We start from the raw sequence: 57,671 nt of genomic DNA, 5'->3' as shown, positions 1-57,671 counted from the left end.
ACTCCTGCCAGCTGGTGGGCCACCACACCTACCGGTCGCCCTCCTCGCGTGGCACCCTCCCGTCCGTCGCCCGCTACGACATGTGCCTGCTGCGCAGCCACACGGCGCGCGACTTCCTGATCGCCGACGGCGTCCGGCCGGCCGGCTTCGTCAGGTTCGTCGACTGCATCGACACGCGGAACACGAGCGACTCCTCCAGGCCGGATTCCCCCGCCGCCCCACCCCCGTGCGTGACCCCGCCCCCGGCGAGCGCCCCCGCGCCGGCCGATGCCCGTGCCACCGCCGAGCCCCCCACCCCGGTCCAGCCCCCGTGTCCCGGCCAGGACGATTCGCCCGTGAAGGAGACCATCACCCGGGAGAGGTAACGGTCATTCAGCAGGATGAAGGCATTCCGGTGCAATGATGCCGAGGCGGCCGAATACTCCGGGAAGAATTCACGGCCGCGCTCCGGATCCCGCCGCTCCCCGTGCAATGCAGCGCAGCGACGAGCATCACTCCCGAATCGCAGTCGGCCGCGTCATTCCCGTCCGGATGCGCGCGGTCGCGGCCCACGAAGGAAAGGCATCACCATGTCTCGCTTGGCGCGTTCGGCGCTGCACCGGATCCGTCCGGGCCTGGCCGCGCTCACCGCCGCCGGCGCCGTACTGGCCGCCGGCGTCCTCCAGCCGCCCGCCGCGGCCTCGGCGCCCCGGAACGCCCCCCGCGCACTCGGCGCCGGAGCGCCCTTCGCGGGCGGCACGCCGTCAGCCGCCCGGACCCTCACGGACAGGCTGACGACCCCCTGGGGCATCGGGTTCCTCCCCGGTGGCAAGGCGGCGCTGGTCACCGAACGCGGCACCGCCGTCGTCTGGAAGGTCGGCCTGAACGGGACCAAGAAGCGGGTCGGGACGGTGCCGAACGCGGTGTGGCACCAGGCGACGCAGGACAAGGGCGGTCTGCTGGGCGTCGCCGCGTCCCCCACCTGGAACGGGACGACGGACAAGGACGTCTTCTTCATGGAGACCACCGCCGGCGACAACCGCGTGGTCAAGATGCGCTTCGACGGCACCTCGCTGAGCGGCTACACCCCCGTCCTGACCGGGATCGTCAGGGACACGCAGCTCAACGGCGGCAAGATCGCCTTCGGCCCCGACGGATACCTCTACGTCACCACGGGCGACGCCCGGCGGTCGAAACTGGCCCAGGACAGGAAGTCACTGAACGGCAAGATCCTGCGGATCACCAGGAGCGGGGCCGCCGCTCCCGGGAACCCGTTCGGCAACCGCGTCTACAGTTACGGTCACCGCAATCCCCAGGGCCTGGCCTGGGACCGCCGCGGCCGGCTGTGGGAGACCGAGATCGGCCTGACCACCTGGGACGAACTCAATCTCGTCAAGCCCGGCGGAAATTACGGCTGGCCGGCCTGTGAGGGAGTCTGCGGGAAGCCGGGAACGACCAACCCGAAATTCGTCTGGAACCCGGACGACGGAGGCGTCCCCGCCCAGATCGCCGTCGTCCGCGACGTCGTCTACGCCTCGACGCTGAGCGGCCACCGGCTGTGGCGGCTGCCGATCGACTCCACCGGCCAGGACATCGGGGAGGCGACGTCCTACTTCGACGGCACCTACGGCCGGCTGCGGGCACTGGCCAGGGTTCCCGGCACCGACCGGCTCTGGCTGGGCACCAGCGACCGCGGTCCCGGCAGGGACCTCATCCTCACCGTGACCATCAAGTGAGCCCCCCTCCGGGCCACGGAGGGGCGAACCCGGAATCAACGAAAGGAAGGTACGCATCATGACCGAGGCCGGCGAGCACATCGAGCAGCCCGCGACCGCCGGGGAGGAACCCGACCGGACCGTCTGGCAGACCCCCGGGTACGTGGTCGTCGACACCGCGCTCGAGGTCACCGCCTACTACGTCACCGCCCGCTAGGGCTTTCTTTCGGATCCGAAAGAGAGGCCTGGCGGCACCGCGCGGGCCCCGGCGCTCCGGGTCCCGCGCCCGCCCCCACCCGCACCCGAACGGAAGTGGCGACCGAGCCGTGACCACGACACTTGCCCCGCCGGCCGACCCCGCCGGCCCCGCCGAGTTCGAAGCCCGCCTGCGCGCGGTGGGCGAGCGCCGCTACCACGACCGCCATCCCTTCAACCTCCGTATGCACCAGGGGACTCTCACCCCGGACGAGGTGCGCCGCTGGATCACCAACCGCTTCCACTACCAGCGGCACATCCCCGTCAAGGACGCGCTGATCACAGCCAAGCTGGACACGCCGCGACTGCGGCGCACGTGGCTGCGGCGGATCGAGGACCACGACGGGCGCCACGAGGGCGAGGGCGGCATCGAGCGCTGGCTGCGGCTCGGCGAGGCGGCCGGCCTGGACCGCGGGACCCTGCTGTCGGCTCGGACCGTGCTGCCGGGCGTGCGGCTCGCGGTGGAGGGCTACGTCAACTTCTGCCGCCTGCGCTCACCGCTGGAGGCCGTCGCCGCCTCGCTCACCGAGCTGACCGCCCCCGATCTGATGCGGGTGCGCATCGAGGCGTTCGAGCGCCACTACCCGTGGATCGCGCCGGACGGGCTGGCGTACTTCCGCACCCGCGTGGACCAGGGCCGGCGCGACAGCACGGAGGCGCTGGACCTCGTCCTGCGGTGGGCCCGCACGCGCGAGGACCAGGACCGGGCCGTGGCCGCGCTCTCCTTCAAGTGCGACGTGCTGTGGAGTCTGCTCGACGCCGTGGAGCACGCCGGGGAGCGGACGTGACGCCCGGGGCCGACCACCCCTGGTGCCCCTCCCTCGCCCCGGCACTGATGCTGCGGCACGACGCCGTACGCGGCACCGACCTGCTGGTCATGCCGGAACGCGTGGTCGTCCTCAAGGGGCACGCCGGCATGGTCGTCGGCCTGTGCGACGGCACCCGGACGGTGCCCGGGATCGTCGGCGAGCTGGCCGGGCGCTTCCCGGGCGCGCCGGTGGCCGCCACCGTCCCCGCCTTCCTCGACAGCCTGCGCCAGGAGGGCTGGCTCACGTGACCGGCCCCGCGGTCTCCGCTCCCCCCACCGGCCCCGCCCGCCCCTGGGCGCTGCTCGCCGAACTCACCCACGCCTGCCCCCTGCACTGCCCGTACTGCTCGAACCCGCTCGAACTGGCCCGCCGGTCGGCCGAACTGAGCACCGGCCAATGGGCGGACGTGCTGCGCCAGGCCGGGGAACTGGGGGTCGTGCACACGCACCTGTCCGGCGGCGAGCCGCTGCTGCGTGCCGACCTGGAGGAGATCGTCGCCGCCGCCGAGAGCGCCGGGATCTACACCCAGCTGGTCACCAGCGGCACCGGACTGGACGAGGAACGCCTGGCCGCGCTCACCGCTGCCGGGCTGCGCAGCGTCCAGCTCTCCGTCCAGCACGCCGAACCCCGCGCCAACGACCGCATCGCCGGGCGCCCGTCCTCCTTCGCCGAGAAGGAGCGGGCCGCACGCCTCGTGCGCGCCGCCGGGCTCCCGCTCGGCCTCAACGTCGTACTGCACCGCGACAACCTCGACGCCGTGGACGCCCTCGTCGAGCTGGGGGAGGCGTGGGGCGTGGACCGCATCGAGCTGGCCAACACACAGTTCTACGGCTGGGGACTGCTCAACCGCGACGCGTTGCTGCCCTCACGCGAGCAGCTCGACCGCGCGAGGAGGACCGTCGAACGCCGGCGGCGGCAACTCGCCGGCCGTGTCGACCTGGTGTGGGTCGTGCCCGACTATTTCGACGGCGTCGCCAAGCCCTGCATGGGCGGGTGGGGAGCGGTCTCGCTCACCGTCGCCCCCGACGGGACCGTCCTGCCCTGCCCGGCCGCCGCCTCCCTGCCGGACCTGTGCCCGCCCAACGTCCGCGACCGTTCGCTGGCCTGGATCTGGGAGCACTCCCCGGCCTTCGGCCGCTACCGCGGCACGGAGTGGATGACGGGGCCCTGCCGGGAATGCCCACGCCGCGAGGAGGACTTCGGCGGCTGCCGCTGCCAGGCGTTCGCCCTCACCGGCGACGCCGCGCGCACCGACCCGGCCTGCGCGCTGTCCCCCGACCACCACCTCGTCCGCGACCTGGCCGACGGCGGCAGGCCCGAGCCACCCCCCTACCTCCACCGCCGCCCCGGGGCGGCGCCGGCGGCTGTGCACGCCCTCGCCGCGGCACGGAGCCGGAACGGCGGAACCTGAGCCCGGGCCGTCCGGGGGCGCGGGATCATCCGCGCCCGTCCGGCGACGCGCCGCCCGTCCCGGCGGAGCGGGCGAGAGAGGTGCCGGCGACCGGGGCCGGCCGCGGCCCGCCGTCCTCGGCCGGCCCCGGCGGGCCGCCCCGGCGGGCGCGGGCCAGCAGGCCCGTGGACGACAGGTGCAGGACGTTCACCACGAGGATCGCCGGCGCGATGATCGCGACGGCCTCCGGCAGCCTGGGCTCCAGGAGCAGGGCCAGGATGATCGCCGTGATGCCGTTCTGCTGGCTCAGGCACAGCGACGCCCGGTCGCGGCGCGAGAACCCCAGGCCGACCACGGCGGCCACCAGCGTCTGCGCCAGGAAGGTGGCCACCCCCAGCACCGCCCCCACGGCGAGATCGGCGCCCCCGGCCAGCAGCATGCCCAGCAGGAACGTCGCCACGACCAGCGCGGCGTTGGTCGCCCGCCCGAGCCACACACCGAGCTCCGGCCGGAAGAACAGCGCCGCCAGCGCGAGCCCGAGCATGAGGAACTGCCAGACGGCCGTGACGAGGAGGGCCAGCAGAGCGGCGTACCGGAGGAACGGCAGCAGGCGGCGGAACGCCGGCCGGGACCGCAACCCGTCACGGCCGGTGGGCGGGCCGTCGCGCAGCACTGTCCACACCGCCGCCGCCACCGCCAGCAGGACGAGATTGCCGAGGAGCGTCGTCGCGTAGTCCCCGGCGCCGGACGCGACGCCCGAGCCGTCCTCCAGGACCATCGACCCCAGGATCACCACGAGGACGGTCGTCACTGGGTCGTCGAACGAGGCCCATGCCGCCAGCAGGGACTTCGCGCGCTCGGACATGTCCCGGTTCTCCAGCATCGCGGACACCGACAACGGGTCGATCTGCGCCATGGCGACCGCGAGGACCAGGTACTGGGGGCGGTCGCGGAAGACCAGCCACAGCGCCGCCGCGATGAACGCGGCCTTGACCACCACGCCGAAGGTGACCGCCACGACGATCCGGTAGACGTCACCGCGTGTCTGGGGACGGCTGATCCCGCGCGCGCTGCCGTACAGCCCGATCGCCAGCAGACCCGCGCTGAGCCAGCCGTACACCCCGCCGTGCGCCCGGACGTCGAGGGTCAGCCACTGGCCGGCCAGACAGCCGGCACCGGCGATGGACAGGGGCAGCAGGAGGGGGAACAGCAGCGCCCGCACGACGCTGCGAGCACCTCCCGCGCGGCCCTTGCGGGGTTCCATGGACACATCCCTCCGGGCCGCGGCCGGCCGTCAGTCCCCGGCCAGCCCGGCCGCGAGCCGGGCGACCCGCCGGTCCGCCTCCGTGACCCGGGACTGGTCGAGCGTCACCCCCACGAGGTAACGCCGGCCGGGCAGGGCGTGGAAGTACACCGCGCCCTGCTCCACGTCGAGGACCACCTGCAGCAGTTCGCCCCGCATGATCGCCCGCAGGGACAGGTTCATGCGCTGGGTGACACCGGGCAGCAGCTGCCCCATCAGACGGTAGCGCTCGCGTCGGCGGTCCGGGGTCTGCCCGCGGAAGAAGCTGCCCAGCCCCGGGTGGTCGAAGATGTCGTAGACCCAGGCCCTCGTGGACGACTCGTGGTAGGCGATGTAGTGCAGGCCCCCGACATCGAGCGCCGAACGCAGCGCGTCGGCCGCGTCGAGCGGCGCGTCGGCGTCCTCCGGCCGCCTCTCGGCCAGATGGCCGCCGACGGGCGCCGAGGCGCGCCCGGAGGGCTCCGGATCCGGCTGAGGGGGCTGCGGGGGCGCGGCGACGGGCTGCCCCACCCACGGCTCCTCGTTGAACCAGGACCCGTAGTTGAGCGGGCTGAAACGCGCCGGCATTCTCAGGCCGTTGACGCATTCGGCCATGCGCGCGTCCAGTTCGTCGAGGCGGTCCACCGCTCCGGTCGCCCCGTACAGATGGAATCCGGGCTCGACGAGGTAGTAGAACACGGCGCCCGTCGGGACGCGCAGTACGGTGCGGATGAGCGCGCCGGTGCGCAGCGCGGCGAAATCCGGTTCGAGTTCCTCGAGGATGTAATGGAGCTGTCGTCCGGTCCGTTCATGTGACGCGGATTCCGCGTCGTCGGTGCCGGTGGTGGTCGCGGCGGCGTCGAGGACGACCTTGGCGGTGTCACCGTCGTAGAGCACCAGATGCGCGAGGCCGTCGGATCCGAGTATCCGGCGCAGCTGGTCGGCGAGTGAGGCCATCTGGGGTGTCTCCCCGTCCGGGAATCGAGGAACGGTGTGATCGGTGACGGGCAAGGGCTCAGACATCCTGCACCTCGAGATCCGCGCCGACCCTCTGATACGGCTCGGCCGGCAGGGCGATGGCGAGCGGATGGCCGTCCGGGAAGCGGTCGGCGACGAAGCGCTTCAGGTCCGCCCGCAGCCCGCTCTGGTCCCCCGAACCGGTTGCCAGCCGGTTGGCCAGCGCGATCAGTGTCACCGGATGCCGCTCCCCCCATGCCGCCTGCTCCTGGCAGTCCTCGTGGATCCCGATGTCCTCGGTGCTGGTGTCCCTTCCCAACACGTACTGGCAGTTGCTCTGGTTCAACCGTGCGACGAGCGTGTAGCGGTGCGTCGGCCCGAACACCTTCTCGAGCTGGTACACCGCCTTGCGTGCCTGGGAGAGTGCCGCCTCCGGGTCCTCCGACGCCAGTAGGTACACGGCCATGTTGTTGAGGCAGATACTGGTGAAGGGATGGCCGGTGCCGAACACCTCCACGTAGCGCTCGTGCAGGTCAGGCATGCCCTGCAGCGCGTCCTCGGAACGGCCCGAGGCGTGCAGGCCGATCGCGACGGACAGGTCGCAGGACATGGTGCTCGGGTGGCGCTCCCCCCACTGGCGGCTGAATCCCGCGCGCGCGTCCTGCAGCCGTTTCAGGCCCTCGTCGGTGTCACCCTTGCGCACCATGGTCATGCCCAGGCTGGCCAGCGCGTTCAGGTAGCGGTGGGAGTCCTTGCCGGTGAGCGTGAGGAAGCGCTCGCAGCTCCGGGTCAGGTACCGCTCGGAGTCGTTCAGCTCGCCCGTCTCCCGGAAGTACGTACCGAGATTGGCGTAGCTGATCCAGGGGCGGAAGTCGCCGTCGCCGTACTGCCGCCTGCGGATGGCGTAGGTGTCGCGGTCCAGGCCGACGGCTGCCTGCACCGTCTCCATGTAGAACTTGGACAGCGCCAGGTTGATGGACGCGTCGAGCGTCGCGTTGTGCTCCTTGCCGATCGCGGCGACCAGGCCGGCATGGGTCCGGGAGTCCTCGTCGAAGGCCTGCGTGAAGCGGCCGGTGGCGCGCAGGTCCGCCGCGTATCCGCGGGCCGCAAGAAGGGTGTAGACGTCGCCCGCGGCCCGGTCGCGCTGGATCTGGACCGAGTGCTGGGACAGTTTCAGGGCGCACTGGTAGCGGCCGAGGGCCCGGTAGGCCGCCGCCACCTCCGACTCCAGCCGCAGCACCATGGTGTCGGCCTCGCCCATGGCCCCGTCCGCCCGCCAGCGGTCCAGGATGCGCTCGCCCAGCGTGTGTGCCTCGGTCCACAGCCCGGACGTCCGCCGGTGGTAGACCTGGCTGACCAGCCAGCGGTGCACCTGGGGGTCGGAGCTCTCCAGCGCGCCGGAGGGTTCCATGTGCCGGTCGAGCTCGGCGAAGACGGACTGGTACTGCGGCTCGTGCCGCCGCAGGTCCGAGGGCACCATGGCGGCCAGTACGGCCAGCACCTCCGCCCGGGTCCCGGCCCGCTCGCCGGCGGTCATCCACCCCTGCACGAGGTCCTGCAGGATGCGGTGCACCTTCAGCCGCTGCGTCTTCTGGTCCACCACCGCGAGCTTCGCGAGGGAGAGCTGGTTGACCACCGTGCGCAGCCGCAGTGCGTCCCGCAGGTTCCCGTCATGCGGAATGAGCCGCTCGATCATGCCCGCGGACTCGATGACCTGCAGGCCCACGCCGTCCGAGGACAGGAAGGAACACAGCTCCAGCAGCCGCGCCGCGGCGGGCTGACTGCGGCGCAGTCCGTCGTAGATGCCCCGGTAGACCGTGCCCAGGGTCCGGTACTGCGGCAGGACGACGTCGTCCGGCGCGTCGGACTCCCGCCGGTCGATGAGGGCGATGTAGTCGTCCGTGCGGGAAGGATACGAACTCAGCTCGGCGACCGCCGCGTTGAGCATCAGCGGGTGGTTGCCGAGCCGCCGCGCCAGTCGTTCGAGGGCGGCGGTCTCGGCCCCGGGGAGCCCGTTGCGGAGCAGGCGCAGACTCTCCTCCAGGGTGAACGAGTCCACCTGCCGGGTCCGGTACTGGGCCGGCCACACGGGCTCGAGGGAGGTGATGAGGACGTGCCCCGGTCCGGTGGACGGAATGAACTCGTCGATCGCCTCGCTGTTCTCCGCCCCGTCGAAGACGAGCAGCCAACGGGAGCAGTACCGGCCGGTCCGCAGGTCCGTCAGCAGGGCGGACAGGTCGTCGCCGCTGCGCGCGCCGCCCCGGGCGTCGTTGAGCGCCTGGGCCAGCTCGCGCAGCGCCGCCCGGATGCCGTCCGCACTGCTCGCGGGGATCCACCACACGAGGTCGTACTGGGAGGCGTAGCGGTGCGCGTACTCCAGGGCCACCTGGCGCTTGCCCGCGCCCTTCATGCCCCACAGCACGTGCGGGGCCGTGTGGTCGGCCGTGGAGAAGACGAACCCCTGCCGCAGTGCGGCCAGCTGGCGCGAGCGTCCGACGAAGTGGGCGTTGCGCATGGGCAGGGACAGCAGCTCGGGCGTCCGCCCGGGGAAACGCGTCCGGTCCGCCGGACTGAACGGGGCGGTGCCCGTCTTGAGGGGGAACTGGGAGAGCACGGCCCGGTGGGCGGCCCGTTCGTCCAGTCCCGAGAGGTTGACGGCGTCCGGCCAGTCGAAGTGCGGTGCGAGACGGGCTGTGTTGACCCGCAGGCCCACGGTCCCGCGCGGCCGCGCACCCCCGACGTCCGCCCCGACCGAGAGGCCGGCGATCGTCAGTCCCGCCGCGGTTCCTTCGAGGCGCCGGGAGAGCAGGGCGACGACGTGGTCGGACTCCGGACCGAGGTCGATTCCGCCGTTGTCGGTGTTGGCGGCGTCCGTGAAACCGTCCGGTGCCGGTGCCGGTTCCGCGTGCGCCGGCCGCACGGTGATGCCCGCGGCGGTGAGCTGTTCGCCGAGCCACTCCGCCCACAGCTGGTCGTCGGGGGCGTGGAGGACGGTCACGGTCAGCGGGGTGAGGTCCCGGTCCGCGTGGCCGGTCCAGCTGGCGTACTCCTCCCGCAGCTCCTTGGGGGCCGGGTCGAAGGAGTCCACGGCGCCGTCGGTGATGCGGTGGGCCGCCTTCACGCAGGCGTGCAGCAGGGTGTGCGGCTGACGCGGGTTCTCGATCATGACGGCGAGTTCCTCGCCGAAGGAGAACCGCGGCTGATACGGGATCAGCACCCCGTTCCAGTAGGCGTCGAGGGCCTCCTCCCCGGTGATACCCAGGTACGGGTCGAGCACCGCGCGCGCGTCGGCCAGGGCGCGCTCGACCCGCGTCGGATCGGTGGTCGTGTCGACGCGCAGGGGCACGACGTGCAGCTCGATCGGCCTCGCCGTGTGGCTCTTGACGGCCTTCGCCATGGCGAGGGCCCCGTCGACGGACGGCCGGTTCAGGCTGAGCCCGATGACGACGGTGTCCGGGAGGGCGAGGGTGCAGATGCCGGCGTCCTCGGCGGGGCCGGTCCGGCTGTCGATCAGGATGTAGTCGTACTCGCTCTCGCGCATCCGCGCCCGCAGGGCCGCGAGGAACTCCACGCCGTCGGGGGTGTTCTGGAACCGGTCCCAGTCGAAGTCGCGCAGCCGGTGGCGGTACCGCCCGTCCCGGCGTCCGGGGCCGAGGTAGTACAGGTGGCCGCCGTTGGGGAACTGGAAGTGGACGTCGACGTCGTAGCGCTTGAAGTCGGTGTGCAGGGGGTGCAGTCCGCGCAGGTGCTCCGCGTGCCGCTCCTGGCTGGTCGCCGTGGCGGCGAACGAGGAGAACATGTCCAGGATGCCGTCGCTCGTGCTCAGGTCCCGGTTCGGGAGGTACTTGGAGTAGTACAGGTGCAGCCCGGGCTCGTCCAGGTCCCAGTCGATGGTGAGGACCGACTTCCCCTGGTTGGCCATGATCCAGGCGATGTTCGCCAGGGCCATGGTGCGACCCGCGCCCGCCTTGTGCGAGTAGAACGTGATGATCTTCGCCTGCCGGCCGGTCGTGCTCATCCCCCGCCCCACGATTCCCTGGGTGTTCCGCTGAGCAGTGGTGGCCAGGGCGCGCGGTGGCGGAGCCAGCCGGCCCGCTCGCGCTCCCGGCGCACGATCCGCTCCGCCGTGTTCTCCACCGGCAGTTCATCCGCTCTGCCCGGCAACGGTTCCTCCTCTCCGGCGTCGGCGAAGGCATCGGCCACCACCGCCGCCATGGCGTGCGTGAGCGAGTCCTGCGAGCCCGCCTCGTGGTGCGAGGCACCCAGCTGCCGCGCCGGGGTGCGGGCCAGCGCCTCCCGCAGCCGGCCCGCGTCGCGCCGGCTCTCCTGGTCCTGGCGCGGCAGCACGGTGATGACCGCCGCGACGCGCGCCGCCGCACCGGCCAGCCGTTCCCAGCGGACGGAGAAGGACGGATCCGCGGTCATCCACGGATCGACCAGCACCACGATCACGGCGGAGGCGCCGGCCTCCCGCAGGGGATCCGGGCCGCTGTCCTCGACGGGGACGACGGTCAGCCGGTCGATGCCGCACGCCCGGGCGGCCCGGGCGGCTACGGCGGCCGCGGGTTCGTCACTGAACGGCCGAAAGGGACGCCACTCCTCGGGCGAGTCGGCGTAGGCGCCGACGGACGTGCGCAGCCGCTCCATCCCCGCTCTGGTACCCGCCAGCAGGGCCAGCACCAGATGCCGCTCGCCGGGGCGGGGCGGGGGAGCGGGCGAGCGCTCACGCCGGGCCGCGCGCTGCCCCCGCCGGGGCCCGAAGGACCGTCCCACGGCGGCGCTCTCGCTCTCCGTCATGGCGGGCAGGGGTTTTCGGGCGGCCCGCGTCAGGCGTGCGGCGACCTGGCGCACCAGCCCGCGGTACCGCTTGTCGCCGCCCGGATCGTCTTGCAGGCCGGCCACGCCGGGCCCCTGGTACCCCTCGCCGAGGTCGTCCAGCAGCTGGCCGGTGTCCGCCACCGCGCGGGGCAGCACGAGGGAGTCCGCCCGCCACAGCACGCCGATCAGGGCGTCCGCGGGCTCGCCGGTCAGCCACTGCCGGCGCTGCATGCGCTCGCGGAACACCGACCATTCCAGGGCGCACTGCCGGTCGTTGAGGTAGTCCGCCGAGTACAGGACCAGCAGGGTGCGGCAGACGAGGACCGACGGGTCGGGGCCGGTCGCCGGTTCGGCGCGCTGGAGGAAGCCCTCGTTGCGGGGATGACGGCCGAGGATGCTGTAGACCTCGGTCTGGACGTCGGCATGGAACCGCTGCACCGGACCTCTGTCACCGGTCGCACTGGCATAGCTGGTGTAGAACAACGGCCCCACGTCAACCCCCCAAGGGACCAGCCTCCCGAACGACGATGGCCTGTCACCGCCCCACTGACCCGCGCCGGTGCCGCCGGACCCGTCACCCGGTCCGGACCTGCGCATCGACGCCGATTCGGGTCTATGATAGGCAGTTTTGCCCTCATGGGGGCTGGTTTGAAACCAGGTCATCGGTCGGGTCCCCTTGAAGCGGCTGAAAAGTCCGGATATCTGTGCCCGTCGGCCGTCGATTTCGGGCGCGCGTTCCTTTTCGGTTCATGTGGCTGTTCGGTGCCGGATGTGCCGGATGAGCCGAGTGAGGTCCAGACAGTACACCGACGGATTGGCGAATCCCCGTCCGCGGCCGTGGCGGTGAGCACGGAGTCCACCGCCGCAGACGTCGACCAGCGGGCAGGAGCGGCAGGTGGGGCACAGTGTCCCGATGCCGTGTTCGGGGGCGTCGGGCAATGCCAGAACACCGTCGAATGAATGGCTGAATATGGTCGCACCGGTGTGGGAGGCTCCGTCGGCCACGGCGTTGAGGGAGTCGGTCCACACCAGGGCCCCGTCCGTCTCGATCACCGCCACCGCGGCGGGCAGGGCGCCGAGTGTCTCCACGCCCGCGCCGACGCCACTGCGGATCAGGTCGATGACGGACTCGAAGAGCCGTACCCGCACCGGCCGGCCGGTGGCGTCCCACCGGTCGAACACCTCGCACAGCCAGTCCCCGTACGGCGCCCGCGTGCCGCTCCGGCCCGCGGGGGGCGCGTCCCAGGTGGCGTGCGGAAGCAGGAAGTCGACGGCGGGCGGGTGGTGTGCCACCAGGGCGTCGTAGGTCTGACGCGGCGGGTTGGCCAGGTCGACGGTGCACAGCAGGCCGCCGAACAGCCGCCGGTGACGCGGGGAGTCCAGCCGGGCGAGGGCCGCGGTCACCTGGGCGTGGCTGCCGCGTGACGTGCCGCGGGTCCCGCGCCTGCCCCGGTGGCGGTCGTGTCCCTCCGCGTCGCCGTCGAGGCTGACGCCGACGCACATGTCGTGCCGGTGCAGTACGTCCAGCACGGCGTCCGTGAGCAGGGTGCCGTTGGTCTGCACGGCGAGTTCCACACGCGCGCCCGTCGCCCCGACGGTCCGGCGCACGGACGCGGCGAAGTCGTCGATGACGGCCGTGCCGGCGAGCAGGGGCTCGCCGCCGTGCAGGATCACCCGGACGCGGCGCAGCCCGTGCCGGCGTACGTGTTCGGTCATTCTCGCGACCGTTTTCTCCCGGACGGCGGCCGGCATGGTCCGCGGGCGATTGCGCCATCCGGTGTCCCGCAATTCGAAGACATAACAGTAGTCGCATGCCAGGTTGCATCTGCTGTGCAGCTTGACCACGAATTGGTCGAACGCCGAAAGCCGCATGTGCCCGTCCTGCGTCACGGAAACGTGAGGCATGGGCCAATGCCCGGTCGGGGGGCAGTTCTGTTCGAAAGTGGGCCCCTGCCACCGGTGCGGCACGGCGTCCGGTGACGTACTGTCAGTATGTATCCGAGCGCCCCGGAACGGTGCGTCTAACACGGGGGCGTCATCCCCCGAAACGCGGTTCCGTGCGCTGTTCATCCTGGCCCCCGATCGTCCCGATGGAGGCGGACGCGGCGCCGGGCCGGAATGACCGGCGGCACGCTGATGGCAGGCCCCCGTTCAGCGTAACCAGCCCTTCTCGTGTGCGACGAGGTGTCAACTGGCCAACGTTCAGGGGCGCGAAGGCGTAAACGGAGGCGCTCGTGGACAAAGGGGAGTGAAGGGGGGTTGCCCATGGCAAGTTGCTTCGTCACGAGTTTCGCGGCCGCCGAGAATCCCGCGTACGCCGCGCGCTTCCACGACGACCTGGCCGAGGAGGTGAGCCGCCTGCTGGGCAGGAAGGTCGACGCCCGCAAGTGCGATCACACCCTGTCGGCCGACGAGCGTGGTTCGCTGGTCGCCGAGGCCGGTGTGCTGGTGGTGCTGTGTTCGCCGGACTACTACCTCGACGAAGGCTGCCTGGACGACTGGAAGCTGTTCCAGCGCCGGCTGGACCACGTCCCGGCCCGGCGCCGCCCGGCGAGGCCACCGGAGCGGGTACTGGTCCGGTGGCACCGCATCGACGAACTCCCGGGCGGCCGGCCCCGGCCGCCCATGCTCACGGGTGACGTCATGGCCCCCTACAACAAGGTGGGGTTGTACCGGGTGGTGCGGAACCAGGGCCCCGACTCGTCCGCCTACCGGCACGTCCTGCGGGAGCTGGCGGCCGCGGTGCGCAAGGGACTCACGGCCGCCCTGCCGCCGCTGCCGGCCGCCGAGCGCGTCGCGCGGACCGCGCCGCTTCCGCCACCACGGCAGCCGTCCGTTCGTACGTCCCTGACGGCCGCCGTCCAGCAGGCACCGCAGACGGCCGTCACCGCCCTGCGGGAGAGCGCGCCCCTCGTGTTCGTCTCGTACGCGCACGACGACGCCCGGCACAGCGCCGAGGTCAGCTCCCTGGCCCAGTTGCTGAAGGACGCGGGCCTCACCGTGGTGCTGGATCAGGACGTGGCGCACGAGCCGCAGATCTGGCTGCGCTGGATGGCCGACAACCTGGAGGCCGCCGACTTCATCCTGACGGTGGCGTCCCCCGCCTACCGGCGCAGGCTGAAGCAGCGGGAGCAGCCCGGGAAGGGCATGGGGGCGACGTGGGAGGGCGGTTACGTCCTGGACCAGGTCTACGGCAACCCGGGCACCTGGCAGAAGCGCATCCTGCGGGTCCTCTTCCCGCGGTTCGGCGAGGAGGCGCTGCCCGACTTCCCCGGCTCCCGCTCCGCCACGGTGTACCTGATCGACCCCGTCACCGGTCAGGGAGACCTCGACCAGCTGCTGGGCTACCTGCGGCGAGGCTCCCCCTCACCTCTGTAGCCGCCGCCTCGGCAAAGACCCTGATGGACAGGGGACTTCGCGACTACACTCCTTGTGTGATCTTCACCTTGCCCGGTAGCCGCACGGTCCGCGCCTTCACCGCGGCCGTGGTGGGCGGAGCGGCCGGCGCGGGGGTCTACGGACTGCAGAGCGCCGGTGGGGTCTACGCGTTCACGGCCGTGGGCGCCGCGGTGGGCGCGCTGGGCTATCTGGCAGCCGGCTTCTACCGCAGGACGGCCCGGCTGACCGAGATGCGGATCACCGTGCCGCAGCTGAGCGAGCTGACGTTCGTCGTCAACGACCATACCCGCGCCGTCTCCTGGCAGCTCTTCGTCGAGTCGGTCACCCGCACCTCCACACAGCGTCTCGACGACGGCGACGGGAATCTCCGCGAGGTGCTCACCTCGCTGTACGGACTGTTCGCCACGACCCGCGACATTCTGAAGGCCGCCCGGCCGACCGGGCACGGGGACGGCGTCACGGTCGAGTACCTGGCGGTGAACCTGCTGAACCGGGAGTTGCGGCCCTTCCTGTCCAAGTGGCACGTGCGGTTGCGGGAGTTCGAGGACGCGAACCCCGGCCTGGACGAGTCCAGGTGGCCGCAGGCGGCGGAGTGCCGCCGGGAACTGGCCAGGCTGCAGGACGACGTCCAGAAGTACGTGCTGGACTTCGCCCGCCTGGCGGGTGTACGCGATCCGGAACTCATGCTGGGGACCGTGCCCCGCACCCCCTAGGCGGCACCGGCACCGGCGCCGATTTGCGCCGTGCCGGTGCCGCCGTCCGTCAGCGCCCGCGGGTGTGGCCGCAGGCGACGTGGCGGAGGGCGAGCACGTCGGCGGCGCCCAGCAGACCGCGGATCAGGAAGTAGTCGGCTAGTTCGGCGCGGCTGGGACGGGCGCTGGTGTCCGGCCACAGCTCCGCCCTGACCTCCTTGAGCACCTTGTCGACGTATCCCACGCTGAATCCGGCGCACTGCGCGGCCACCGCGCGGTCCTTCAGGTCCTGCAGGGCGGGGTCCCCGGACAGCCAGGGCGCCAGGACCGCGACCAGCACGGTCCTGGACGACTGCTGGACGAGTACGCGCTCCACCTGGGCGGTGGGATCCGGGCCCCGGTCGGTCTTCTCCCCGGACCGGGCCTCCGCCTTCTCGTCCGGTTCGGCCGCCGGCCCGATCACGACGGCGACCTGGATCTCGCCGTTGGGACCGAAGTAGAGGACGGTCCGGCCTGGGTTCAGGCGTACCGCCCCGCCCTGGCCGACCTCCTCGTACCCGCCGCGCGGGAGCGCCACCCTGACGCGTCGGCTCTCGGACTCGTTCAGCAGCATCCAGCGGCCGGCGAGGAAGGTGATCTGCGGGCAGTTGGGCCCGCGCGAGATGAAGCGCCCCCGTTCCTCGTCGTCCGGGGCGATCACCTGCCGGGTGAGGTAGAAGGTCTCCTCCGGTACGAGCTGGAAGGACCGCAGACCGTCCTGGCTCTGCAGCTCGATGGTCGCTCGTGGTGCGACGTGCATGACCCCCCGATCATTCACTGAGCAAGAGTGGCTGTTCGATTGATCCGCTGAGGACCACATCAGCAACAATTACGGTGATATTATCGGTTCCTCCCGCTTTGAGGGCGGCCTTCATGAGAACCGAAGCGGTTTCCGCGGGCGCCATGTCGGCGGTCGACAGGATCAGGCGGTGCAGTTCCCGCTCGTCCAGGTCGGCCGGCAGTCCGTCGCTGGAGAGCACCAGCCGGGTGTCCGGACGGGCGTCGACCGCCCACAGGTCGGGATGGACCGGTACGGACGAGCCGATCATCCTCAGCAGCGGGCCCTGCGGAGCGGCGTGGGGCCTGGTGATCTGCCGGACCGACGTCCGCTCGGGAGGCACCGCCCAGACGTAGCCGTCTCCGACGTGCGCCCCCACGATCCGGTCGCCGATCACGGCGCACGCGTCCAGGGTCGTGGCCATGCCCCGCAGCTGCGGATTGCCCTTGACGTGCCCCAGGACGGCCGCGTTGGCGTCCCGGAAACCTCCCTGGAGGTGATGGTGGGTCCGCCGCGCGCCACGCCGCCAGGCCTGGACGACCGTGTCGACGGCCAGCTTCGAGGCGACGTCGCCCGCCGGGGCGCCGCCGACGCCGTCGGCCACGACCAGCAGGTCCGTGTCCGCGAAGTGGGAGTCCTCGTTCCGCCGCCGGTGCCGGCCGGCCGTGGTCGCCGCGCCTGTGTGCAGCCACACGCCGGCGCCGTCCTCGCGCTGCCGCTGCGGGACCGTCCCCGGCAGCGGCACCAGCTCCCGTGACGTCCCGGCTGGCCGGGCCTCCGTGCGCGTCTCGGGCGGCAGCGCGGGGAGCGACTTGCGGGGCGTCACGAGCGGTTCGGACGGACGCTGTTCCTCCTCGGGAGTCCGTTTCTCCTCGGGGGGCTCCCCGGTGCCGGCCGCCGTCGGACCGAGGGCCGGCAGCGTGCGCGACGGCTCCCGCAGCCGTGGCGGGACCCCATGGCCGGGTGTCTCGAAGGCGCTGCGTTTCCCCGGCTCCGCCTCCTGGGACTTCTTCTCCGGCGCACCGCGGTCGGCCGGCGCCTGGTGCTGGTGCTGGTGCTGGTGCCGACGGACGAAGGTGAGACGCAGTTCTCTCAACACAAGGATCACCACCGCGAGAACGGGGACGGTCAGGGCCATGGCCAGGAGGTTCGCGAGCTTCAGCACGGCGGCTCCTGCGACTCCGTCTCGATGCCCGAGTCGTCACTGAGGCTCTCCTCGGCGGCGCGGGGCAGACCGCCGAGCGCGATGTCCGGTCCGACGTACATGGCCAGTGCGTTCGGATCGTTGCCGCGCAGCTCCTGGGTCACCTCGTGCAGCATGAACAGTGCGCTCTTGGCCGGCGTCGCCTCCTCGTGCTGGGCGAGACGCCGGTGCGGATCGTAGGACAGCCACTGCTCGGCCAGGTCCGCGACGTTCTTGGGCAGGCCCTTGACCAGCTCGTCCAGCCGTGCCGGGCGGTGGTTGCGCCGCATCAGTTCCGCGATGTGCACCATGTCCGGTTCCTCGGAGAGGGCGTGTGCCTCGCGGGCCAGGGCGGGTTTGCCGGAGATCAGCCAGTAGAGCAGGCTGCCCATGGCGTAGACGTCCGAGAGCGGGGACCGGTCGTCACGGAACCTGGTGACCGTCATCTGCTCGTAGGACATGTAGTAGTAAGTGCCGCGCGGGCGGCCGGTCTGGGTGGAATCCGCCTGCGAGAACTGCTTGGCCAGGCCGAAGTCCGCGAGCGCGGGTCGCAGGTTCCGCTGCTTGTCGTCCTCCCAGGACAGCAGGACGTTCTGCGGCTTGATGTCCAGATGCGCGATGTTCTGCTCGTGGACCGCGTCGAGACCCCACAGCAGTTGCTCGACCATGATCAGGCACCACTCCAGGGGCCGCCTGCTGGCCTCCTCCCGTCCGAAGACCGCGAGCGAACCGGGTACGTAGCGCGGGGTGACCGTCCACAGCCACTTCCCGGTCGTGCCGCTGTCGACCACCTTGACCGCCCACTCGCTGCTCACCTGCTCGGCGGCCTCCAGCTCCCTGCGCCACCCCTTGATGTTGCGGCCCTCCTTCGACAGCAGCTTGATGACATAGGAGGCCGCCGTCCCCGCCTGGCTCAGGTCCCGGCAGAGCAGGACCGCCGCCGCGAACCCGGGGGTGTCGGCGTCCGGCAGCTTCCCCACGACCTGCCAGCGGCCGGCGAAGACGCTGCCGGGCGGCACCACCATGTCCGGTGGGTCCGTCTCGTCGCCGACGCTGTCGGCCCGTGGGTCCTCGGCCTGCCCGGACGGCTTCCCCCCGTCCGCCCGGACCCCGGTCCTCGGCCGTCGCCGGGAGGCGCCCGCGCCGCCGAGCCGGGCCACGGCCTCCACGGTGGTCGGCGTGATGACCGCCGCGTTGCGGTGCGCCAGGTCGGTCACCATCCTCGCCGGCACCACGAGCAGCCGGAACATCACGTGCACCAGCGCCACGAGCAGCAGCCACACGCCCATCAGCGCGTAGTCCACCGCCCATCCCACCGCGAGCGACCCCACGCTGGTGATGGCGGCGGTGGCGCCGCCGGCCGCGTACGCGGCCACGTGGTCCATCACGGTCGCGCCCTCGATGCTGGTGGTCAGGTAGGCGCGGTAGCAGCCGAGGACGACCGAGCCGGCCACGGCCACCACCGACAGTACGTAGACCGCGCCGGTGACGGCTCGCTTGACGCTGCGCGGCTGCTGGTCGAGCGGGCCGACCCGGTGCGAGTTGCGGTCGGCCAGTACGAACGGCAGCCCGCCCAGCACCAGCGTCCCGCCGACGAACACCCAGGCCACCGACTTGGCCATCTCCAGCTCCGGGCCGCTGGCGTGGATCACGCCCTGGGCGGCGGTGACCTGGTCGGGGGCGAAGATGGCCTTCGCGGTCAGCGAGACCAGGTAGTACTCGGACCTGACGAACAGGAACGCCCCGCTCACCGCGATGATCGCGGCGATCAGCGGCCACACCGGCCAGCCGCCCTTGGAGATGCCGTGCCGGGCCGCGGACACCGCGCGGCCGGTGCTGTCGGCGGCGGCCTGCAGTTCCGCCGTCACCAGACCGAAGCAGTAGGCGCACCACTCGGCCACCGCGACGGTGATGACGTGCAGCTGCCGGCGCAGGAAGGCGGACAGCGGCAGCAGCAGGAGACAGGCGGCGCCGACCCAAACGAATACCGGGATGCCGATCACGAGCCCGCTCCCGTCGAACCGGAGCCGTCCTCGAAAAGGTGCTCGGGATATCCGGGCCTGGTGATGGAGACCGTGGAGGCGCCGAGTTCGCGGAACTTCTTCGTCCACCGGCTTTTCCGCGCGTCGCACTGGACGGCCTGCGAACACGTGAAGTCGACGACCGAGACCGTCGCTCCGGTCATGCGCGCGGTGGACTGCTGCTGCAATCCGTCGGGGTCCAGATCGGACGCCATCACGAGGTAGCGGGGGCCTTTCCGGGACCGGTCGGCGAACTGCTCCGACGCGTTCTTGAGGCAGCCGCCGAGGTCCGTCCCCGATTCGGACTTCGACACCTTCAGGGCGTTCAGCCGTTGTCCTTGGGCGCGGGCGGAGGAGAGCGCCCGCTTGTGCAGTTCGCCCCACCGCTCGGCGAATTCCCGCGCGCCGGCGGCCACTCGCTTGCGCTGCAGGGGACCTGAACCGGCGCCGACGCCCACCGGCCTGCCCCGCAGGGCCGGGATGTCGAGCTCCAGCTTGGGCGGCTCCCCGTAGGTGTTGACGCCGATCGTGTAGACGTAGACCGTGCTGGCCTTCCGGCCGGGCAGGACGAGCTTCGGTAACGCCGCGGCGACCGCGTTCCGCGCCGACTCCCGTTCGGCGGTGGGGTAGGAACCCGAGGTGTCGAGGCAGACCACGACGACGGCGCCGGGCCGGGTCGCGGCGGGAAAGGAGTCGTCGCTGATGCCGGTTGCCCGGGAGCCCGAAATCCCCGACGGGGAGCAGGCCGTGCAGACCGACGCCGTGATCAGAAACGAACTCGAAAGGACAGCTCTCCGCAGTCGCCGACCGCGAAATTCGATGTGCATGATCAACCCCCACGCATGATCTTTCACCGAAGGGCGCGTGAAAGCACCCGCCGGCATGACGGCGTGAACAGCCGCCGCAGATGAGAAACGAAGAGACCAGAGCCGAGCCGTCACGGTCGACGGCGAAACACGCACAGCCGACGTGCCCTGCGTGAACTCCGGTGCCACGGCCCCTGATCCCGTGACGGCAATTCCAGCACCGCCGTCGGTGCGGCGGCCAGTACGAAGCCTCGTACTCTTCGGCGACCCTCCGCCGCCGTGTCCCCCCCTCGGCCTTTCCCCCGCCATTTTGCCGAAAACAACCGTTCCGGAACGGTCTTTCGGTGAAATCGGTGAAACCCGTACAGCTAGTCCGCTGTCCGGCTCAGGCCCCGTTCCCGGCGCCCGGCTGCTCCCGCAGGGCGGTGAGTACGGCGAGGTGTTCCGGGGCCGACCACCAGGCCGGGCCCGGCGGCCCGTGCCGCAACGCCTCCTCCACCGTCTCCGCCGTCGTCGGCAGATGCGGCCACTGCCAGACCAGCATGCGCAGCGCCAGTTCCCGCAGAGCGGGATCACGATGGTGGCGCGCCCGGTCGCGGACCACGGGCTCCGCCTCCTCCTGGCCCAGCAGCCAGTGCCGGAAGGCCGCTTCGCACGGGGACCACTCGGGGTCGTTCGCCTCCCGGTCGGCGAACAGCGCCCGCACCTCCTCGTCCCGCGGGTACCGCTCACCGAGGAGGTCCAGCGCGGTGGCGCGCGGCCGGGCGACGGGGTCGCCGACGGCGCGCCCGATCAACAGGCGGCGCACCTCCGGATCGTCGGGCCACTGGGTGCCGAGCACCTGCAGGGCGACCACCCGGGGAAGGCTCTCCGGGTCGTCCACCGCACGCTCCAGCAGCAGCCGCCGGGCCCGGGTGTCGCCCTCGGGCCACTGGCCGGCCAGCAGCCGTACCGCGGCGGCGCGCAGCACCCGGTCCCGTTCCCCGACGGCGCGCACCAGCAGCAGGTCCGCGGCCCGCACGTCGGTGAGCCGCCATCCGGCGACGATCCCCAGCGCCTCCAGACGGGTCGCGCCGTTGCGGTCGCGAGCCGCGTGATCCAGCAGCACGGCCGCCACCCGCTCGTCGTCGGGCCGGCGCTCGCCGAGCAGCCGCAGCAGGAACGCGCGCGTCCCGCCGCGCGGTTCGTCGTCCGCCCTGTCCAGCAGGAACGTCCACACATCCGGGTCGGCGGCGCACCGGTCGGCCAGCGCGCGCAGCGCGGCCTGGCGCACCGAGGGCTCGGGGTCCTCCACGGCGCGCTCCCGCAGCAGGCCGGGCTCCAGGGTGTCCTCCGGCCACTGTTCGGCCAGCAGCGTCAGCGCGGTGGCACGGACCAGCGCGTCCGGATCGGACACCGCGCGCCCGCGCAGCACGGCCGGTACGCGCTCGCGCGGCTCGTAGTGCTCGGCGACCATCCGCAGCGCGGCGGCCCGTACGGCACCGGAAGGGGAGCCGAGCGCGCGGTACGCGAGCGCGCGTACCGGCGGACGGTCGGCCCAGCGCTGCCCGAGAAGGCCGAAGGCGATGTGCGCCACATGGGCGGACCGCGTGCTCCCTGCCTGCGCGAGGAGCACTTCGGGCGTCCCCTCGTCGTCCGCCCACCGCTGCGCCAGCGCGGTCAGCGCGGCGCCGCGGGCGTAGTCGCTGGACTCTTCGGCGAGCCGTCGCAGCAACAGCTCCCGCACCGGTTCCTCGCGCCACCAGTACTCGCCCAGCACCTGCAGCGCGGTACGGCGCACACGGTCGTCGCGATCGGTGACGGCGCGGTCGAGCACCAGCTCCAGGCCGCGTCCGTCCCGGGGGTGGCGTTCGGCCAGCACCCGCAGGGCGGCGGCCCGGATGCCACCGCCCTCGTGGAAGCGGGCCAGTGTCCGCAGCCGGGCCGGCTCCTCGTACAGGTGGCAGGCCAGGTGCGCGGCGGCGGACTCCTCCGAGATGACCAGCCCGCCGTCCTCGTAGAAGCGGTACTCGGGCACGAACTGGCCGCTCAGATGGAACCAGCGCAGGTAACGGGCTCGCCCCTCCCATGACGCGGGCAGACCGGCGAGGACCTGTCCCAGCTCCTTGAGACCGTCACCGGGGCCGACGGAGAGGGCGGTGGTGAGTTCGTCGACGACCATCCTGCTCTGCGCGGCGAGCGGCTGCGGCCGGCCGAACTCGGCGAGGCAGCGTGCCGCCAGGACGAGGATGCGGGGATCGGCACTGCGGCGGTACAGGGCGAGCAGGTGCTCGACCATGGCCGCGGCCTCGCGGGCGTTGAGCTGGCCGGCGAGCAGGAGCAGCACCTCGCGCCAGGAGGGGTCCGCGGCGTGCCCGGTGACGACGTCGTCCAGCAGGTCCCGCACGTCGGTCCAGGTCCGCCGGTCCCGGTAGCGGGCGGCGATGTCCCGGGCGGCCAGGTACTCCAGGAAGGCCCGGTGGACGAATCCGTACACGTCGCCGCCGTACCGGGCCAGGACGAAGTTGCGCCGCCACAGATGGGCGAGGAGCGCGCGGGCACCGGCCCGCACGTCCGGCTCGGGCAGCGCGTACTGCTCGAGGAACTCCCGGAACACGGCCTTGAGCTCGCTCCCGTGGATCTGGTTGCCGCCGATGCCGAATCTGCCCTCCTGCATGCGGCGGGCCAGGAACTCCAGCAGTTCCATGCGCTCTTCGGGCCCCAGTACGTCCGCCACGGCGGCCGGCAGCATCTCGTCCAGCAGCTTGACGTCGAGGTCCCAGTGCGCGACCAGCACGCTCACGGCGTGTTCGTAGACGCCCCGGCGGTGCCGGGGCAGCGAACGCCGCCGGCCGATGACGGCGAGGACGGTCAGCAGCAGCGGATTGCCGGCCAGCTCCCTGATCTGCCGGGACCCTTGCAGCGCGCCGACCAGCCTGCCACTCAGCCGGTCGGCCTGGCCCGGACTGTGCGGGCAGGCGATCGCGTACCAGCGGCGGACGAACGTCTCGATCTGCGGCTGGTCGAGATCCTGGAGCACGTGGTGGCCGAACCCGGCCTCGTCCAGTACGGCGTCCTCGTACCCGATCGTCCGGGACGTGACGACGACCCGCGCCAGCGGATTGGCCCTGGCGAACTCGGCGATCCTGCGCTCCAGTTGACGGCGCAGCCGCGGAGCGAAGATCTCGTCCAGGCCGTCGAAGACCACCAGGGCCCGGCCCTGGTCGAGCCGCAGACGCAGGACCTCGTACGGGACGGACAGTCCCTCCTCGGCGTGCAGATGGCGCAGCAGGTCCTCGAAGCCCGCCTTCTGCCAGCGTGGTTCGGCGAAGCGGCGCAGCTCGATGATGACGGGAAGGGTTCCGGCGAGCGCGTCGAGGGCGGAGTGCCGCCCACCGCGAGAAGCTCCGGGCGGCTCGGCGTCGGCGAGGAGGGACAGCGCCACGAAACGCGCGACGGTGGACTTGCCCGACCCGGGATTGCCGAGCAGGACGACGCAGCGGTTGCCCGGTGCGGCCAGCAGGGAGAGCACGGACTGGCGGGCGCGCCCGAGGTGGGCGCCGCGCGCGCGGACGGAGGCGAGTGTGTCCTCCGGCCAGGTGAGCCGGTCCGCCGGCAGGTCGTCCTGCTCCAGCAGCCGCCGGACCACCGCGCCGGGCGGATCCACCGGCCGGGACTCGGCCCTCACCAGGGGAGGGACGAACACGTCCTGCAGGCGGACGACCGGATGCGGGTGCCGGTCGTCGAGCGGGGTGATCACCGCCAGGTCGAGGCGTCCGTAGGTTTCGCGCATGCTCCGCGCGTACTTGCGGGTCGCGGCGTCGATCGCTTCCGGGGACGGCCCGGGCGTCGTGCCGGGGGCCATGTGCAGGACGTTTCCGTCACCGCTGAGGATGATGCCGGCGTTCCCGGCGACCGCGACGGCCCGGTCGCCCCGGGCCTGGGTCCCGACGGCGGGGATGCCCGGGCGGACGGGGTCGGCGGGCGCGGCGGGGGTGATGGGGACGAGGGGAACCGCCGGGGGGACGGGAGCGGCCGGTGCGGGGACGCGCGGCTCCGGCGCGGCGGCGGCCGACGGCCCGGAGACGGCTGCCTCCGGGGCCGTCGCGGCGTCCGCACGCGGGGAGCGGCGGCGGATCAGACCGGTCAAGCGACGTATCAAAGGTGCGTACCGTCCCCCGTGATGATCTCCTTGGCGTCGCCTCCCACCGCCGCCGCGCGGTTTCCCGACGCCGACACGTCCGGCCGGGGCGCCGGCGGCGCGGCCGGGGAAGGTGCCGCCGGGGGAGTGGCGGGGGAAGCCGGTGCAGGTACGGGTGCCGGCGTGGGCAGGACCGTGGTGTGGTCACCGGTGATCACCCGCCCGGCGTCGCCGCCGACGGCGACCGACCGTTCGCCGTTCGCGCTGACCGTGCCGTCCGTGCGGTTGCCCGTCCTCACCAGGGTGAACACGGACAGGGTCAGACCGGCCAGCGCGACGACTCCGCTGATCACACTGGCGACGGCACCGGCCGTGCCCAGATCCACCACGATCGCCACGACGATCAGGGCCACGATCGCGACTCCGCAGACGGATCCCACGACCCAGGGCCATAACCGGCGCGTAGGTGTTGGTGCCATGTTGGCTCTTTCCCTGAAATGCGCCTCGTTTCCCGGCTTCTGCGCGGGAGCGCACCACTGTAGGGGCTCGCACCACCGCCCCGACAGCGACGAGAAGCAACTCACGGGGCGCCCGTAGCGATCGCGCGGGACGAATACGACCGAGGGGCTGGACGGTCGTCCGGCATCCGCCGTACGCCAGGCTCAGCTCCCGACCGAGCCGGCGGCATGACAACGGGCTCGCGCGCGTCACTCGGGTGACGCGGGCGAGCCCGTCGTTCCGCTCAGAAGCCTGCCGGGTTCACTCCGCCGCGAGCGCCACGAACGCCGCCCACTCGCTGCGGCGGACCCGCAGCACGGGACCGCCTCCCGCGGCCTTCGAGTCCCGCACATACACGACGCCCACACCGGCGGCCACCTCCACGCAGTCACCGCCGTTCGTCCCGCTGTAACTGCTCTTGGACCAAAGCAGTTCGGCGGCCTGATGGGTGTGCCGGTCGGTGCTCATAGCTCCCCTGCCATGCGCTCGATGAGACGAGAGGACTCCTCCGTGCTGAGGGCCTGCGTGCGCAGCATCCCATACCGCAGCCAGAATTCGCTGACCTCGTCCTCATCGGACCTGACGGACACCACGCCCTGCGCATCGACGTAGACGTGCCGCCTGCGGTCCATCGATTCCAGCAGCACCATCGGCCCGTTGAGTCCACTGTGGACACTTCGCACGGCCGGCATCACCTGCAGTTCGACGTTGCGCATCCGCGCACAGGTCACCAGGTGCTCCAACTGCTGGTGCATGACCGCGTCACTGCCCACGAAGCGCCGGAGCGCGCCTTCCTCCACGATGAACACGAAGACCACGGGCGGTTTCTTGCGGGTCAGCAGGGCCTGACGCGCGAGTCGCGCTGCCACCCGTTGCTCGACGATCTCCTCGTCCAGGGGCGGGAAGTGCGCTCCGAGGAGAGCGTGCGCGTAAGTCTCGGTCTGCAACAGCCCGGGAACGAGCAGCGGATCGTACGAGAACCTGCTCAGCGCCTCGGCCTCCAGGAGCGCTACGTTCCTGAAGAACCGCGGCAGCTTCGCCCGGTCCACCTCGTCCTGGAGCACCCTCAGCACACCACCCGCCTCCAGCACCCGGTCCGCCGCGGCGGTGAACGCCGCCTTCGCCGGCCGCCGCCCCCGCTCGACCGAGGCGACCAGCTCCAGTGAGTACCCGATCGCGTCCCCGAGCTGCTGCTGACTCAATCCGGCCCGAATCCGCAGGTGTTGCAGAAGCCCTCCGTACGCCGACCACACACCCGGCAGGTCGGACCCCTCCTCCCTCGCCCTCACCGCCCGCCTGATCCGCGCGTCCCCGACCGCCGTCACGCTCCCACGCCCTTCCGTCCCGAAGCAGACCCCGCCGACACCGCCCACTGGGGACATGTCCAACGCGGCCCGGCGAAACCGGGACACGGCACGGGACCCGTACAAGGGCCGTACGGGCCCCGGCCCGTGCGGAGGCTAGTGATCCAGGCGGACCGGCATCAGGAGCGAGAACGTGTGCTCGTCGTCGAGCCGGCGGACGGCGAGAGGTGCGGTGGGAGCGCCCAGCTCCAGGACCAGTTCGTCGCGGGCTCCGGCGGCGAGCGCGTGCAGCAGGAAGTCGCGGTTGACGGCGACACTGTCCGGGGCGTCGTCGCCGTCCTCGCACACGACCACGGATCCGTTCTCCGCGACCCGGAGCACGCTGAGGTGACAGGGCTTGCCGTCCCGCTCGCGGGTCTCGCCGGCGCGGACCGGGCCGGTCTCCAGCGCCTGCCGGAAGGCCGCCGTGTCGACGTGGGCGCGGCGGCCTTCCGGGATGTCGACGAGGCGGCGGTAGTCGGGGAACTCGTGGCCGAGGCTCTGGCCGGCCGCCTGGCGGTCCCCGGACTCCAGCGTCACACGGTCACCGTCCACCGTGAGCCGGACCGGTTCCTCGCCGGCCAGCAGCGCCCGCATCGCGTCGGCGAGCGGAAGGGGCACGACGACCTGCGTCCGGGGCCCGCCATGCCCCGTCGTGCGTGCCTGCGCGACCGCCATCCGGTAGCGGTCGGTGGCCACGAGATGAAGTCCCTCACCCTCGATGTCGAACAGCATCCCGCCGAGCGTGGGCAGCTCGGCGTCGGTGGCGGCGGCGAAACGGACCGCGTCCAGCGCGGCGGCCAGTTCCGGTGCGGAGGAGGACAGCCGGGCGGTGGCGGTGTGCAGCGGAGCCATGGGGTTCTCCCTGTGGTCGAGTAGGGCTCGGAGTGTGGAGAACTCACCGCGAGCGTCGGACAGCCCGCGTTCGAGACGGCGCACATGTGCCCGCAGCAGACTCCGCACGAGGGCGCTGTCCGAGCCGTTCCAGCCGGCCAGGACGAGCCGGATGTCGGCCAGGGGCATACCCGCCCGGCGCAGCCGGGCCAGTACGACGGCCTCCTCCGACTGCTCGGGCCCGTACCAGCGGTAGCCGCTGACCGGGTCCACCCAGGCGGGAACCAGTACACCGGCGCGGTCGTAGAACCGGAGCGCACTCACGCTCAGTCCGCTGTCCCGGGCCATCTCCCCGATGCTGCGCATCTCGCTCTCCACACCCGGAACTCTGGGCCCTCGACATGGTCGAGGGTCAACCTCGGCCGGGAGCCGTCACTCAGGACGGGCAGTCGGACACGGTCGTCGCGGTGCCGGACCGCATCATCAGGTATCCGGAGCCGCCGAGATTCGCCACCGCGTAGCGGTAGTAGGGCCAGGAGCCGCCCGCGCTCGCCCGCTCGCGCAGCAGCGCACGGCACGCCTTCCCGGCCGCCATCGCCGCCCAGTCCTCGGCCTGCTCCTGAGTCCACCCCACGTAGTCCGACCAGACGTACATGGCCGAATCGGCCGGGTCGAAGCCCACCGCGATCTGCTGGTTGCCCAGTACACGGTCGGTGCCGAGCTTCTGGCGCATCCCGTTGGTGCTCGCGATGATCTTCGTGGCGGCGCCGTCCGCGACCCGGATCTCGGCACTGTCGGTGCTGGGGACCATCGCCTGCGAGAGGCCGTCGTCGTCCGGCTCCCACTCCTGCGTGGCGCCGTCCGTGTCCTGCCCGGTGCCGTCGTCGGCGGCCGACCGGCACTGGGAGTCGGTGCGGAAGTCGTCCTCCCACGTCACCTCGGGATCGTGACCGCTCGCCGTCTTCACCAGCACGTACTTGCGGTACGTCAGGTCCGGGTGCAGGCGCAGGACGACGTCCCGCACCGTCAGGCACATGTTCTTCGCGATCTCCGTCTCCGCGTACATCGTGCCCTGCTCGTCGGCGCTGAGCCTGTACGAGAGGTAGACCTCACGGCGTGAGGGGTGGAACCGCACGGCTTCCGGGGTGAAGTCGACGCCGTCGCTCATCTCCCGTGCGACCACGCCCTCGTCGTGCAGGACCGCGCGGGCCACGTCGTGCTCGCCGGCCCCCTGGGCGACGCGCGCCTGGCCCCAGCTCGCCGCGGTCGCCGCCGAACCGTCGTCGGCGTTCCGCTGCCGTGACGCCGTGTCACCCTTCGCGGTGCGTGCGGACGGCCGCCCGGGGCCGGCCGGGGAGGAGGGCGCAGCGGACGCCGTGGAAGACGCCGCGTGCGTGTCCTTCGCGGCGCCACCGGGCAGCAGCGCCACCACTCCGCCCGCGAGCCCCCCGATGACGCCCGCCGCGAGGACGACCGAGCCGATCAGCCGCTTCTTCGAACGGCTCCGGTCCGCGGGGATCTGCCACGACGGATCGGTCCCGGCGGGCACGTCCCAGGCGGCCGCGACCATGTCCACGGCCGTCGCCGGCCCGGCGCCGGCCACCTGGGTGACCTGGGAGGCCAGCAGGACCGCGCACTCCTGGGCGGCCTGGGCCGCCGACGGCCGGTCGCCGGGCTCCTGGGCCAGGGCCCTGTCGACGACGCCGCGCAACGGTGCGGGGACGCCGTCCAGATCCGCCTCACCGGACATCACGCGGAAGGCGACCACGTCGGGGGCGCCGGCCCCGAACGGCAGCCGGCCGGTACCGGCGTAGGCCACCAGCGCACCCCACGCGAACATGTCGCCCGCCGGGCCCGCCGCGCCCTCACGGTACTGCTCGGGGCTGATCCAGCCGGGGGTGCCGGTCATCACCCCGGTGCGGGTGACGCTGGTGCCGTCGGCGGCGTGCGCGATGCCGAAGTCCAGCACCCGGGGCCCGGCGGGGGTGAGGAGCACGTTCTGCGGTTTCACGTCGCGGTGCACCACCCCCGCGGCGTGAATGGCGGCCAGCGCCTGGGCCGTGGCGGCCGCGAAGGCGTACAGGCTGCCCTCCGGAAGCGGCCCGCGAGCCGTGACGTGCTGGTTCAGCGTCGGCCCGGGAACGTAGGCGGTGGCCAGCCAGGGGGTCTCCGCGTCCGGATCGGCGGCGAGCAGCGGGACGAGGTGCGGCCCGGCGACACGGGACGACAACTCGACCTCGCGCCTGAACCGCGCCCGGAACTCGGGCTCCTGCGCCTGCTCGGGGTGAATCACCTTCACCGCCACGCGCATCCCGCCGGCGGCGACCCCGGCATGGACCGTGCCCATGCCCCCGGCGCCGAGGCGCCCGATGATCCGGTACGGGCCTATGCGGGAGGGATCACCGGGTCGCGCCGGCTGGACTCTTCCGGCGGGGCCGTTCTCGCTCACGAACACTTCCTTGTACTAGGGGTGGGTGGCCTCGGCGGGCCGGGGCGGGACGGAGGACGAAGGGAGGGGGCCCGGGCGCTGGTCCTCGCCCCCTCGTCGTCATCCGGCGACAGCCGGCCGATGCGCCGAGCGGGGACCCGATGCGGCAGCGGACCGGGCCTGGTGCCGCCCCCCACGCACGCGAACCAGCCAGATAAACAGCCAGCATGACGGGTTGTTGTGAACTCCGTCAACAGAATCTCCTCCGTTGATACCGTGCTCCGGGTAGCGGGGTGACGGCCTTCCACGGCGTCCGCCGCGACCGCATGCCGGGCAGGGTGGCGAGTGGAGACACGTCATGGCGTTGGACAGCACGTCGGGCAGGCCGGCACGCGAGGTGTTCGCCCGATCCCGGCGGGCGTGGCTCGGGCCGGTCGCCGCCCTCGCCGCCGTGGTGGTCGTCGCGCTGGGCTTCCTGTACGCCGGCGACAGCAGGCCCGGCACGGTGGACGCGCGGATCGGGGCGGCGGTGGACGGCGCGGGCACGCCGTGGCGGCAGGTCGCCCTGGCCCTGGACTCCCTGGGGGAGCCCGTGGGAGCGGCGACGCTGGTCGTGGCCGTGGTGACGGGCTGTCTGCTGCTTCGGCGTCCTCGCGCGGCGGTGCTCGTCGTGGCCGGCCTCGGCATGGCCGTGGGGACGGCGACGCTGCTCAAGCATCTGGTGGGACGCACCATCCACGGCGACGGCAACCTGTCCTATCCGAGCGGCCACACCGCCTTCGCCACCGCGCTCGCCCTCGTGGTGGCGCTGCCCGCTCCCGGCCGGCCCGGCCCCGGCAGGAGGGCCGGCACGCCGGTCGCGCTCGCCGCGGCGCTGGTCTCCGGCGCCGCCATGGGCTGGGCCCAGGTCGCCCTGGGCGCGCACTACCCGACCGACGTCCTCGGCGGCTGGTGCACCGCGCTGGCGGTGGTACCGGCGGCCGCGTGGCTGATCGACCGGGTGGCCGACCGCCTCGCCGGCCCGACGGTCGACGCCTCGCGGCAGCGGCATCGCTGACGCCGCGTCACGCCAAGCGCCGGAACACGGGCTTCACGGGGCGTCCGGCCAGCCAGGGGGTGGGGTCGGCGGCGTCCAGTGCCTTCCGGTACACCGCGCACGCCTGGGCCACCACGTCGACGGTGTGATCGATGTCGGCGTCGCCGAGCGCGCTGCTCACCACGAACGACGGGGCGAGCACCCCGCCCGCGAGGAGCCGGCGCAGGAACAGGGTGCGGTACTCCTGCGACGGCCGCCCGTTCTCGTCGAGGGTGGCGAAGACCAGGTTGCTGGCCCGGCCCCGGACCACGACGTGGTCGCCGACGCCCGCGCCGGCCGCGGCCTCGCGGACACCGGCGGCAAGCCGCTCGCCGAGGGCGTGCAGCCGCGCGGTGACACCCTCCTCGACATAGGTGCCGAGCACGGCCATCGCGGCCGCCAGGGAGTGCGTCTCCGCACCGTGGGTGGTGGACAGCAGGAACACCCGGTCGCCGGAGTGGCGCAGCCCGCCCCGCTCCATCAGCTCGCGGCGTCCGGCCAGCGCGGAGACGGCGAAACCGTTGCCCAGCGCCTTGCCGAACGTGGACAGGTCGGGGACGACGCCGTACAGGCCCTGGGCGCCCGCCTCGGACCAGCGGAAGCCGGTGATCATCTCGTCGAAGACCAGCACGCAGCCGTGCCGGTCGGCCAGCTCGCGCAGGCCGGCGAGGTACCCGGGCGGCGGCTCGGTGTGGGAGGCGGGTTCCAGGATCAGGCAGGCGATCTCGTCCTGGAACCGGGTGAGCAGGTCCTCCGTGGCGGCCAGGTCCCCGTAGGGGAACGTCACCGTGAGTTCGCCGGTCGCCGCCGGAACACCCGCGGACATCGGCGTGGTGGCGATGAACCAGTCGTCGACGGAGAAGAACGGATGGTCGGCGCAGAGGGCCACGCGCGGCCGTCCGGTGGCGGCGCGGGCGAGGCGCACCGCGGCGGTGGTCGCGTCGGAGCCGTTCTTCGCGAACTTCACCATCTCGGCGGTCGGTACCGTGGCCAGGAAGCGTTCCGCGGCCTCGACCTCCAGGACGGACGGCCGGACGAAGTTGCTGCCCCGGCCGAGCTCCCGCCGCACCGCCTCGATCACGCGCGGGTGGGCGTGGCCGAGGCTGACCGACCGCAGTCCGGAGCCGTACTCGATGTAGCGGTTGCCGTCGATGTCCCACACGTGGGCGCCGCGGCCGTGGCTGATGACCGGGGCCAGGTCCTCGGGGTACTGGTCGTCGCCCTTGGCGTAGGTGTGCGCGCCCCCGGGGACCAGGGCGTGCAGCCGCTCGTTCGCCGCTCTCGAGCGGGGGAGGGAGAGCCTTTCGGTGCCTTCAGTGTCCAACGCGGTCCTCAACTCTCTCTGTTCTTCAGAACCTGGGCGAGGCTCGGCGCCTCCCGGTCCCGCCGGGACATCGATGTGACCGGCAGGGGCCAGGGGATGGCGAGGTCCGGGTCGTCGAACGCGATCGTCACGTCCTCGGCCGGATCGTGCGGGCGGTCGATGCGGTACGAGGTGTCGGCGCTCTCGGTCAGTGCCTGGAAGCCGTGCGCGCAGCCCGCCGGGATGTACAGGGTCGCCTGCGTCTCGCCGGACAGCTCGAAGGAGGCCACGTTGCGGTACGTCGGCGAGTCCGCCCGCAGGTCCACCACGACGTCGAAGACCTTCCCGTACGAGCACCGCACCAGCTTGGCCTCGCCGGCGCCGGAGCGCAGGTGCAGGCCGCGCAGCACGCCCAGGGCCGAACGGGACAGGCTGTCCTGCACGAAGGCGGCCGGGTCGAGGCCCACCGAACGCACCACGTCGGCGTCGAAGGTGCGGCAGAAGAAGCCGCGCTCGTCGGCGTGGGGCGTCGGCTCGAACAGGTAGGCGCCGGCGATCGCCGGGACCTCGGTCGCTTTCACGGGGCCTCCGAAACGGCATGGTCGTGGTCGGTCGCCGGGAACAGGGCCGCCGTCAGGGCGGCGAACTGCCGGCCTAGGCGCCGGGCGGCGTCCTCGTTCCGCTCGGCGAGGGTTCGCCTCAGCTCCGCCGCATCCTTCTCCAGCGCCCGGAACTGTTCGAGCAGCCGGTCGGCGTCGATCTCCCGCGCCGGGTGGCAGTACGCGGCCAACCCCATCCCGGCCATGAGCGCGTCGCTCTTCGCCGCATAGCTGAGCGCGAGCGTGGGCGTGCCGGTCTTCAGCGCGCAGATCAGGTTGTGGTACCGGGTCGCGACCACGGTGTCGGCGGCCGCCGTCTCCCGCATCAGGCCGGCCAGGGAGGTCACCTCGGCGACGGTGACCAGCGGCGAGTCCACCGCGTCGAGGATCGCCGCGACCACCGGCGCGTCGACCCGGTCGCCGGTGAGCAGCCGTACCGGCCTGCCCTCCTCGACCAGCGTGCGGACGAACCGGGTGGTCCCGTCGAGGTAGCGCCGGTGGATCTCCCCGGCCCGCGCGCGGTCGTCGTCCCCGCCGTGGAAGTCCATGACGCCGACGCACACCAGGCCCGGCGTGCCCGGGGGGTCGCCCGCCGGCGGTGCCGGCAGGGAGAAGGCGAGGTCCGGGTGGACCTCGTCACGCGAGGTGTCCACGCCCATCGCCCGCATCGCGTCGCGGGACGGGGCGTCCCGGTACGAGCGGTACGCGGCCAGCCGCGCCGACCAGCGCACCAGGGTCCGGGTGGCCCGGTTGCCGATCGGGGCGGCGCCGACGCCGACCAGCGCGACCCTGGCACCGGACAGCCGCCCGGCCGCGCAGAGCAGGAACAGCGAGTACGGGAAGCCCCACGGCCGCAGCGGCAGAGTGGCCTCCAGGACGCCCATGCCCGGGACGATCACCACGTCGTGCCGGCGCACCCAGGCGGCGGTGCGGAAGACGTCGACGAGCTTGCCCAGACCCTTCGCCGCGACGGCGCCCGCACGCGACGCGGTCCGGTACTCCCCGCTGTACCAGTGCAGCCGCGTCGCGGGGATCCCGTACCGGGCCGTGACGGCCTCGGGTCCGCCGCACAGCGCGTCCACGGCCGCCCCGGGGTGCTCACGCGCGAGGTATCCGAGCACGGCCTCCAGCGACCCGTCGTTGCCGAGGTTGCCGGAGCCGAGCAGGCCGAACACCCCGACGCGCGGCCCGGTGCCGTGGACCGTCGTCACCTGCGCCTCCCCTCACGGCCGGCGACCAGGGCGTCGACCGAGACGTCGAGCCGGTCCGGGGCGACCGGCTCGCGGTCCTCGACCCGCTCGCCGGCGCCGGGCCGCCGGACCCGGCTGGTCATCCACGCGAGCAGGTGGCGATAGCAGGCGCGCCGGTCGGCCGGGGACAACGGCGCCCGCCGGATCGCCGCGACGAAGCCCCAGACATACTCGGCGAGCAGACGGGGCGTCGGGTGCAGCGGGCCCGCCCGGCGCGGGTCCAGGTTGGCGCACCGGGAGCGCTTGCCCGGGTTCGCCCGCTCGGCCCGGGTGGGGTGGTCGCGGCGGAAGTACAGCACCTCCGGCACCTGGTGGAAGGGCCCTTGCAGGACGATCTCGGCCACGAACGTGCGGTCCGCGTGGTGGTAGCTGTCGAGCGGCTTCACCCGTCGCAGCACATCGGCCCGCAGCACCCCGTAGAAGTCGTCGCCACCGGGCTCGAACAGCAGACTGCGGAAGCGCTCCGGTGCGTGCGGCGACTCGGTGGCGAGTCCGTACTCGTACGGCACCTTCAGCTTGCCGTCGCCGTCGATGACCGCCTGGCCGGTGTGCGCGAGGATCATCTCCGGCCGCTCGTCGAGCGCCTCCACGCAGCGCCGCAGCAGGTCCCTGCCGTACAGGTCGTCGTGCGAGGCCCACTTGAACAACTCACCGCGGGACTCGGCGAACACAAGGTTGTGGTTCGGCGTGGCGCCGATGTTCCGGGGCAGCCGGAGGTACCGGACGCGCGAGTCCTTCGCGGCGTACCGGCGGCAGATGCCCTCCGTCCCGTCGGTCGAGGCGTTGTCGGAGATGACCAGCTCGAAGTCCTCGTAGGTCTGGCCGAGCAGGGCGTCCAGCGACTCGGCCAGGTACTCCTCGCCGTTGTACACGGGCAGGCCGATGCTCAGCCGGGGATGGGCGGTCATGACGTCCTCACTTCACGGATCGGGTCTTGACGGTGCTCGCGCAGGGCGGAGCGCAGCTGCAGCCACCACACGGCCGAGCTGGTGAGGGTCGCGGCGGCCACGCCCCAGGACGAGCCGACCGTGCCGGCCAGGGCGGCGCCGCCGAGCCCGCCGCCGGCGTAGCAGACGGAGGCGAACATCTGGCAGCGCAGACTGCGCCGGGCCGCACCGAGCGCGCGCAGCCCGGCCGCCGCTCCGGTGCCGAGGCTGGCGCCCGCGACGCCGAGCGTGGCCGGCACGATGAGCTGGGAGGCGGAGGTCCAGACGTCGCCGAGCACGAGTTCGCCGAGCCGGTCCGGCATCAGCAGCAGCGCCGCGCCCCAGAGCACCGCGGCGCCGGCCTGCCCGCCGCCGAGCAGGACGCAGAACCTCCCGAGCTGCTGCGGGGCCCGGCGCAGCACCCGCGCCGCCTCCGCGACGGTGACCAGGGACAGCCCCATCAGCACGGCGAGGAACGGGCCGAGCAGCAGCTCCGCGCCCCGGACCGCGCCGACCGAGCCGACCCCGACGATCACGCCGAGGCCGTACGCCCGCAGCTGGTACGCGCCGCTGAGGCCCACGTTCTCGACCAGGTAGCGGTAGCCGAGGTCGCGCTGCTCGCGGACCCACCCGCGTGCTCCGCCCGTCCGGGGCCGGATGCCGGACTGGAGGCAGCCGTACGCCGCCGCCACCGCGGCGGACCCGCCCCAGGCGAGCACGAACGCCGCCACGCCGCCCACGCGGGCGGCGACCACCATGGCCGGCACGAGCGCCACGCCCCACACCACGTCGTTGACGAACGCCTTCCGCCCGGCGCCGGCGGCGAAGAACGAGTACCGCCAGGCGTCCTGGAGCAGCAGGGCCGGCAGCACGACGCCGAGGACGGCGAACGCGGGCCCCACGCGGCCGCCGAGCGTGAGCCCGGCCAGCAGGCAGGGCGCGCCGAGGGCGGTCCCGACGACGAGCGCGGTGCCCGTCGACCGGGCCACCGCCCCGCGCCAGGACGCCTCCGGCACGCCGCTGAAACGCACCACGAGCGGGTCGGTGGCCAGCCCGCGCGACACGTTGAGCACGACGCCGTAGGTCACCCAGGCCAGGCTGAACACGCCGAACGCGGTCGGCCCCAGCGAGCGTGCCACATAGATCCCCACCGCGAAGTTGGAGATGCTGGACGCCGCCTGGTCGGCCAGCCCCCAGGACAGCCGGCCCACCATGGCCCGCTTGGCGGTTCCCCCGGCGCGTCCGGCCGGCGCCTTCGGTGCCGTCGTCCTCTCCTCCTCGGTGGTCATCGGCGTCACGCCTTGATCAGTTCGGCGCGGTGCAGGGCGCCGGCCGCGGCGGCGACGGTGTCGAACGGCAGCCCGGAGCGCTCGGCGACGTCCAGGAGGCTGTGCTCGCCGTCGGAGAGGCTGAGCACCCAGAGCATGGCCATCTGGGCCTGCTTGGCGTCGCTGCGGCCGCCGAGCGAGTCGTACAGCCCGCGCCGGCCCAGCTGCGGCTCGCCGTAGGGGCTGAGGTTGACGTACCGCCGGTTGCCGTCCAGCACCGCGAACGCCTCGCGGCAGAGGGCCAGCGTGTCCGCCATCGCCTCCGGGGTGACGAAGTCCGGGTTGTCCGCCGATGTGTGGTACTCGGGATAGCCCGCGTACGGGGTCCGGCTGAGCGAGCCCACGCCGAGATCGAACCCGGGGGAGCAGAACTGCCGCTCGTCGTAGCCGTACGGGGTGAACTCCCTGATGGTGTGCGGGCGTTCGGAGGCGGTCAGGACGTGCCGCATCACCCGGTCGATCTCCGCGTCACCGCGCCTGCTCTGCTTGTACGTCAGCTCGCCCCGGTCGCCCGCGCAGGCCAGCACCAGACCGTGCTTGACCCGGTCGATCCGCTCCGCGTTGCGGGCGAGCCAGGTGATCGCACCGATGGTGCCCGGCGCGAAGAGGAACCGGTAGGTGTAGTACGGGTTCTGCTCCGCCAGCGCCCGCGCGAGATACGTCGCCACCGCGACGCCGGCCAGGTTGTCGTTGGCCAGCGACGGGTGGCAGACGTGGCAGGAGACGATCACCTCGTCGGCGATCTGCCCCCGCACCACGTGCTCGGCGTAGGTGAGATGCCCGTCGGCGAGCGTGGAGTCGACGCACACCTCGTACTCGCCGTCCGGCATCGCGTCCAGGATCTCCTGGGCCAGGCAGAACCCCCACTCCGGCTTGTAGTAACTGGTGCGGTACGGCACCCAGGACGGGTGGTCCGGCAGGGTGTGCAGGTGCCCGCGCAGCTCGGACAGCGGCAGGGTCGCCGACACGGGCACGCTGTAGCCGAGCACGTGCAGGCTGGACGCGGTGAAGTCGACGACCCGCCTGCCCGTGCGGTCGGCCACGTAGGCGTCCCTGATGTTCCACTCCTGGGGCACCGTCCAGTCGAGCACCTGGGTGCCGGTCGGCACCTCGTGCACCTGGAGCGGGACGTACTCGCCGACGATGTCCAGGGTGGCGCGCACCCCGTCGCCGGTGATGCTCCGGCACAGCGGGTACATCCGCCGCACCAGCTCGTGCATCTCCTCGCCGGACCCGGTCACCGGCGCCACCGCAGGGTGTCGTCGACGGTGCCGGCCTCGGACGCCGCGCGCAGCACGGCGAGCCGGGTGAAGCGCTGCTCGAAGTCCTCCCGGGTCAGCCCGTGCTTCCGGTAGGCGTCCGCGAGCTCGAGCGCCCCGCGCTCGACGCTCCACTCGCACGCGAAGCCGGGGATCGCCTCGCGGAACCGGGAGAAGTCCACCCGGTACGACCGCGGGTCGGCGCCGCTCTCCCCGGTGATCACCACCTTCGCGCCGGACACCGCCTCGGCGACCTGCTCGGCGATCTCCGCGACGGTGACGTTGTTGGTCTCACTGCCGATGTTGAACGCACGGTCGTGAACCGCTTCGCGCTCAGCGGTCAGCGCGGCCGCGAAGGCCCGTGCGATGTCGGCCGCGTGCACCAGCGGGCGCCAGGGCGTTCCGTCGGAGAGCACGAGGACCTCGCCGGACAGCAGGGCGTGGCCCACCAGGTTGTTCAGCACGATGTCGGCGCGCAGCCGCGGCGAGTGGCCGAAGGCGGTGGCGTTGCGCATGTACACCGGGCTGAAGTCGCCGTCGGCGAGCGCGTGCAGGTCGTCCTCCACCCGCACCTTGGACTCCGCGTACGGCGTCACCGGGCGCAGCGGGGCGTCCTCGGCGACCAGGTCGTCGCCGCCCGACGCGCCGTAGACCGAGCACGTCGACGCGTAGAGGAAGCGCCGCACCCCGGCGTCGCGGGCGAGCCGGGCCAGCCGCACGGACGCGTGGTGGTTGATGTCGTAGGTGAGCTGCGGCGCCAGCGATCCCAGCGGGTCGTTGGACAGCGCGGCCAGGTGGATCACGGCGTCCACCCCGGCGACGTGTTCCGCCGTGACGTCGCGCAGGTCCACCCGCGTTCCCGGCGGGTCCGCGGGCGCCGGGCCCAGCACGCAGTCGGCGAACAGGCCGGCGTCGAGACCGACGACCTCGTGCCCGGCGGCCGCGAGGACCGGGGCCATCACGGTGCCCAGATAGCCCTGGTGCCCGGTCAGTAGTACGCGCAAGGTTCAACCCCCCAGGTTGAGCGTGAGTTTGGTGACGGCGAACGCCTCGGCGTAGCGCGCGTTGCTCTCGATGCCGCGGATCCGGGCCAGTCCGAGGAAGGCCTCCCGGTCGTACCAGGGCCGGTGCCGCTGCGAGGGGTAGTGCTCCTCCAGCAGCCGCACCTTCCGTTCGGCGACCTCCGGTGACAGCGGCTGGTAGGCCGCCGGACGGCCGAGATCGCCGTCCCACTTGACGATCTCGTAGCCGAGCACCAGGTGGTCGCGGAACGCGGTGGTCATCAACCGCGCCAGACCGCGGTGGTCCTGGTGCGCGTCGTCGGTGCGCGGGGCGAGGACGAGATCTGGATCGGTCTGCCCGCGCAGCTCCTCGACCGCTGCCTTGGCCTCCTCCCAGTGCGCGGGCAGCCGGCCGTCCGGCAGCTTGTGCACGGTCAGCCGCAGGTCGGCCGCCGGGCAGAAGGCGGCGAGCGCGGCCTGCTCCTCCTGCTCCCGCTCGCCGCCACCGCCGGAGAGCACCAGCGCGTCCACGCGGACGCCCGGCCGCGCCAGGCACAGCGTCAGCAGCGTGCCGCCGGCGCCGATGGCGATGTCGTCGCAGTGCGCGCCCACCGCGACGATCCGGTCCAGGCGACCGGCCCCGAGCCGGATCACGCGGTCCCCGCCCTCGCGGCGGCGCGGCTCCCGGGCCCGCCCGCCCCCGTGCCGCCGTGCTCCCACACGGCCCACGGGCGGTCGCCCCGGGCATAGGCGTCGTCGAGCGCGGCCCGCTCCTTCACGGTGTCGGTCGGTTTCCAGAAGCCGCGGTGCTGGTGCGCCACCAGCCTGCCCCGCTTGGCAAGCTGGGCGCAGCCGTCGGCGACCAGGTCGCCGTTCTCGGGGATGTGGTCGAAGACCTCCTGGCGGAGCACGAAGTAGCCGCCGTTCTCCCACAGCGGCAGTTCACTCACCGCGGTGATGCCCCCCACCAGACCGTCCTCGCCCAGTTCCACACAGTGGAACGAGGACTGCGGCGGCACCACCATCATCGACGCGCCCGCGTCGCGCCGGGCGAAGTTGTCGATCATCTCCGGGAGCGGGGCGTCGGTGAGCACGTCGGCGTAGTTGGCGAGGAACATCTCGTCGCCCTCCAGGTGGGGGCGCACCCGGCGCAGCCGCTCCCCGATCGGCGACTCGATGCCGGTCTGCACGAACGTGATCGTCCAGGAGGCGATGTCCGCGGAGAGCAGCTCGGTCCGCCCGCCCCGCAGCACGAAGTCGTTGGACGTCGTCTCCTCGTAGTTGAGGAAGAAGTCCTTGATGTGGTGGGCCCCGTACCCGAGACACAGGATGAACTCCGTGTGCCCGAAGTGCGCGTAGTAGCGCATGACGTGCCAGATCAGCGGCCGCGGGCCGACCATCGCCATCGGCTTGGGCACGTCGTCGGAGGTGCCGTTGCGCATGCGCATCCCGTAACCGCCGCAGAACAGTACGACCTTCATGCCTTCACCTCGACAACGCTCAGTTCCGGGATGGGGAAGACGAGCCGGCCGCCCCAGTCGTGCACGAAGGACAACTGCTCGGCCAGCTCGGCGCGCAGGTTCCACGGGAGGACGAGGACGTAGTCGGGTCTGTCGGCGGCTATCCGCTCGGGCGGCAGGATCGGGATGCGGGTGCCCGGGGTGAACCTGCCGTGCTTGTAGGGGTTGCGGTCGACCGTGTACGCGAGCAGGTCCGGCCGGATGCCGCAGTGGTTGAGCAGGGTGTTGCCCTTGCCGGGGGCGCCGTAGCCGACGACCGTCTCGCCGCGCTCGGCCGCCTCGATGAGGAACCTCAGGAGGTCCCGGCGCACCTTGGCCACCCGGGCGGAGAATTCGGTGTACCCGGACATCTCCTGCAGTCCGGCGGCCTTCTCCCGGTCCAGTACCTCGGCCACCCGCCCGGACGGCTCGCCGGCCGCCTCGGCCGGCCGGGCCCACAGCCGGATGGAGCCGCCGTGCGTGGGCAGCAGCTCGACGTCGACGAGCGAGAGTCCGCCGCTCGCCAGCGCCCGGATCGCGGACGCGACCGTGTAGTACTGGAAGTGCTCGTGGTAGATCGTGTCGTACTGGTTCTCCTCGATCAGGGTCAGCAGGTGCTGCACCTCGATGGAGACCCAGCCGTCGTCCGCGACCAGGGCGCGCAGCCCCCGGGTGAACCCGACCACGTCGGGGATGTGCGCGTACACGTTGTTGGCCACGACCAGGTCCGCCGGGCCGTGCTCGGCGCGGACGGCCGTGCCCGTGTCCGGGTCCAGGAACCTCGTGAGCGTGGGCACACCCGCGTCCCGCGCCGCGGCCCCGACGTTCACCGAGGGCTCGATGCCGAGGCAGCGGATCCCGCGGTCCACCACGTGTCTCAGCAGGTACCCGTCGTTGCTCGCGACCTCGACCACGAAGGCGTCGGCGCCGAGATCCAGCCGCCGCACGGCGTCGGCGACGAACCTACGCGCGTGCTCCACCCACGAGGTCGAGTAGGAGGAGAAGTACGCGTACTCGCTGAACGTCTCCTCCGGCGTGATGAGCGGCGGTAGCTGCGCGAGCCAGCAGTCCGTGCAGACCCGCAGGTGCAGCGGGTACGCCGGCTCCGGTCCGTCCAGTTGTTCCGCGGCGAGGAAGCTCTCGCACGGCGGCGTCGCCCCCAGGTCGACGACGCTCGCCATCGCCTCCGAGCCGCAGAGTCGGCATCGTGTCATCTGCTGTCCCCATCCCCCCTGCTCGCGCGGCCGTCCCCGCCGCGAGCCTGTGCCGACCGCCCCGCGATCGCGGTGCGGTACCCCTCCACCAGGCGCTCCAGCCCGACGGCCGGACTGAAGTCCCGCTCGTAACGGCGCCGGGCCGCCCGGCCCATGTCCTGGTTGCGGTCCGGATCGGCCGCTGCCCGGCGGATGCGGGCCGCGAGCGCACCGGGCTCGCCCGGCCGGTGCAGCAGCCCGGTCACCCCGTCCTCGACGAGTTCGACGAAGGCGCCGTGCCCGGCGGCGACCGTCGGGACCCCCGCCGCCATCGCCTCCACCACCACGAGGCCGAACGCCTCCAGCCAGGTGGAGGGAGCCACCACGGCGACCGACCGCGCGATGGCCCGCCTGCATGCGGCCGTGTCGTACAGGCCGGCGTACCGCACGTCGTCCCGGCCCGCCGCCCAGGCGGCCACCTCCCGCTCCAGCGGTCCCGTGCCGGCGATCACGAGCGGCACGCCCACACCGCCGCCGGCGGCGATCTCGTCCCACGCGCTCATGAGCAGCCGCACGCCCTTGGTCTCCGCGAGCCGGCCGAGGTAGAGCAGATGCTCGCCGGGGCCCGTGCGGACGACGCCCGGTTCGGGCACGAAGTTGTGCTTCACCGCCAGGCGTTCGGCCGGCATGCCGGCCCGCACCAGGACGTCGCGCTGCGCCCCGGAGATGCAGAAGAAGCGCTCCACGCCGGTCCACCACCGCCTCCGGTTGACCGACATGCTGACCGCCAGCGGCACCGTCGCCAGCCGGGAGTTGCGGTAGCAGCCGTGCCGGACGGCGGGCAGCGGCGTGGAGCCGACGCACTCGGTGCACGGCCGGCCGTCCCGCTGCAGCGTGCCGGGCGGGCAGATCTGGGTGTAGTTGTGCAGCGTGGCGACGGCGGGCACGCCGGCGTCGGCACAGGCGGCCAGCACCGCCGGCGACAGGAGCGGGAAGACGTTGTGGACGTGCACGACGTCCGGCCGCCCGGTGCGCAGCCGGGTGGCCAGCTCCGAACGGACCGCCGGGTTCCACGGCACCAGCAGCGGCACCGCGGCCTTGCCCGGCAGGGACCGGGCCGCGATGTCGTCGCTGCGCCGCTCGAAGACCTCGACCCGATGGCCGGCCTCGCGCAGCAGCGCCACCTCCTGGTCGACGACCTTGTTCTCCCCGCTCGGCTGCGCCGAGGCGTAGCGGTTGTGCACCACGAGGACGTGCATGCTCAGATCACCTCCGGTCTCTTGGCCCATCGCGGGACGCGTCGTCGCGGGACGCCGGGCGCCGGGAGGGGAGCGGTCGCGGCAGGTGCCGCCAGCAGCGAGGCGGCCACGGCCAGGTGCAGCAGGTACGGTGAGGCGTCGCCGAGGCCGGCCTCGGTGTACGACGCGATCGCGCAGTAGCTGATCAGGAAGATCGCGCAGGCCCTCGGCAGCGACGGCGGCCTCAGCAACGCCACGGTGCCCAGCACGACGACGAACGCCGCCACCAGGCCGACGCCGATCACACCCTGCTCGTTGTAGACGGCCAGCCAGCTGTTGTCGATCGGCAGCCCGTTGAACGACTTGTCGCCCAGACCCGCGCCGAACAGGTACTCCGTCGTCGTCCGGGGTTCCGTCAGCAGGGCGTGCCACACCTTGGCCCGGCCGGTGAGACTGGAGAAGTTCTCCTGGCTCTGTCCGCGCAGGAACCACGTCTGCAGCGCGGAGGCGAACCCCACCGCGGCCACCGTTCCGATCACCACCGCCCAGGTGAAGAACCGGCGGGCGGCGGCGCTGGTCAGCAGGAGCGAGCCGATCGCCAGCGCCAGCCCGATCAGCAGGCCGAGCGTGGCCGTGCGGGTATGCGTCAGGGCGAGCAGGACGAGGGACGGCACGATGACCACGGCCGCGCTGGTCCTGTCGGTCCGGCGGCCCAGGAGGAGCAGCACGGTGAGCCCGGTGATCACCGCGGCGTACTGTCCGATCTGCGGCGGGGTGAGCGGCCACAGCGCGCCGACCAGCCGTCCGCCGTAGAGGTCGGGCAGGGCCGCGCCCGGTGAGGCGACCAGGCCGGCGGCCACCGTCCCGAGCACCGCGAGGTACATCCGGATGTGGTGCCGGACGAACGTCGTGCCGCCGTCCCACCAGCGGCTGAGCAGCCACAGTGTGCCGACGAAGAGAGCCAGCCGGAAGCAGCGGAACAACGCGCCGAACCCGGATTCCAGGTGCACGCTGGAGATCACGCTGAGCACCAGCAGCAGGGTGAGCAGGAACAGGAAGGCGCCGGCCCGGATACGCAGCCGGAGATTGACCGCGAGGGCCAGCCCGAACGCGGTGACGAGCGCGCCCATGGTGACCATCTGGATGAGGGAGCGGGGCAGCGGGACGATGGTCTTCGCCCCGGCGGAACCGAGCGTGTTGAGGACCAGCAGGCCCCAGACGGTCCCGACGGTCTTCGGCGTGTGGGCCGTGCTCATCTCAACCGCCCTCCCGGGCGCGGAAGGTGCTGCCCGCGTCCTGCTGGTACGGCGCGCCCTGCCACTGCGCTGAGTCGAGGATCCGGCTCGGGTCGTGGGCGACGAATCTCCACGGTCCGACGTAGATGTTGTCGTGCCAGCGGTTGTGCTGCTTGAAGGTGATCGCCTCGGCCACCCGGTCGCCCTGGTACGGCGACCAGTCCGGGTAGGTGCCGTAGTTGGCCAGCACCGCCATGCGGTCGCACTTCACCGTGCAGTCGACGACGGACTTGTCCAGCACGAAGCGGTTGTCGTGGATGTCCACCCGCTGGGTCCTCCAGCGGCAGTCGGCGTAGAGCGGTGCGCGGCCGATCGCCGGCTGTGCGCAGCGGCGCGTCTTGTCCACCAGCAACGTGCAGTCGCCGGACGAGGTGTTGGCCGGGCTGTTGCAGAACCGGTCGGCGTTCTCCCACAACGTGATCCCGGACCAGTTGTCCTCCAGCAGGTTCCCCCGGATCTCGATCTTGTCCGTGCGGGCCCGGACCCGTGGTTCGCCGCCCGACTCGGACAGGTAGACGGTCGCCAGCGGGAAGCTGTCGCCGCGGTCGGCGTACCGGCGGCCCTCGACCCAGTTGTTCCGCCGGATCCGGTTGTCCCGGATGACCGCGTTGTAGCTGGTCTCGTAGATCAGGGCGGCGCCGTCGTTGGCCTCGATCAGGTTGCCCTCGATGAGGAAGTCGTTGTTGTCGGTGTCCGCCCACAAACCGGTTCCGCGGTTGTCGTGCACCCAGTTCCCACTTACGTCGGCGCCGTCGACCGCCCAGAACTTGGCGCCTCCGGTACAGCCGCAGCCCGGCCGCCGCCGTTCCCAGCCGTCCGTGTTGTTGCCCGTGATCTCGTTGCCCTCGAGCACCAGGTCGCGTACGCGGCCGGTGGCCTTGTACGCGTTCAGGCCGTACTGGCCGTTGCCGCGCAGGCAGTTGGCGCGGATCCGCTGGTCCGCACCGGCCATCAGCCCGGCGCCGGAGTTGTTCTGGATCGTCGAGTGCTCGATCACCCATCCGTCGGCCGAGTCGTGGTTGACCACGCCCTCGTCGCGCGGGGCGACGAAACGCTGCACGGTCAGGTAGCGGATGGATACGCCGGGGGCGGTGCCGCCGAACGCGTACTGGTTGGTCCTGCGGCCGTCGAGCACCGCGCCCGGCGCGCCGAGGTAGACGTCCCCCTTCTTGGGGACGACCTGGGCGTAGCGGTCCGCCTTGAGCCGGTGCCTGCCCGGCCTCAGCCAGAACGTGGTGTTCGGGGGGCTGTTCCTGGTCTTCGCGGCCAGGTCACCGGCCACCGCGGGATCGACCGGCACCGCGCCCGCCGGCGCCTTCGCCGGCCCGGACGCGGGCCGGGCGCACACCCGGGCCACGGGCGTGGACGGCACGGCGGCCGGCTTCGGCCGCGTGCCCGGCGTGCCTTCACAGCCGGTCGCCGTCGGCAGGGCGAGTGCCAGCAGTGCCGTCGGCAACGCCCAGTGCCGCCACTTGATCCCCAAGCGTCCTTCCTCCCTAGCCGTGGAACCGGAGTACGGTGATGAACCCCTGCTCGCCGTCGGTGACGCCGGTGCCGACCAGCGTGGTGGTGGGTTCCTTGCGCCCGAAGCCGGCGGAGTACCAGCCCAGGGGCGGGTCCGTCTCGCCGCGATGCGCCCGCCAGGTCAGCTGCCCGGGCAGGTCGAGCTGTGCGCAGCGGTCCTCGCCGTCCCGGGTCCAGGTGAGCCGTGCCCGGTTCCCCACCAGGTCCGCGGTGATCGCGGGGCCGAGGTGGAACGCCAGGCGCACGGCGGCCCCGCGCGGACCGCGCACCTCGTCGACGACCTTCAACTCGCCTTCCCCAGGGTCGAGTTCCACCAGGCGGCGGTGGACCGAGCGCTGGTAGCCGTCGTGCTCGGCGCACCAGCGGGCGACGCCCTCGCCGGAGGTGTCCGCGCGGAGGACGCGGCTGCGGGCGTGCCGGGTCCACAGGAACGGGCCGCCGGAGACGGACTGGTCGGCGCCGTCCAGTTCCAGGGTGTTGTGGCCGAGGGTGGAGCGGAAGTACCGCCGCCACTCGCGCTGCCCGTGGTAGCAGAACGTCCCCGGGTCGGCGAGCACGTCGACACCGTCGTGCCGGACCTCGACGGACAGCGCGTCCGCGTGGGCGTGCGCGGCGATGGACAGGAACCCGTGCGGACCACCGTCGCAGCGAACCCAGATCTCCTCCGGGCCGCGCAGGACGGTCATGCCCGCGTCGGCGAAGTGGGCCGGCCGCCCCGCCGGGCGGGACACGGCCGGTGCGCTTCCCGCTGCCGGGTACGGCCGGATGAGCGCGGCCAGCAGCGGGGTGCGCACATCGGTGCCGGTCACCTCCGGCCACCAGGCGAGCCGGCCGGACACGGCGTCCCCGGTGGCCAGCAGGGAGCCCCAGCGGTCGGTGTCCGGGCCGTCCACGACCAGCCCGTGCCCGTCGTCGGCGTCGCCCTGGCGGGGCGGGCGCAGCCGGTTGTCCACCACGGCCGCGAGCGCGTCGGTCATCCGCAGCAGCACCAGCCGGACCGTCGCGGGGACCGGCACGCCCGCGGCGTCCGCCTCGGCCACCGCGGCCAGGCCGAGCTCCAGCACCAGTCCGTGGTACTCGGTGGCCAGCTCGCGGTTGAGGCCGGAACCGAAGGTGTTGCCGCGCAGATGGCGCTCCAGCGACCGCAGCGCGTCGGCCCGCCAGCGTGCCGAGGAGGGGAACCAGCCGAACGCGCAGGCCGCGGCGAACTGCCCGGCGGCCTCCGCGACGACGTGGTTGTTCGCCGAGGAGCCCCGGCTGGGGAAGGCCGCCAGCCAGCGCTGGTGGTGCCAGATCTGGTGGTGCGCCACCGGGTTGTCCTCGAACAGGGCGGACACTGACGGCCAGCCGTCGAGCAGCCGGCGGATCCACACCCAGGACAGCAGCCGGATCCCCAGCTCGATACCGCTGGTCCAGTGCACCCCGCGCAGCGGCTCGTTGACCGCCCACCACGACCGCAGGTGCGCGGCCACCCGCTCGGCGTACCGCTCGTCGCCGGTGACCGCGTACGCGGCGGACAGCACCGTGAGGTACTGGTGCCGGGACGGCTCCCAGATCTGCTTGACGTCGCCGACCGCGTTCTCGTCCCGGTAGGGCACGTCGAAGGCGTACACCAGCGGTGCCCGGCGCCCGGTCTTCGGGTCGTACGACCAGTCCGGGTCGATGAGGTCGTCGCGGCGCACCCCGAAGAACTCGGCGTGCCCGTCCATCAGCCGGTCCGCCTCGGCGACGAGGCGTTTCGCGGCGTCCGGCGGCACAGCGTCGATCGCCCCGGCGGGCAGTACGGCGGTGAACCGGGCGCCGGTCACGTGCGGGCGGTCCGGCAGCGCCGACCGCCACCGCCGCCTGCGCACCGCGTCGCCCGCCCGGCCGCCGATCTCCCGCGGTCCCATCCGGGACAGCCGCCGCAGGTACCAGCCCGCGCTCATGGTCATCGGGGCCTCGCCAACGTCACCGGCGCCCCGCCGGCCAGACCGGCCTGCACCGCGAGGGTGGCCGCCGTGGTGGCGACCAGAGATTCCAGCGGCACCGGCATCGGACCGCCCGTGCGCACGGCCCTGACGAAGGCGGCCAGTTCGGCGGGCTGGCCCTTGTCCCGGGCCTTGGGCAGCCGCGAGCTGACCCACCGCTTCCGGCCGTACACCGAGGCACGGACGAAGTCGTCGAGCCGCAGCACCTTGCCGTCCGCGACCAGGTCCAGCGTCTCCTTGGGGAAGCCGGGCGCGCCGGTGGTGACGTAGCTGATGGTGGCGGTGGACCCGTCCGGGTAGCGCAGGACGACCTGCAGGTCCTCCTTGCCGGACGTGGCGACCGCGTACGCCGAGACCGGATCGGCGTCGAGCAGCCAGCTCGCCGTGTCGATGAAGTGCCCGCCCTCGCCGGCGAACCGGGAGCCCTCGGTGTCCTGCTGGAGGTACCAGCTGCCCTGCGCCAGCCGGCCCGCGTTGACCAGGTAGCGCAGGCTCGCCGGACCGGTCCTGGCCCCGAACCGCTCCTTCGCCTCCCGCAGCAGCGGCGCGAACCGCCGGTTGAAGCCCACCTGCAGCCGGTCGTTGCCGGACTCCTCGACCGCCGCGAGCACGCCGGCCAGTTCCTCCTCGGTGAGCGCCAGTGGCTTCTCCACGAACACCGTCTTGCCGGCCAGCAGCGCCTGCCGGGTCAGTTCGGCGTGCGAGCTGTGCCGGGTGACCACGAACACCGCGTCGATGGACTTGTCACCGAGCACCGCGTCGAGATCGGTGGTCGCCTCGGCGAAGCCGAACTTCCGCTGTGCGTTGGCCGCGGACAGCGCCGTCGTGGTGACGACCGTCGAGAGCTCGACGCCCTCACGCTGCGCCAGGTGCGGCAGCAGCATCGACGTCGCGTAGTTTCCCGCGCCGACGAACGCCAGCCGCACCGGCGTCCTGGCGGCCCGCACCGGTGCGGTCGCCGGTCCGCCGGGCCGCTTCACCTCGGGCACGGCCACCACCGGAGCCTGCGCCCCGGCGGCGGGCCCGGGATACCGGAACAGCACGGCCACGGCCTTCAGCCCGCCGTCCTTCAGGCTCCGGTACGTCTCGACCGCGTCGCCGAAGTCGGCGACGTGGGAGACCAGGGGCTCCACGTCGACGCCGCCGCGGGCGACGAGATCGAGGAAGCACGCCAGGTTGCGCCGCTCGGTCCAGCGCACGTAGCCGATCGGGTAGTCCCGCCCCTCGAGTTCGTACTCCGGGTCGTAGCGCCCGGGGCCGTAGCTGCGGGAGAACCGTACGTCCAGCTCCTTCTCGTAGTACGCGTTCCACGGCAGGTCCAGACGGCACTTGCCGATGTCGACGACCCGGCCGCGGTCCCGGCTCAGCCGCGCGGCCAGCTCGACGGGCTCGTTGCTGCCGCCGCCGGCCGCCAAATACACCTGGTCCACGCCGTGACCGCCGGTCAGTTCGGCGACGGCCGACTCCACGGCCGCCGAGGCGGGATCCCCGCAGGCCGCGGCGCCCAGACGCTCGGCGAGCTCGCAGCGCGCCGGGTCGGGGTCGGCCCCCACGACGCGGACCCCCGAAGCGGCGAGGAGCTGCACCACCAGCTGCCCGATCAGCCCGAGTCCGACGACCAGCGCCACTTCGCCGAGCTGTGGCTCACCGCGGCGGACGCCCTGCAACGCGATCGACCCGACGGTGCCGAAGGCCGCGTGCCGCGGCGCGAGGCCGTCCGGTACGGGGGCGTAGAGGTTCTTCGGCACCCAGTTCAGCTCGGCGTGCAACGCGTGCTCGTTGCCGGCGCAGGCCACGAGGTCGCCCACCGCCACGTCGTCGATCCCGGCGCCGACCTGCTCGACCACCCCGCACAGCGAGTAGCCCAGCGGTGTGTAGGAGTCCAGCTTGCCCATCACCTTGCGGTAGGTGGCGGGCACCCCGTTGGTGGCCACGCTCTGCACGACCTTGGCCACCTGGTCCGGCCGGGAGCGGGCCTTGCCCAGCATCGACATGCCGGCCTCGGAGACCTTCATGAGCTCGGTCCCGGTGGATATCAGCGAGTAGGCGCTCCGGACCAGCACACCACCCGGCTTGCACCCCGGCACCGGCACGTCGAGCAGCGCCAGTTCGCCGCTCTTGTAGTTCTGTACGACCTGTTTCACGAAATCCTCTTGTCTCTACGCCGTCAGGGAGCGTGCCGGCCGGACCCGGAGGCCGACGCGCGGTACCAGTACTCGAGGGTCAGCACATGCCACAGATGCTTGGAGAAGTCCCGTTGCCCGGCGGCGTCCTCGGCGACCATGCGCGACAGGGCGTCGCGGCGCAGGAGCCCCGAACCGACGAGCACGCCGTCGTGCACCACCTCACGCACCAGCGGCGCCAGATCCCGGCTCATCCAGGCGCGCAGCGGGGCGCTGAACAGGCCCTTGGGCCGGTACACGATCTCCCGGGGCAGGACGGAGGCCGCCGCCTCCTTGAGGACGGCCTTGCCCTGCCGGCCGACGATCTTGCGGTCGCCCGGCACGGTGAACGCCGCCTTGACCACCTCGACGTCCACGTACGGCACCCGCACCTCGGTCGACGCGGCCATGCTCGACCGGTCCGTGTAGGCGAGGTTCAGTCCCGGCAGGAACATCCGGGCGTCGCCCAGGCACATGCGGTTGACGAAGTCGTCGAGGCCGTTGTCCTGGTAGACGTCCGCGTGCTCGGTCAGCACGTCCTCGACCGCCTCGGCCAGGTCCGGATCGACCAGGGCGAGCAGCTCGTCCCGGTCGTACATGGTGTAGCTGCGCCGGAACGCGGTCTCCTCCGGCAGATCGGCGAAGGAGAGGAACCGCTTCGCGAACCGCACCGACCGATACCCCCGGCGGGCCGTGGCGACCGGCAGCCGGTCCACGACCCTGGACAGACCGCGCCGCAGGGGCCGTGGGACGCGCTGGTAGCGCAGCGCGATCAGGTTGGCCAGGTGCTTGCGGTATCCGGCGAACAGTTCGTCGGCGCCCATCCCGGAAAGCATGACCTTGACCCCGGCCTCCCGGGCGGCCGAGCAGATCAGGAATGTGTTGATCGCGGCGGGATCGCCGATCGGCTCGTCCAGGTGGTACGTCATCCGCGGTAACAGGTCGAGCACGTTCGGGGCGATCTCGATCTCGTGCAGGTCGACGCCGAACCGCTCGGCCACCTGCCGGGCGTAGCGCAGGTCGTCCGGCATCGCCTCGAACCTCGCGTCCTCGGCACGGAACCCGATCGTGTAGGCGGAGATCCCGGGCCGGTCGCGGGCCGCCAGCGCGGTCAGATAGCTGGAGTCCAGGCCGCCGGAGAGGAAGGTCGCCACGGGTACGTCGGAGAGCAGGTGGCGCCGGGTCGACTCCTCGACGACGGCGGCGACATCCGGCCGCTCGCCGGCCCGGGCCCGCTCCTGGGCCTCGGCGGCGACGTCCCGGAGGTTCCAGTAACGGCCGCGCTCCACCCGGCCGTCGGGCCGGAACCGGACCCAGCTCCCCGGCGGCAGCTTCTCCGCCTCGCGGAACGCGCACCGTGAGTCCGGCACCCAGTAGTACAGCAGCGAGGCCACCAGTGCCGCGTGGTCCACCTCCAGCGACCCGCCCGTCACGGCGGCGAGCGCCTTGAGCTCGGAGGCGAAGACCAGACCCCCGCCGCGCCGGAGCAGGAACAGCGGTTTGACACCGAGCTGGTCGCGGGCGAGCACCAGTTCACCGGTGCGCTCGTCGAAGATCCCGAACGCGAACATGCCGCGCAGCCGGGGCAGGCAGTCCGTGCCCCAGCGCCGCCAGGCCTCCAGCAGCACCTCGGTGTCGGAGGTCCCGCGGAAACGCACGCCGGCCGCCGCCAGCTCGGCGCGCAGCTCCGGCGCGTTGTACAGCTCGCCGTTGTACGTCAGGACGAGGCCGTCCGAGACCATCGGCTGGGCGCCGGTGTCGGACAGGTCGATGATGGCCAGCCGGCGGTGCCCTAGGTGCACTTCACCGTCACCGGCGGGGTGGCTGTACCGGCCGGCCCCGTCCGGGCCGCGGTGGGCGAGGGTCTCGGTGAGCCGGTCGGCCACCGCCTTCCCGTCCGGCCACCGGTACGTGCCTGCGATGCCGCACATGTCCTACCGTGCCTCCTGGTCGCTGTCCGGTACCCGTGCCGCCCGCACCGGCGGCTGCTCGGCCCGCAGCCGGGTCTCTCCCACTGCCGATACGGCGTGGGAGGTGCCCCCACCGTGCTGCCGTGCCGGCCGCTCGTGCCGGCCGCGCGGCGGCGTGTCCGGTCCGTCCCACAGCGTGCCGTCGGTCCGGTCGCGTGGATCGGGGTCGATCAGCACCACGCCGATCACCGTGATGTGCTGGTCCGTGAGCTGCCGCGCCACGGTGTGCAGCCACGCGGCGCTGCCGTGCCCGGCACGCACGACGAGCACGGTCCGGGTGCCGAGGTGCTGCAGATCGCTCCAGGCCGTGCCGGGCGCCACCGAGCCGACGCCGAGCCGGCGTTCCTGATGCGGCACGACCGTGGCACGCGCGCCGCTGACCACGGTCGGGTCTCCCGGCTTCGGGCGGCGCCCGGACAACTGCGGGCCGGGCAGGGCGTCGACGACGACCACCGGTCCGTCCGCCGCCAGCGCCCTGGCGAGGTCCAGGGCGATCACGCTCGCGCTGCGCGCGCAGCCCAGCTCCAGGAGCGACACCGGTTCCGCGGACCCGCGCGCGGTGCGGGCCAGGGACGCGGTGAGCCGTTCGTGTGCCGCCCGGACCCGCCGGCGCCGCCAGAGCCTGCCCCTGCGGCGGGGCAGCTCGGCGATGACCGAGGCGCCGAGGTTCGACGCGATCTCCCGTCGCAGTATGGGGCGGTCCGCCACCACCGAGCCGACCGCGGCCGCCGCGAGCCCTAGGACGAGCCCGAGGACGAGTCCGACCGCGGCGTCGGTGGCGGTGGTCCTGGGCAGGGAGTGCCGCACCGCCCTCGGGGTGTCCACGATCTGCGTGCCGGCGACGAGCCGGGGCGTGCCGATGCGCGCATCGGCGGCGCGCTGGCCGAAGTCGGTTATCCGCGAGGTGAGTTCGGCGCGGCGGGCGAACAGCGACTCCAGGTCCGCCGACGCCGTCGGCCCGTTCTGCGACGATCCCTCCCCGATCGACTTGTCGACCTTGGCGAGTTCGCCCTTCATGCGGTCACGCTGGTCCAGCAATGCCTGCGCCTCGGCGTCCGCGGCATGCTGGACCCGCTGCACGTGGTCCGCGACGAACGCGTCGGCCAGCGCCTTGGCGCGGGCCTCCGCGTCCGCGTCGCTGTCACCCGTCACCGTGATCTGCAGCACGTTGTTGGTCAGGCCGATGCCCGAGTAGTCCCCCATGAAGTCCTCCGGCTCCTCCGGGGAGTGGAGGGACTTCAGGGCCCGTTCCGCGATCCGCGTGGTCTGCAGCAGCGCGGCATCGGTGCGGATCAGCGTCCCGGGGTCGTTCGGCTGGTCCTCCTGATGCGCGACCAGCACCTTGGCCACCGCGGTCGGCGGCGCCGGCAGCAGCACCGCCACCGCCGCGCCCACGAGCAGCCCCAGCAGACCGACGGAGCACCAGAAACGGCGCCGTCTGCGCACCGCCACCACGAGCGCCTGGAGGTCCAGCAGCGGAGCGGTGGCCGGCGACTCCGAAGCCGTACTCGTCGTCACCGTGAACTCCCCTTCGCGTCGTGGCCGACCGCGAGCACCGGCGCGGCGGCCTCCCGGGGACGGTCCGCGGACCGTGCCGGAAGTGCCCGGACCAGGCCGGCGAGGACGACGCCGACGACCTCGTGCCCGGCGTCCGCGCACGCCTCGGCGACGCCCTCGAGTTCCCCCTCGGTCCAGCGCCCCCCGCTGAGCACGACCAGGGCACCGCACTCGTCGTCGCGGTCCGGCACCGTCGGCCGGGACACCGCGACCTCCACGACCCGCAGCAGCGGATCGCTCCCTGCTTCGACGACGAGCTGCCGGGCGGCCCGGCGGGCGATCTCGTCGCCGTCCGGGACGACGAGCAGCACGCGGTGCGGGGAGGGCAGCCGGTCACGGAGACGGGCGCACACCCGCCGGTAACGCGTCTGCCGGCCCGCCTCGTCGCCGGACACCCGCGGCGCCGGTACGTCCCACCGGACGTCGAGCCCGAGCAGCCGCCGGATCCGGGCCCGCGGGCCAGGGCCCCCCGGCCCGTGCGAGGGCCGTTCGACGGGTACGTCGACGGTGCCCAGCAGTGCCGAGCCGAGTGCCGCGGCGATCTCCGGCTGGGTGCGCAGCCGGCGGCTCATCCGGGCCGCGGTGAGGTGGCCGATGACGCCGAGCAGGAAGAACAGCACCGTCCCGGCGGCGACGAGCTGGAGCCTGGTCGGCGGTGCCTCGCCCGTCGGCCGGGCCGCCGGCCCCATGACGACCATGTTGGCCCTGCCGGCGGCCGGATCGGACTGGTCCAGCTTGGTCATGGCCTGCTGCAGCGTGGTGCGCAGCTTCTCGAGCTCGGTGCGGGCCTGCACGCCCTCCACGGTCCGCCCGGGGTCGGCCGCGTCGGCCAGCTCGGTGATGCGGCGGCTGGTCCGCACCACCGTCTGCTGCAGTGCCTCGCGCTGCTCCGCCGCCTCGGGGTCGGCGTTGCCGTCCACCACGCGCGCTGCGAACGTGACGAACTGCCGGGCCACCTGGTCGGAGAGCTGCTGCGCGCGCTCCGGGGTGTCCGCCGTGCCCGAGATCTTGATGATGTTCCCGTCGGCGGCCTTGGCGCTCACCCGGTCGCGCAGCTCGCTCTTGCCGACCCCGGGCCAGTGGATCGTGTCGGCCGCCTTGTCGACCACCGCCGAACTGGTCGCTATCTCGACCTGGGTCAGCAGCTCGCGATCCTCCCATGCCCCCGGTAGCAGCACCGACGCCGACGTCGTGTAGCGCGGCGGGAACAGCAGTGAGGTGCCGTACCCGACGAGCGCGCCCACGAGGGCGAGGACGGTGAGAAGCCGCCAGCGCCGACGGACGATCCGCCCGATCGTCACCAGGCGTATCGTGTCATCGTTCAACGGTGCGGCCCCCGCCCTGTGCACGGTCGGGGGTGCCCGCCGGCGCCGGGGTGCGGTCGCCGCAGGCGGCGGCGTAGGCGGCGAGCAGTGACCGCTGGGAGTTCCGCCAGGAGAGCGGCCCGCTGATCCGCTCCTGGCCGATCCTGCCCATCAGGGCCCGCTTCTCCGGATCGTCCAGCAGCAGCGCGATGAGCTTCGCGAACTCCGCCTCGTCGTTGGCGGACGCGTAGACGGCGGCGTCACCCGCGGACACGCGCGCCTCCCGGAGGTCGAACGAGACGAGCGGCCGGCCCATCACCATGTACTCCAGGACCTTGTTCATGGTCGACACGTCGTTGAGCGGATTGTGCGGATCGGGGGAGAGGCACACGTCCGCGGTGGACAGGTAGCGCACCAGGTCGGCGTCCGGAACGCGCCCGGTGAACTGCACCTGCTCGGAAAGCCCGAGCCGCCGGGACAGCTCCACCATCGCGTCGAAGGTGTCCCCGCCGCCGATGAACACCGCGTGCCAGTCGGTCCGTCCGACCTCGTCGCGCAGCTTCGCCAGGGCCCGCAACGCGTAGTCGACGCCGTCCTGCGGGCCCATGACGCCGAGGTAGCACAGCAGATGGGGCTTGCCGCGCCTCAGCTCCGGCTCGGGCGGTACGGGGTGGAACCGGTCGACGTCGGGTGCGCTGCGCACCACGAAGACGTCCTCGGGCCGCCGGCCACCACGGCGCACCGCGGTCTCCCGGTAGCTCTCGTTCGTGGCGAGTACGACGTCCGCGGCCCGGTACGTCATCCGCTCCAGGGCGCACACGCCGCGGTAGAGCAGGTCCCTGCCGCGGCCGAACCGGGAGAGGTACAGCTCGGGTACCAGGTCGTGCTGGTCGAAGACGAACCGCGCACCCTGCCGCTTCAGCCACAGTGCCGGCAGGAACAGCAGGTCGGGCGGGTTGCAGGCGTGGACCACGTCGACCGGACCGACCTTCCGGGCCAGCCGGAGCGTGTGCCACAACGCCGATCCGTACTCCCGCAGGTAGCCGGCCGGCCCTCCGGTGGCCGCGCGCAGCGGGTAGCGGTGGATCAGCACCCCGTCGATCTCCGCCTCGGACTCCGTGTCCCGCTTGCTCCCCTTGGGACAGATGACGTGCACCGTCCAGCCGGCGTCGCGCAGGGTCGTGCACTCCTGCCACACCCGCCGGTCGAACGGCACCGACAGGTTCTCCACCAGGATCAGCGCGCGCCGTCTTCTGCGGTCGCCGCTGGTCGTCTCACCAGGCAAGGCCCACGTACCCCGGTTCGGCCCGGCGCGCCTCGGCGTCGGGAAGGCGGATGAGGTCGACGATCAGCGGACCGCCGCCCCCGTGCGGGAGCGCCGACAGCACGGCCGGATCCTTGGTCCCGACCAGGCACACCTCGGCGTGGTCGAGGACCTCCTCGACGGAGTCCGCGAGCAGCTGTGCGAGGTGCGGCAGCCGGGTCTCGATGTACTCGCGGTTGGCGCCGAGCAGCCGCGAGAGGCTCACGTTGGCGTCGTGGATCCGCAGGTCGTACCCCTTGCCGAAGAGCCTTTCCGCCAGTTCGACGAGCGGGCTCTCGCGGAGGTCGTCGGTGCCGGGTTTGAAGGACAGCCCGAACAGGCCCACCCGGCGCTTGCCGGTGCGCTCGACCAGCTCCACCGCGCGTTGCAGGTGGTCGGAGTTGGAGGGCAGCACATGGGAGAGGATGGGCACCGAGATGTCGGCGCGCTGCGCCGCGTGGACCAGGCTGCGCAGGTCCTTCGGCAGGCAGGAGCCGCCGAAGGCGAAGCCGGGCCGCAGGTAGGCGGGGCTGATGTTCAGCTTGCGGTCGGCCAGGAACACGTCCATCACCTGGTGCGAGTCCACCCCGAGCGCCTGGCACACCGCGCCCAGCTCGTTCGCGAAGCCGATCTTGAGTCCGTGGAACGCGTTGTCCGCGTACTTGATCGCCTCCGCCGTCGGGACCGGCACCCGGAACACCTCGCCGGGCAGGCCCTCGTACAGCGCCATCACCGCGTCGCCGCTGGCCGGGTCGAGCTCGCCGACGACGGTCTTGGGCGGGTCGAAGAAGTCGCGGACGCTCGTGCCCTCACGCAGGAACTCCGGGTTGACCGCGACCCCGATGTCCACACCGGCCGTGCCGCCGACGTACTTCTCCAGGATGGGGACCAGCAGGTTCAGGCAGGTGCCCGGGAGCATGGTGCTGCGGAAGACGACGGTGTGCCGCCCGCCCCGCTCGGCCAGTGCGGCGCCGATCTGCTCGGTGACCCGCTCCAAGTACGTGGTGCACAGGCTGCCGTTGGCCTCCGACGGTGTGCCCACGCAGACCAGCGACACCTCGCTGCCCGTGATCGCCTCGCGGACGTCGTCAGTGGCGCGTAAGGCCCCGGTCCGCACGACGTCGGCGACGAGCTCGCCGATACGCTCCTCGACCACCGGCGCCTTGCCGTCGTTGACCAGGTCGACCTTCACCTGGTTCACGTCCACGCCGATGACCTCGTGACCCATGCTGGCCAGGCACGCGGCGGACACGCAGCCCACGTAGCCGAGCCCGAAAACGCTGACTCTCATGTCCCGTTCCTCCCCCAGGGCAGGCCGTCGCGGCCTGCGGTCCGCGCGCCGGCCGGACGGCCGTTCCCGCGCATCAGTAGGCCCCCTGCCCGTAGAACACCGCGCGCAGCGTCTTCCACAAGATCACTGTGTCCAGGGCGAGCGACCAGTCCTCCACGTACCGCAGGTCCAGCCGCACCGCTTCCTCCCACGGCAGGTCGCTGCGTCCGCTGATCTGCCACAGGCCGGTGAGTCCGGGCTTGACCAGCAGACGGCGCCGGATGTCCGGGCCGTAGGCGGCGGACTCCTCCGGTAACGGAGGCCGCGGACCGACCAGCGACATGGATCCGGTGAGCACGTTGAGGAGCTGCGGGAGTTCGTCGATCGAGTACCGGCGCAGCACCGCTCCCACCCGGGTCACCCGCGGATCCCGGCGCAGCTTGAACAGCAGGCCGGCGCCCTCGTTGCGGTCCGCCAGCTCCGCCCGTGCCAGGTCGGCCCCGGCGACCATGGTGCGGAACTTGAGGATGGTGAACTCGCGGCCGTCCTTCCCGACCCTGCGCTGGCGGTAGAACGCCCCGCCCCGGCTGTCCGCCACCACGAGCAGGCCGACGAACACCATCAGCGGCGCGAACAGCACCAGCAGGATCGCCGCGCCCATCCGGTCGACGACCGCCTTGATCGCCCGGCGGCCCCCGGTGAAGGCCGGCATGCTGACCCGCAGCAGCGGGATCCCGAGCACCGCGTCGACGTGCAGCCGGGGCCCGGCCACCTCCATCAGCACGGGGGCGACGACCATCTCCGCGTCGCTGCCCTCCAAGCTCCAGGCCAGCCGCTGCAGCCGGTCCGGGGACCAGTGCTGGTCCGGTGTGACCGCGACGACCCGGTAACCGTCGCGGTGCGCGTGGCCGGCCACGTCCGTCAGCCGGCCGACGACCGGCACCCCTTCCAGCCGGTCACCGTCCGGCCCGAGACCGTCCGGCGTGCACACCGCGTCCACCCGCCAGCCGAGGTGGGGGAACTTGCGGGTCCGGGTGATCAGGTCGCGCACGGTGGCCGGGCTCCCGGCGGCGAGCACCGGCCGCAGGCACCGTCCCTCCTTGCGCTGCCTGTGCAGCCAGAGGCGCAGCAGATACCGCGCGGGCATCGTGACCAGCGCGACCGCCGGTATCGCGACGAAGATCCAGAGCTTTATGTTGCGCGAAGTGAGCGCTATACCGCCGAGCGCCAGTACGACGGTCGCCGCGAACAACGAGCGACCGAGCCGGCGGAATTCCTCCGCACCCTGGCCGAGAACAG

The 57,671-nt window shown here is 72.6% G+C and carries 45 protein-coding genes (2 of these 45 only partly in view); 9 read left to right on the top strand and 36 right to left on the bottom strand.

All coding sequences use genetic code 11. The features are described 5' to 3' along the window. From IE177_RS10410 to pqqE, 6 genes are all read left to right on the top strand, one after another. On the top strand, positions 1–365 hold the final stretch of the coding sequence (locus tag IE177_RS10410; RefSeq protein ID WP_190014913.1) for a glycosyl hydrolase family 28-related protein. 1,144 nt of this gene lie to the left of the window's left edge; only the last 365 of its 1,509 coding nucleotides appear in the window; its start codon lies beyond the left edge, outside the window; it ends in the stop codon at positions 363–365. Between the two features lie 204 nt (positions 366–569). Then, the gene (locus tag IE177_RS10405; protein ID WP_190014912.1) at positions 570–1,715 is read left to right on the top strand and encodes a PQQ-dependent sugar dehydrogenase; all 1,146 of its coding nucleotides are present in this window, start codon (positions 570–572) and stop codon (positions 1,713–1,715) included. Between the two features lie 58 nt (positions 1,716–1,773). Continuing rightward, positions 1,774–1,911, top strand: coding sequence for a pyrroloquinoline quinone precursor peptide PqqA (pqqA, locus tag IE177_RS10400; RefSeq protein WP_190014911.1), 138 nt, complete (start codon positions 1,774–1,776; stop codon positions 1,909–1,911). Between the two features lie 109 nt (positions 1,912–2,020). Beyond that, entirely contained in the window at positions 2,021–2,737 is a 717-nt protein-coding gene (gene pqqC / locus IE177_RS10395) for a pyrroloquinoline-quinone synthase PqqC (protein ID WP_190014910.1), read from the top strand. Positions 2,738–2,784: 47 nt separating this feature from the next. Then, positions 2,785–3,006 (top strand): pyrroloquinoline quinone biosynthesis peptide chaperone PqqD, encoded by a 222-nt coding sequence (gene pqqD, locus IE177_RS10390; RefSeq protein ID WP_229816006.1) that lies wholly within the window; start codon positions 2,785–2,787, stop codon positions 3,004–3,006. Beyond that, positions 2,994–4,169 (top strand): pyrroloquinoline quinone biosynthesis protein PqqE, encoded by a 1,176-nt coding sequence (gene pqqE / locus IE177_RS10385; protein ID WP_190015113.1) that lies wholly within the window; start codon positions 2,994–2,996, stop codon positions 4,167–4,169. Before pqqD ends, pqqE begins: the two co-directional genes overlap by 13 nt. 25 nt (positions 4,170–4,194) lie before the next feature. On the opposite strand, the gene IE177_RS10380 is transcribed toward pqqE, so the two are convergent. The 5 genes from IE177_RS10380 to IE177_RS10360 all read right to left on the bottom strand — a co-directional run bounded on the left by IE177_RS10380 (position 4,195) and on the right by IE177_RS10360 (position 13,077). Then, positions 4,195–5,412, bottom strand: coding sequence for a cation:proton antiporter (locus IE177_RS10380; protein ID WP_190014908.1), 1,218 nt, complete (start codon positions 5,410–5,412; stop codon positions 4,195–4,197). Positions 5,413–5,442: 30 nt separating this feature from the next. Then, on the bottom strand, positions 5,443–6,387 hold the full coding sequence (locus IE177_RS10375; protein WP_190014907.1) for a hypothetical protein: 945 nt from the start codon (positions 6,385–6,387) through the stop codon (positions 5,443–5,445). Between the two features lie 58 nt (positions 6,388–6,445). Continuing rightward, positions 6,446–10,405: an FxSxx-COOH system tetratricopeptide repeat protein gene (gene fxsT / locus IE177_RS10370; protein ID WP_190014906.1), complete on the bottom strand. Its 3,960-nt coding sequence runs from the start codon at positions 10,403–10,405 to the stop codon at positions 6,446–6,448. After that, positions 10,402–11,643: an FxsC protein gene (gene fsxC / locus IE177_RS10365; RefSeq protein ID WP_190014905.1), complete on the bottom strand. Its 1,242-nt coding sequence runs from the start codon at positions 11,641–11,643 to the stop codon at positions 10,402–10,404. Before fsxC ends, fxsT begins: the two co-directional genes overlap by 4 nt. Positions 11,644–11,952: 309 nt before the next feature. Continuing rightward, positions 11,953–13,077 carry an FxsB family cyclophane-forming radical SAM/SPASM peptide maturase gene (locus tag IE177_RS10360; protein WP_190014904.1) on the bottom strand — a complete coding sequence of 375 codons (1,125 nt, stop codon included), beginning with the start codon at positions 13,075–13,077 and terminating at the stop codon, positions 11,953–11,955. Between the two features lie 393 nt (positions 13,078–13,470). Between IE177_RS10360 and IE177_RS10355 the strand changes: the two genes are divergently transcribed. Continuing rightward, the gene (locus tag IE177_RS10355) at positions 13,471–14,583 is read left to right on the top strand and encodes a toll/interleukin-1 receptor domain-containing protein (RefSeq protein WP_190014903.1); all 1,113 of its coding nucleotides are present in this window, start codon (positions 13,471–13,473) and stop codon (positions 14,581–14,583) included. Positions 14,584–14,639: 56 nt separating this feature from the next. Then, positions 14,640–15,317 carry a hypothetical protein gene (locus IE177_RS10350; RefSeq protein ID WP_190014902.1) on the top strand — a complete coding sequence of 226 codons (678 nt, stop codon included), beginning with the start codon at positions 14,640–14,642 and terminating at the stop codon, positions 15,315–15,317. Positions 15,318–15,366: 49 nt separating this feature from the next. Here IE177_RS10350 and IE177_RS10345 read toward each other — a convergent pair whose 3' ends face one another. The 10 genes from IE177_RS10345 to IE177_RS10300 form a co-directional block, all read right to left on the bottom strand. Beyond that, positions 15,367–16,095 carry a hypothetical protein gene (locus IE177_RS10345; protein ID WP_190014901.1) on the bottom strand — a complete coding sequence of 243 codons (729 nt, stop codon included), beginning with the start codon at positions 16,093–16,095 and terminating at the stop codon, positions 15,367–15,369. A 10-nt stretch (positions 16,096–16,105) separates the two neighbouring features. Next, a complete protein-coding gene (locus IE177_RS10340; RefSeq protein WP_190014900.1) occupies positions 16,106–17,278 on the bottom strand; it encodes a PP2C family protein-serine/threonine phosphatase in 1,173 nt (390 codons plus the stop codon). Continuing rightward, positions 17,272–19,299: a serine/threonine-protein kinase gene (locus IE177_RS10335; RefSeq protein ID WP_190014899.1), complete on the bottom strand. Its 2,028-nt coding sequence runs from the start codon at positions 19,297–19,299 to the stop codon at positions 17,272–17,274. Before IE177_RS10335 ends, IE177_RS10340 begins: the two co-directional genes overlap by 7 nt. Beyond that, positions 19,296–20,144 carry a hypothetical protein gene (locus IE177_RS10330; RefSeq protein WP_190014898.1) on the bottom strand — a complete coding sequence of 283 codons (849 nt, stop codon included), beginning with the start codon at positions 20,142–20,144 and terminating at the stop codon, positions 19,296–19,298. Before IE177_RS10330 ends, IE177_RS10335 begins: the two co-directional genes overlap by 4 nt. 364 nt (positions 20,145–20,508) lie before the next feature. Beyond that, positions 20,509–24,252, bottom strand: a complete 3,744-nt coding sequence (locus IE177_RS10325; RefSeq protein WP_190014897.1) for a HEAT repeat domain-containing protein — start codon at positions 24,250–24,252, stop codon at positions 20,509–20,511. Between the two features lie 8 nt (positions 24,253–24,260). Beyond that, complete coding sequence (locus tag IE177_RS10320) at positions 24,261–24,722, bottom strand: hypothetical protein (RefSeq protein ID WP_190014896.1); 462 nt, start codon at positions 24,720–24,722, stop codon at positions 24,261–24,263. A 280-nt stretch (positions 24,723–25,002) separates the two neighbouring features. Next, complete coding sequence (locus IE177_RS10315; RefSeq protein WP_190014895.1) at positions 25,003–25,209, bottom strand: DUF397 domain-containing protein; 207 nt, start codon at positions 25,207–25,209, stop codon at positions 25,003–25,005. Beyond that, on the bottom strand, positions 25,206–26,030 hold the full coding sequence (locus IE177_RS10310) for a helix-turn-helix domain-containing protein (RefSeq protein ID WP_229816005.1): 825 nt from the start codon (positions 26,028–26,030) through the stop codon (positions 25,206–25,208). The genes IE177_RS10315 and IE177_RS10310 overlap by 4 nt, the downstream gene beginning before the upstream one ends. A 171-nt stretch (positions 26,031–26,201) precedes the next feature. Beyond that, entirely contained in the window at positions 26,202–27,284 is a 1,083-nt protein-coding gene (locus IE177_RS10305) for a DNA polymerase III subunit beta family protein (protein WP_190014893.1), read from the bottom strand. 70 nt (positions 27,285–27,354) lie between these two features. Beyond that, a complete protein-coding gene (locus IE177_RS10300) occupies positions 27,355–29,367 on the bottom strand; it encodes a serine/threonine protein kinase (protein WP_190014892.1) in 2,013 nt (670 codons plus the stop codon). A gap of 337 nt (positions 29,368–29,704) precedes the next feature. Between IE177_RS10300 and IE177_RS10295 the strand changes: the two genes are divergently transcribed. Then, positions 29,705–30,403 (top strand): phosphatase PAP2 family protein, encoded by a 699-nt coding sequence (locus tag IE177_RS10295; protein ID WP_190014891.1) that lies wholly within the window; start codon positions 29,705–29,707, stop codon positions 30,401–30,403. Positions 30,404–30,410: 7 nt separating this feature from the next. On the opposite strand, the gene IE177_RS10290 is transcribed toward IE177_RS10295, so the two are convergent. From IE177_RS10290 to IE177_RS10190, 21 genes are all read right to left on the bottom strand, one after another. Then, positions 30,411–31,745 (bottom strand): glutamate-1-semialdehyde 2,1-aminomutase, encoded by a 1,335-nt coding sequence (locus IE177_RS10290; protein ID WP_190014890.1) that lies wholly within the window; start codon positions 31,743–31,745, stop codon positions 30,411–30,413. 8 nt (positions 31,746–31,753) lie between these two features. After that, positions 31,754–32,305: a dTDP-4-dehydrorhamnose 3,5-epimerase family protein gene (locus tag IE177_RS10285; RefSeq protein ID WP_190014889.1), complete on the bottom strand. Its 552-nt coding sequence runs from the start codon at positions 32,303–32,305 to the stop codon at positions 31,754–31,756. Then, positions 32,302–33,534, bottom strand: coding sequence for a polysaccharide pyruvyl transferase family protein (locus tag IE177_RS10280; RefSeq protein WP_229815980.1), 1,233 nt, complete (start codon positions 33,532–33,534; stop codon positions 32,302–32,304). Before IE177_RS10280 ends, IE177_RS10285 begins: the two co-directional genes overlap by 4 nt. Then, entirely contained in the window at positions 33,531–34,481 is a 951-nt protein-coding gene (locus tag IE177_RS10275; RefSeq protein WP_190014888.1) for a glycosyltransferase family 2 protein, read from the bottom strand. Before IE177_RS10275 ends, IE177_RS10280 begins: the two co-directional genes overlap by 4 nt. Continuing rightward, a complete protein-coding gene (locus tag IE177_RS10270) occupies positions 34,478–35,788 on the bottom strand; it encodes an MATE family efflux transporter (RefSeq protein ID WP_190014887.1) in 1,311 nt (436 codons plus the stop codon). Before IE177_RS10270 ends, IE177_RS10275 begins: the two co-directional genes overlap by 4 nt. A gap of 5 nt (positions 35,789–35,793) precedes the next feature. After that, positions 35,794–37,077 (bottom strand): DUF4910 domain-containing protein, encoded by a 1,284-nt coding sequence (locus IE177_RS10265; RefSeq protein ID WP_190014886.1) that lies wholly within the window; start codon positions 37,075–37,077, stop codon positions 35,794–35,796. Then, positions 37,065–38,090 (bottom strand): NAD-dependent epimerase/dehydratase family protein, encoded by a 1,026-nt coding sequence (locus IE177_RS10260; RefSeq protein WP_190014885.1) that lies wholly within the window; start codon positions 38,088–38,090, stop codon positions 37,065–37,067. Before IE177_RS10260 ends, IE177_RS10265 begins: the two co-directional genes overlap by 13 nt. A gap of 3 nt (positions 38,091–38,093) precedes the next feature. Further along, entirely contained in the window at positions 38,094–38,741 is a 648-nt protein-coding gene (locus IE177_RS10255; RefSeq protein WP_190014884.1) for a PIG-L deacetylase family protein, read from the bottom strand. Beyond that, entirely contained in the window at positions 38,738–39,568 is an 831-nt protein-coding gene (locus IE177_RS10250; RefSeq protein ID WP_190014883.1) for a glycosyltransferase family protein, read from the bottom strand. Before IE177_RS10250 ends, IE177_RS10255 begins: the two co-directional genes overlap by 4 nt. Continuing rightward, the gene (locus IE177_RS10245) at positions 39,565–40,800 is read right to left on the bottom strand and encodes a class I SAM-dependent methyltransferase (RefSeq protein WP_190014882.1); all 1,236 of its coding nucleotides are present in this window, start codon (positions 40,798–40,800) and stop codon (positions 39,565–39,567) included. Before IE177_RS10245 ends, IE177_RS10250 begins: the two co-directional genes overlap by 4 nt. After that, positions 40,797–42,038 carry a glycosyltransferase gene (locus tag IE177_RS10240; RefSeq protein ID WP_190014881.1) on the bottom strand — a complete coding sequence of 414 codons (1,242 nt, stop codon included), beginning with the start codon at positions 42,036–42,038 and terminating at the stop codon, positions 40,797–40,799. The genes IE177_RS10245 and IE177_RS10240 overlap by 4 nt, the downstream gene beginning before the upstream one ends. 2 nt (positions 42,039–42,040) lie before the next feature. Beyond that, complete coding sequence (locus tag IE177_RS10235) at positions 42,041–43,273, bottom strand: O-antigen ligase domain-containing protein (RefSeq protein ID WP_190014880.1); 1,233 nt, start codon at positions 43,271–43,273, stop codon at positions 42,041–42,043. A 1-nt stretch (position 43,274) separates the two neighbouring features. Beyond that, on the bottom strand, positions 43,275–44,795 hold the full coding sequence (locus IE177_RS10230) for a right-handed parallel beta-helix repeat-containing protein (RefSeq protein ID WP_190014879.1): 1,521 nt from the start codon (positions 44,793–44,795) through the stop codon (positions 43,275–43,277). A 13-nt stretch (positions 44,796–44,808) separates the two neighbouring features. Beyond that, positions 44,809–46,770 carry a heparinase II/III family protein gene (locus IE177_RS10225; RefSeq protein WP_190014878.1) on the bottom strand — a complete coding sequence of 654 codons (1,962 nt, stop codon included), beginning with the start codon at positions 46,768–46,770 and terminating at the stop codon, positions 44,809–44,811. After that, positions 46,767–48,950 (bottom strand): bi-domain-containing oxidoreductase, encoded by a 2,184-nt coding sequence (locus IE177_RS10220; protein WP_190014877.1) that lies wholly within the window; start codon positions 48,948–48,950, stop codon positions 46,767–46,769. The genes IE177_RS10225 and IE177_RS10220 overlap by 4 nt, the downstream gene beginning before the upstream one ends. Before the next feature lie 23 nt (positions 48,951–48,973). Then, on the bottom strand, positions 48,974–50,899 hold the full coding sequence (gene asnB, locus IE177_RS10215; RefSeq protein WP_190014876.1) for an asparagine synthase (glutamine-hydrolyzing): 1,926 nt from the start codon (positions 50,897–50,899) through the stop codon (positions 48,974–48,976). 3 nt (positions 50,900–50,902) lie between these two features. Next, positions 50,903–52,456 carry a Wzz/FepE/Etk N-terminal domain-containing protein gene (locus IE177_RS10210; protein ID WP_190014875.1) on the bottom strand — a complete coding sequence of 518 codons (1,554 nt, stop codon included), beginning with the start codon at positions 52,454–52,456 and terminating at the stop codon, positions 50,903–50,905. Beyond that, positions 52,453–53,820 (bottom strand): Wzz/FepE/Etk N-terminal domain-containing protein, encoded by a 1,368-nt coding sequence (locus IE177_RS10205; protein ID WP_190014874.1) that lies wholly within the window; start codon positions 53,818–53,820, stop codon positions 52,453–52,455. The genes IE177_RS10210 and IE177_RS10205 overlap by 4 nt, the downstream gene beginning before the upstream one ends. Continuing rightward, complete coding sequence (locus IE177_RS10200; RefSeq protein WP_190014873.1) at positions 53,810–55,084, bottom strand: glycosyltransferase family 4 protein; 1,275 nt, start codon at positions 55,082–55,084, stop codon at positions 53,810–53,812. Before IE177_RS10200 ends, IE177_RS10205 begins: the two co-directional genes overlap by 11 nt. Next, entirely contained in the window at positions 55,074–56,393 is a 1,320-nt protein-coding gene (locus tag IE177_RS10195; RefSeq protein WP_190014872.1) for a nucleotide sugar dehydrogenase, read from the bottom strand. The genes IE177_RS10200 and IE177_RS10195 overlap by 11 nt, the downstream gene beginning before the upstream one ends. Before the next feature lie 73 nt (positions 56,394–56,466). Beyond that, on the bottom strand, positions 56,467–57,671 hold the 3' portion of the coding sequence (locus IE177_RS10190; protein ID WP_190015111.1) for a sugar transferase. Its footprint extends 274 nt past the window's final position; only the last 1,205 of its 1,479 coding nucleotides appear in the window; its start codon lies off the right edge, out of view — the gene reads right to left on this strand; the stop codon is at positions 56,467–56,469.

The organism is Streptomyces lucensis JCM 4490, from assembly GCF_014650035.1.
GTDB lineage: Bacteria > Actinomycetota > Actinomycetes > Streptomycetales > Streptomycetaceae > Streptomyces > Streptomyces lucensis.
Note: the sequence above shows the minus strand (reverse complement) of the source record. Positions and strands in the feature narration are given on the sequence as shown.

Coding starts and splice junctions, on each gene's coding strand:
- IE177_RS10405 (WP_190014912.1), top strand. CDS start 570: ATGTCTCGCTTGGCGCGTTCGGCGCTGCACCGGATCCGTCCGGGCCTG.
- pqqA (WP_190014911.1), top strand. CDS start 1,774: ATGACCGAGGCCGGCGAGCACATCGAGCAGCCCGCGACCGCCGGGGAG.
- pqqD (WP_229816006.1), top strand. CDS start 2,785: ATGCTGCGGCACGACGCCGTACGCGGCACCGACCTGCTGGTCATGCCG.
- IE177_RS10380 (WP_190014908.1), bottom strand. CDS start 5,412: ATGGAACCCCGCAAGGGCCGCGCGGGAGGTGCTCGCAGCGTCGTGCGG.
- IE177_RS10375 (WP_190014907.1), bottom strand. CDS start 6,387: ATGGCCTCACTCGCCGACCAGCTGCGCCGGATACTCGGATCCGACGGC.
- fxsT (WP_190014906.1), bottom strand. CDS start 10,405: ATGAGCACGACCGGCCGGCAGGCGAAGATCATCACGTTCTACTCGCAC.
- IE177_RS10360 (WP_190014904.1), bottom strand. CDS start 13,077: ATGCGGCTTTCGGCGTTCGACCAATTCGTGGTCAAGCTGCACAGCAGA.
- IE177_RS10355 (WP_190014903.1), top strand. CDS start 13,471: ATGGCAAGTTGCTTCGTCACGAGTTTCGCGGCCGCCGAGAATCCCGCG.
- IE177_RS10345 (WP_190014901.1), bottom strand. CDS start 16,095: ATGCACGTCGCACCACGAGCGACCATCGAGCTGCAGAGCCAGGACGGT.
- IE177_RS10330 (WP_190014898.1), bottom strand. CDS start 20,144: ATGCACATCGAATTTCGCGGTCGGCGACTGCGGAGAGCTGTCCTTTCG.
- IE177_RS10320 (WP_190014896.1), bottom strand. CDS start 24,722: ATGGCACCAACACCTACGCGCCGGTTATGGCCCTGGGTCGTGGGATCC.
- IE177_RS10315 (WP_190014895.1), bottom strand. CDS start 25,209: ATGAGCACCGACCGGCACACCCATCAGGCCGCCGAACTGCTTTGGTCC.
- IE177_RS10305 (WP_190014893.1), bottom strand. CDS start 27,284: ATGCGCAGCATCGGGGAGATGGCCCGGGACAGCGGACTGAGCGTGAGT.
- IE177_RS10295 (WP_190014891.1), top strand. CDS start 29,705: ATGGCGTTGGACAGCACGTCGGGCAGGCCGGCACGCGAGGTGTTCGCC.
- IE177_RS10275 (WP_190014888.1), bottom strand. CDS start 34,481: ATGACCGCCCATCCCCGGCTGAGCATCGGCCTGCCCGTGTACAACGGC.
- IE177_RS10270 (WP_190014887.1), bottom strand. CDS start 35,788: ATGACCACCGAGGAGGAGAGGACGACGGCACCGAAGGCGCCGGCCGGA.
- IE177_RS10250 (WP_190014883.1), bottom strand. CDS start 39,568: ATGAAGGTCGTACTGTTCTGCGGCGGTTACGGGATGCGCATGCGCAAC.
- IE177_RS10245 (WP_190014882.1), bottom strand. CDS start 40,800: ATGACACGATGCCGACTCTGCGGCTCGGAGGCGATGGCGAGCGTCGTC.
- IE177_RS10240 (WP_190014881.1), bottom strand. CDS start 42,038: ATGCACGTCCTCGTGGTGCACAACCGCTACGCCTCGGCGCAGCCGAGC.
- IE177_RS10235 (WP_190014880.1), bottom strand. CDS start 43,273: ATGAGCACGGCCCACACGCCGAAGACCGTCGGGACCGTCTGGGGCCTG.
- IE177_RS10225 (WP_190014878.1), bottom strand. CDS start 46,770: ATGACCATGAGCGCGGGCTGGTACCTGCGGCGGCTGTCCCGGATGGGA.
- asnB (WP_190014876.1), bottom strand. CDS start 50,899: ATGTGCGGCATCGCAGGCACGTACCGGTGGCCGGACGGGAAGGCGGTG.
- IE177_RS10195 (WP_190014872.1), bottom strand. CDS start 56,393: ATGAGAGTCAGCGTTTTCGGGCTCGGCTACGTGGGCTGCGTGTCCGCC.